Origin of the sequence: Sinisalibacter lacisalsi (genome assembly GCF_014640115.1) — a bacterium.
GTDB classification, from domain to species: domain Bacteria; phylum Pseudomonadota; class Alphaproteobacteria; order Rhodobacterales; family Rhodobacteraceae; genus Sinisalibacter; species Sinisalibacter lacisalsi.
This window is the reverse complement of record NZ_BMGI01000005.1, coordinates 275515-332578: the sequence shown is the minus strand read 5'-3', so window position 1 is coordinate 332578 and position 57064 is coordinate 275515. Positions and strand designations below refer to the sequence as shown.

50 protein-coding genes and 1 tRNA gene (2 of these 51 running past the window's edge) are annotated in these 57064 nt (G+C 66.8%); 30 read left to right on the top strand and 21 right to left on the bottom strand.

Annotation, left to right across the window (positions count from 1 at the left end; genetic code table 11):
* A protein-coding gene (locus IEW01_RS15630) for a penicillin-binding protein activator (protein WP_188529440.1) crosses the window boundary here: on the bottom strand, window positions 1–790 show its 5' portion. The gene continues 380 nt to the left of window position 1, outside the view; only the first 790 of its 1170 coding nucleotides appear in the window; its start codon is at window positions 788–790; its stop codon lies beyond the left edge, outside the window.
* 107 nt (window positions 791–897) lie between these two features.
* Between IEW01_RS15630 and rsmI the strand changes: the two genes are divergently transcribed.
* The 4 genes from rsmI to IEW01_RS15610 are packed head-to-tail and all read left to right on the top strand — an operon-like array spanning window position 898 to window position 4041.
* Window positions 898–1752 (top strand): 16S rRNA (cytidine(1402)-2'-O)-methyltransferase, encoded by an 855-nt coding sequence (gene rsmI / locus IEW01_RS15625; RefSeq protein ID WP_188529438.1) that lies wholly within the window; start codon window positions 898–900, stop codon window positions 1750–1752.
* Window positions 1749–2099, top strand: coding sequence for a YraN family protein (locus IEW01_RS15620; protein ID WP_188529436.1), 351 nt, complete (start codon window positions 1749–1751; stop codon window positions 2097–2099). The genes rsmI and IEW01_RS15620 overlap by 4 nt, the downstream gene beginning before the upstream one ends.
* Window positions 2100–2155: 56 nt before the next feature.
* A complete protein-coding gene (gene gshB, locus IEW01_RS15615; RefSeq protein WP_188529431.1) occupies window positions 2156–3097 on the top strand; it encodes a glutathione synthase in 942 nt (313 codons plus the stop codon).
* The gene (locus tag IEW01_RS15610) at window positions 3094–4041 is read left to right on the top strand and encodes an alpha/beta hydrolase fold domain-containing protein (RefSeq protein WP_188529429.1); all 948 of its coding nucleotides are present in this window, start codon (window positions 3094–3096) and stop codon (window positions 4039–4041) included. The genes gshB and IEW01_RS15610 overlap by 4 nt, the downstream gene beginning before the upstream one ends.
* Here the strand turns inward: IEW01_RS15610 and IEW01_RS15605 are convergent.
* From IEW01_RS15605 to cobU, 3 genes are all read right to left on the bottom strand, one after another.
* Window positions 4008–5522 carry a YifB family Mg chelatase-like AAA ATPase gene (locus IEW01_RS15605; RefSeq protein WP_188529427.1) on the bottom strand — a complete coding sequence of 505 codons (1515 nt, stop codon included), beginning with the start codon at window positions 5520–5522 and terminating at the stop codon, window positions 4008–4010. The genes IEW01_RS15610 and IEW01_RS15605 overlap by 34 nt on opposite strands.
* 180 nt (window positions 5523–5702) lie before the next feature.
* Window positions 5703–6269, bottom strand: a complete 567-nt coding sequence (locus IEW01_RS15600; RefSeq protein WP_188529425.1) for a histidine phosphatase family protein — start codon at window positions 6267–6269, stop codon at window positions 5703–5705.
* Complete coding sequence (gene cobU / locus IEW01_RS15595; RefSeq protein ID WP_188529423.1) at window positions 6266–6808, bottom strand: bifunctional adenosylcobinamide kinase/adenosylcobinamide-phosphate guanylyltransferase; 543 nt, start codon at window positions 6806–6808, stop codon at window positions 6266–6268. The genes IEW01_RS15600 and cobU overlap by 4 nt, the downstream gene beginning before the upstream one ends.
* A 75-nt stretch (window positions 6809–6883) precedes the next feature.
* Here cobU and IEW01_RS15590 point away from each other — a divergent pair, with 75 nt between their 5' ends.
* The 18 genes from IEW01_RS15590 (at window position 6884) to IEW01_RS15505 (ending at window position 26563) form a co-directional block, all read left to right on the top strand.
* Window positions 6884–7666 carry a ChaN family lipoprotein gene (locus tag IEW01_RS15590; RefSeq protein WP_188529421.1) on the top strand — a complete coding sequence of 261 codons (783 nt, stop codon included), beginning with the start codon at window positions 6884–6886 and terminating at the stop codon, window positions 7664–7666.
* 130 nt (window positions 7667–7796) lie between these two features.
* Window positions 7797–9008 carry a bifunctional phosphopantothenoylcysteine decarboxylase/phosphopantothenate--cysteine ligase CoaBC gene (gene coaBC, locus IEW01_RS15585; protein ID WP_188529555.1) on the top strand — a complete coding sequence of 404 codons (1212 nt, stop codon included), beginning with the start codon at window positions 7797–7799 and terminating at the stop codon, window positions 9006–9008.
* On the top strand, window positions 9005–9469 hold the full coding sequence (gene dut, locus IEW01_RS15580; protein ID WP_188529419.1) for a dUTP diphosphatase: 465 nt from the start codon (window positions 9005–9007) through the stop codon (window positions 9467–9469). The genes coaBC and dut overlap by 4 nt, the downstream gene beginning before the upstream one ends.
* Window positions 9466–10494 (top strand): HesA/MoeB/ThiF family protein, encoded by a 1029-nt coding sequence (locus IEW01_RS15575; RefSeq protein WP_188529417.1) that lies wholly within the window; start codon window positions 9466–9468, stop codon window positions 10492–10494. Before dut ends, IEW01_RS15575 begins: the two co-directional genes overlap by 4 nt.
* Before the next feature lie 174 nt (window positions 10495–10668).
* A complete protein-coding gene (locus IEW01_RS15570; RefSeq protein WP_188529415.1) occupies window positions 10669–12699 on the top strand; it encodes a M3 family metallopeptidase in 2031 nt (676 codons plus the stop codon).
* A 115-nt stretch (window positions 12700–12814) separates the two neighbouring features.
* The gene (locus tag IEW01_RS15565) at window positions 12815–13282 is read left to right on the top strand and encodes a 4-hydroxylaminobenzoate lyase (protein WP_188529412.1); all 468 of its coding nucleotides are present in this window, start codon (window positions 12815–12817) and stop codon (window positions 13280–13282) included.
* A gap of 54 nt (window positions 13283–13336) precedes the next feature.
* A complete protein-coding gene (locus tag IEW01_RS15560; RefSeq protein ID WP_188529410.1) occupies window positions 13337–14866 on the top strand; it encodes a benzoate-CoA ligase family protein in 1530 nt (509 codons plus the stop codon).
* 3 nt (window positions 14867–14869) lie between these two features.
* Entirely contained in the window at window positions 14870–15682 is an 813-nt protein-coding gene (locus IEW01_RS15555) for an alpha/beta fold hydrolase (RefSeq protein WP_188529408.1), read from the top strand.
* Window positions 15679–16065 carry a DUF309 domain-containing protein gene (locus tag IEW01_RS15550; protein ID WP_188529406.1) on the top strand — a complete coding sequence of 129 codons (387 nt, stop codon included), beginning with the start codon at window positions 15679–15681 and terminating at the stop codon, window positions 16063–16065. Before IEW01_RS15555 ends, IEW01_RS15550 begins: the two co-directional genes overlap by 4 nt.
* A gap of 148 nt (window positions 16066–16213) precedes the next feature.
* The gene (gene boxC / locus IEW01_RS15545) at window positions 16214–17872 is read left to right on the top strand and encodes a 2,3-epoxybenzoyl-CoA dihydrolase (RefSeq protein ID WP_188529404.1); all 1659 of its coding nucleotides are present in this window, start codon (window positions 16214–16216) and stop codon (window positions 17870–17872) included.
* 51 nt (window positions 17873–17923) lie between these two features.
* Window positions 17924–19375: a benzoyl-CoA 2,3-epoxidase subunit BoxB gene (boxB, locus tag IEW01_RS15540; RefSeq protein ID WP_188529402.1), complete on the top strand. Its 1452-nt coding sequence runs from the start codon at window positions 17924–17926 to the stop codon at window positions 19373–19375.
* Between the two features lie 111 nt (window positions 19376–19486).
* On the top strand, window positions 19487–19657 hold the full coding sequence (locus IEW01_RS15535; protein WP_188529400.1) for a hypothetical protein: 171 nt from the start codon (window positions 19487–19489) through the stop codon (window positions 19655–19657).
* Window positions 19654–20847 carry a benzoyl-CoA 2,3-epoxidase subunit BoxA gene (boxA, locus tag IEW01_RS15530; protein ID WP_188529398.1) on the top strand — a complete coding sequence of 398 codons (1194 nt, stop codon included), beginning with the start codon at window positions 19654–19656 and terminating at the stop codon, window positions 20845–20847. The genes IEW01_RS15535 and boxA overlap by 4 nt, the downstream gene beginning before the upstream one ends.
* A 77-nt stretch (window positions 20848–20924) precedes the next feature.
* Window positions 20925–21344: an acyl-CoA thioesterase gene (locus IEW01_RS15525; RefSeq protein WP_188529396.1), complete on the top strand. Its 420-nt coding sequence runs from the start codon at window positions 20925–20927 to the stop codon at window positions 21342–21344.
* A gap of 90 nt (window positions 21345–21434) precedes the next feature.
* Window positions 21435–22346: a helix-turn-helix transcriptional regulator gene (locus IEW01_RS15520; RefSeq protein ID WP_188529394.1), complete on the top strand. Its 912-nt coding sequence runs from the start codon at window positions 21435–21437 to the stop codon at window positions 22344–22346.
* A gap of 16 nt (window positions 22347–22362) precedes the next feature.
* Window positions 22363–24423 carry a 3-hydroxyacyl-CoA dehydrogenase NAD-binding domain-containing protein gene (locus tag IEW01_RS15515; protein WP_188529392.1) on the top strand — a complete coding sequence of 687 codons (2061 nt, stop codon included), beginning with the start codon at window positions 22363–22365 and terminating at the stop codon, window positions 24421–24423.
* Window positions 24424–24702: 279 nt separating this feature from the next.
* Window positions 24703–25443: a sulfite exporter TauE/SafE family protein gene (locus IEW01_RS15510; RefSeq protein WP_188529390.1), complete on the top strand. Its 741-nt coding sequence runs from the start codon at window positions 24703–24705 to the stop codon at window positions 25441–25443.
* A gap of 208 nt (window positions 25444–25651) precedes the next feature.
* A complete protein-coding gene (locus IEW01_RS15505) occupies window positions 25652–26563 on the top strand; it encodes an SH3 domain-containing protein (protein WP_188529388.1) in 912 nt (303 codons plus the stop codon).
* Between the two features lie 2 nt (window positions 26564–26565).
* Here the strand turns inward: IEW01_RS15505 and IEW01_RS15500 are convergent, their stop codons facing one another.
* The 3 genes from IEW01_RS15500 to IEW01_RS15490 all read right to left on the bottom strand — a co-directional run bounded on the left by IEW01_RS15500 (window position 26566) and on the right by IEW01_RS15490 (window position 32102).
* A complete protein-coding gene (locus IEW01_RS15500) occupies window positions 26566–27069 on the bottom strand; it encodes a hypothetical protein (protein ID WP_188529386.1) in 504 nt (167 codons plus the stop codon).
* Window positions 27066–29300: an efflux RND transporter permease subunit gene (locus tag IEW01_RS15495; protein ID WP_188529384.1), complete on the bottom strand. Its 2235-nt coding sequence runs from the start codon at window positions 29298–29300 to the stop codon at window positions 27066–27068. The genes IEW01_RS15500 and IEW01_RS15495 overlap by 4 nt, the downstream gene beginning before the upstream one ends.
* Before the next feature lie 303 nt (window positions 29301–29603).
* Window positions 29604–32102, bottom strand: coding sequence for a GcvT family protein (locus tag IEW01_RS15490; RefSeq protein WP_188529382.1), 2499 nt, complete (start codon window positions 32100–32102; stop codon window positions 29604–29606).
* Window positions 32103–32511: 409 nt separating this feature from the next.
* On the opposite strand from IEW01_RS15490, the gene IEW01_RS15485 reads away from it, so the two are divergent.
* The 4 genes from IEW01_RS15485 (at window position 32512) to IEW01_RS15470 (ending at window position 37024) form a co-directional block, all read left to right on the top strand.
* Complete coding sequence (locus tag IEW01_RS15485; RefSeq protein ID WP_188529380.1) at window positions 32512–32739, top strand: hypothetical protein; 228 nt, start codon at window positions 32512–32514, stop codon at window positions 32737–32739.
* Window positions 32715–34007, top strand: coding sequence for a tyrosine-type recombinase/integrase (locus IEW01_RS15480; RefSeq protein WP_188529378.1), 1293 nt, complete (start codon window positions 32715–32717; stop codon window positions 34005–34007). The genes IEW01_RS15485 and IEW01_RS15480 overlap by 25 nt, the downstream gene beginning before the upstream one ends.
* A gap of 215 nt (window positions 34008–34222) precedes the next feature.
* Window positions 34223–34423, top strand: a complete 201-nt coding sequence (locus IEW01_RS15475) for a helix-turn-helix transcriptional regulator (RefSeq protein ID WP_188529376.1) — start codon at window positions 34223–34225, stop codon at window positions 34421–34423.
* A gap of 60 nt (window positions 34424–34483) precedes the next feature.
* The gene (locus tag IEW01_RS15470) at window positions 34484–37024 is read left to right on the top strand and encodes an AAA family ATPase (RefSeq protein WP_188529374.1); all 2541 of its coding nucleotides are present in this window, start codon (window positions 34484–34486) and stop codon (window positions 37022–37024) included.
* 219 nt (window positions 37025–37243) lie between these two features.
* Here IEW01_RS15470 and IEW01_RS15465 read toward each other — a convergent pair whose 3' ends face one another.
* From IEW01_RS15465 to trxC, 6 genes are all read right to left on the bottom strand, one after another.
* Window positions 37244–39793, bottom strand: coding sequence for a DEAD/DEAH box helicase (locus IEW01_RS15465; RefSeq protein WP_188529372.1), 2550 nt, complete (start codon window positions 39791–39793; stop codon window positions 37244–37246).
* Window positions 39790–41553, bottom strand: a complete 1764-nt coding sequence (locus tag IEW01_RS15460) for a site-specific DNA-methyltransferase (RefSeq protein ID WP_188529370.1) — start codon at window positions 41551–41553, stop codon at window positions 39790–39792. Before IEW01_RS15460 ends, IEW01_RS15465 begins: the two co-directional genes overlap by 4 nt.
* 595 nt (window positions 41554–42148) lie before the next feature.
* On the bottom strand, window positions 42149–42712 hold the full coding sequence (locus tag IEW01_RS15455; RefSeq protein ID WP_188529367.1) for a hypothetical protein: 564 nt from the start codon (window positions 42710–42712) through the stop codon (window positions 42149–42151).
* A 711-nt stretch (window positions 42713–43423) separates the two neighbouring features.
* Entirely contained in the window at window positions 43424–44335 is a 912-nt protein-coding gene (locus IEW01_RS15450) for a restriction endonuclease (protein WP_268236836.1), read from the bottom strand.
* Window positions 44336–44724: 389 nt separating this feature from the next.
* Window positions 44725–44800: transfer RNA gene (locus IEW01_RS15445), tRNA-Ala, on the bottom strand.
* A 78-nt stretch (window positions 44801–44878) separates the two neighbouring features.
* Complete coding sequence (gene trxC / locus IEW01_RS15440) at window positions 44879–45325, bottom strand: thioredoxin TrxC (RefSeq protein ID WP_188529553.1); 447 nt, start codon at window positions 45323–45325, stop codon at window positions 44879–44881.
* Between the two features lie 95 nt (window positions 45326–45420).
* On the opposite strand from trxC, the gene IEW01_RS15435 reads away from it, so the two are divergent.
* Entirely contained in the window at window positions 45421–45609 is a 189-nt protein-coding gene (locus IEW01_RS15435) for a hypothetical protein (RefSeq protein WP_188529363.1), read from the top strand.
* An 11-nt stretch (window positions 45610–45620) separates the two neighbouring features.
* The gene (locus IEW01_RS15430; RefSeq protein WP_188529361.1) at window positions 45621–46820 is read left to right on the top strand and encodes an NAD(P)/FAD-dependent oxidoreductase; all 1200 of its coding nucleotides are present in this window, start codon (window positions 45621–45623) and stop codon (window positions 46818–46820) included.
* A gap of 76 nt (window positions 46821–46896) precedes the next feature.
* On the opposite strand, the gene IEW01_RS15425 is transcribed toward IEW01_RS15430, so the two are convergent.
* The 4 genes from IEW01_RS15425 to scpA all read right to left on the bottom strand — a co-directional run bounded on the left by IEW01_RS15425 (window position 46897) and on the right by scpA (window position 50893).
* A complete protein-coding gene (locus IEW01_RS15425; protein ID WP_188529359.1) occupies window positions 46897–47577 on the bottom strand; it encodes a molecular chaperone DjiA in 681 nt (226 codons plus the stop codon).
* A 9-nt stretch (window positions 47578–47586) separates the two neighbouring features.
* The gene (locus IEW01_RS15420) at window positions 47587–48072 is read right to left on the bottom strand and encodes a GNAT family N-acetyltransferase (RefSeq protein ID WP_188529357.1); all 486 of its coding nucleotides are present in this window, start codon (window positions 48070–48072) and stop codon (window positions 47587–47589) included.
* Window positions 48069–48683, bottom strand: a complete 615-nt coding sequence (locus IEW01_RS15415; RefSeq protein WP_188529355.1) for a VOC family protein — start codon at window positions 48681–48683, stop codon at window positions 48069–48071. The genes IEW01_RS15420 and IEW01_RS15415 overlap by 4 nt, the downstream gene beginning before the upstream one ends.
* 80 nt (window positions 48684–48763) lie before the next feature.
* On the bottom strand, window positions 48764–50893 hold the full coding sequence (gene scpA / locus IEW01_RS15410) for a methylmalonyl-CoA mutase (protein WP_188529353.1): 2130 nt from the start codon (window positions 50891–50893) through the stop codon (window positions 48764–48766).
* 66 nt (window positions 50894–50959) lie between these two features.
* On the opposite strand from scpA, the gene IEW01_RS15405 reads away from it, so the two are divergent.
* On the top strand, window positions 50960–51487 hold the full coding sequence (locus tag IEW01_RS15405) for a DUF4174 domain-containing protein (RefSeq protein ID WP_438810829.1): 528 nt from the start codon (window positions 50960–50962) through the stop codon (window positions 51485–51487).
* A 56-nt stretch (window positions 51488–51543) separates the two neighbouring features.
* Here the strand turns inward: IEW01_RS15405 and IEW01_RS15400 are convergent, their stop codons facing one another.
* From IEW01_RS15400 to IEW01_RS15385, 4 genes are all read right to left on the bottom strand, one after another.
* Complete coding sequence (locus IEW01_RS15400; protein WP_188529351.1) at window positions 51544–53544, bottom strand: acetyl-CoA carboxylase biotin carboxylase subunit; 2001 nt, start codon at window positions 53542–53544, stop codon at window positions 51544–51546.
* 334 nt (window positions 53545–53878) lie between these two features.
* Window positions 53879–54277 carry a hypothetical protein gene (locus IEW01_RS15395; RefSeq protein ID WP_188529548.1) on the bottom strand — a complete coding sequence of 133 codons (399 nt, stop codon included), beginning with the start codon at window positions 54275–54277 and terminating at the stop codon, window positions 53879–53881.
* Window positions 54278–54291: 14 nt separating this feature from the next.
* Window positions 54292–54705, bottom strand: coding sequence for a DUF6497 family protein (locus IEW01_RS15390; RefSeq protein ID WP_229738299.1), 414 nt, complete (start codon window positions 54703–54705; stop codon window positions 54292–54294).
* Window positions 54706–54724: 19 nt separating this feature from the next.
* Entirely contained in the window at window positions 54725–56257 is a 1533-nt protein-coding gene (locus IEW01_RS15385; RefSeq protein WP_188529349.1) for an acyl-CoA carboxylase subunit beta, read from the bottom strand.
* A 178-nt stretch (window positions 56258–56435) separates the two neighbouring features.
* Between IEW01_RS15385 and IEW01_RS15380 the strand changes: the two genes are divergently transcribed.
* Window positions 56436–57064 carry the 5' portion of a multidrug effflux MFS transporter gene (locus IEW01_RS15380; RefSeq protein WP_188529347.1) on the top strand. The gene runs 589 nt beyond the window's last position, so the window shows 629 of its 1218 coding nt (coding positions 1–629); its start codon is at window positions 56436–56438; its stop codon lies beyond the right edge, outside the window.

Below are 57064 nucleotides of genomic sequence, written 5' to 3'. Positions count from 1 at the left end.
CGACATACTGGATCGCGCTCGGCGGCAACCCGTTCTCGGGCAGCAGTTGCGCGAGGAAGGGCAGCGCCCCGTCGGTGCCGGAGGTCAGGAAGATCGCGTCGGCGCCCGAGGACTTGGCGGTGTCGGAAATGTCGCGCACCGCGTTGATCACGCCGGTTTGCGAAACCTCGAAGCTGAGTGCCCCGGCCTGTTCGCTGCCGGGCGTGGCCGCGATCGCCCGGGCGATCGCCTGCGCGCCGAGGTTTTCGGCGGCGTTGTCGCCGTTCACGATCATGATCCTGCCCTTGCCGGAGGCCGCGGCGTAGCGCACCAGCCGGTTGGCGGTGTTCTGGAAGGTGTTGCCGAGCACGAAGACGTTGCCGCCCGCGATCCCGGGGTTGTTGGAGAACGACAGCACGTTCACCCCGCCCGCGGCGCTGCCGGCGGCGGCGGCGTTGGCGGCGTAGACCGGGCCGAGGATCACCTTGGCGCCATCGTTCACCGCCTGGCGCGCCACGGCGCCGGCCTGGGTCGCGTTGCCGGCGGTGTTGTAGACCCGCAGGTCGATGGTCACGCCCTGAAGCTCGGCCATCGCCAGCCGGGCCGCGTTTTCGAGCGAGCGCGCCATCGCGTCGTCGGCCGCGTTGCCGCCGCCCGCGGGCACCAGCAGCGCAACCGGAACCGGCCGCGCGGTATCGATTCGGGGGCCGCTGGTGGTGAGACCGTCGCCGCAGGCCGCGAGAAAGCCGAGCGACAGAACCGCGATGATCTTGCCCGAAAGCTTGCGGGCGGCGCTCAAAAACGCAAACATGCTGCAGATCCTCTTTTTTTCGGGCCGGGTCCCGCGCCTCGAAACGAGACTCACGGCCTCCCGGACAGGAGGCATAATAGACGCAACGCCACACAGGTCCACCCTCGATGCCAGACCAAAAGCCCCTGCCCGCCGGGCTCTATCTTGTCGCGACCCCGATCGGCAACGCCCGCGACATCACCCTGCGCGCGCTCGACATCCTTGCCCAGGCCGACGTGATCGCGGCGGAAGACACCCGCACCGCGCGCAAGCTGATGGAAATCCACGGCGTCGCGCTCGGCGGGCGTCCGCTCATCGCCTACCACGATCATTCCGGCGCCCGGGGCAGGGCTGGGATCTTCAAGCTGCTCGCCGGCGGCAAATCGGTGGCCTATGTCAGCGAGGCGGGCACGCCGCTGGTTTCCGATCCGGGCTATGCGCTCGCGCGCGAGGCGGCCGAAGCGGGCCATCTGGTCACCGCCGCGCCGGGGGCGTCGGCGGTGCTCGCCGCGCTCAGCCTCTCGGGCCTGCCGTCGGACCGTTTCCTGTTCGCAGGCTTCCCGCCGGCACAGCACGCGGCGCGGCTGCGCTGGATCGAGGAATTCCGCGAGGTGCCGGCGACGCTGGTTTTCTATGAAAGCCCGAGGCGCGTTCACGAATTGTTAGATGATCTGCGCGAGGCTCTGGGCGCGGAGCGGCCGGCGGCGGTCTGCCGGGAGCTGACCAAGAAGTTCGAGGAAGTGCTGCGCGGCACGCTGGGCGATCTCGTCGAACGAATCGCCGGGCGCGACTTGAAGGGCGAGGTCGTGGTGCTGGTGGATCGCGGCACCGGCGCGGTGGCGGACGAGACGATGGAGGCGGCGCTGGTGCGGGCGATGGCCGAGATGAGCCTCAAGGATGCCGCGGCCACGGTGGCCGAGGCTTACGGAATACCGCGCCGCAAGGTCTACCAGGCGGCGCTGGAAATGGAGAAGACGCGATGAGCGGCATGGTGTCCTACCTCGCCGGGATGGCGGCGGAAGATGCCGTCGCCGCCGATTATGCCCGCCGCGGTCACGCGGTGGCGGCCCGGCGCTGGCGCGGCTCGCGCGGGGAGCTCGATCTTGTTTTGCGCGATGGCGCCGGGCTGATCGTCGTCGAGGTGAAGAAGGCGCGCGATTTCGCCCGCGCGGCGGACCGGCTCACGCGCGCCCAGATGAGCCGGATCGCCGGCGCGGTGTCGGAGTTCGTCGCCGCCGAACCGCGCGGCCAGCTCACCGATGTGCGCTTCGACCTGGCCTTGGTCGATGCCGCGGGGCGGGTGCAGATCCTGGAAAACGTCTGGGCATAGCCCCATTGCTCTCCGCCCCCGCGCAGGCCATGTAAGGGGAAAACCGGGAGAGACGCATGAGCCTCAAAGTTGCCGTCCAGATGGACCCGATCGGCGCGGTCGACATCGACGCCGATTCCACCTTCCGCATCATGGAAGAAGCCCAGGCCCGCGGCCATGCGCTGTTCCACTATACGCCCGACCGGCTGTCGTATCGCGAAGGCCGCGTGCTGGCGCGCGGCTGGCCCGTCACGCTGCGGCGCGAGCGCGGCAACCATGTCAGCTTCGGGCCCGAGCAGGAGATCGACCTCGCCGACTGGGACGTGGTCTGGCTACGCCAGGATCCGCCCTTCGACATGGGCTATATCACCACCACCCACCTGCTCGACATGATCCACCCCGACACCCTCGTGGTTAACGATCCGTTCTGGGTGCGCAACTATCCCGAGAAGCTGCTCGTCCTGCGCTTCCCCGACCTCACGCCGCCGACGATGATCGCGCGCGACCTCGCCACCTTGCGCGAGTTCAAGCACGAGCACGGCGATATCATCCTCAAGCCGCTCTACGGCAACGGCGGCGCCGGGGTCTTCCGGCTCGACCCGAACGACCGCAACCTCGCCTCGCTGCACGAACTGTTCACCGGGATGAACCGCGAGCCGCTCATCGCGCAGAAATTCCTGCCCGCGGTCGCCGCCGGCGACAAGCGCATCATCCTCGTCGACGGCGAGCCTGTGGGCGCGATCAACCGGGTGCCCGCCGCCGGTGAGACGCGTTCCAACATGCACGTCGGCGGGCGGCCCGAAAAGATCGGCCTCACCGCGCGCGACCGCGAGATCTGCGCCGCGATCGGCCCGCTCCTGCGCGAGAAGGGGCAGATCTTCGTCGGCATCGACGTGATCGGCGACTGGCTCACCGAGATCAACGTCACCTCCCCCACCGGCCTGCAGGAACTCGAACGCTTCGACGGGGTCAACGTCACGGCGAAGATCTGGGAGGCGATCGAGGCGCGCCGAACGTGAGCCTGCGCCTGAGCCTCCTGACGGCCTTCGCCCGCTACGTCGTCAAGCCGATGGTGGCTCACGCGGCCGATCCGGTGCCGCTGCGCGCCCGTTTCGAACGCGTCGCCCGGCGGCTGTTCCGCGTTCCGCCGCACACGCTCTTTCGCGAAACCGCGCTCGCCCCTGGCCTGCCCGCCCTGGTGATCTCCAACCGCCCGGGTTCGCATCCGCCGCTGCCGCGCAAACGGGTGCTCTACTTCCACGGCGGCGGCTTCGTCGCCGGCAGTCCGCGCACCCACGCGGGCCTGCTCGCCCAGATCGCGCGCCTCGCCCGCGTCGAAATCGTCGCCCCGGCCTACCGGCTCGCGCCCGAGCATCCCTTCCCGGCGGCGCCGGACGATGCCCGCGCGGCCTGGGATGCGCTGATCGCCCTTGGCTACCGCCCGGCCGACATCGTGATCGGCGGCGACAGCGCCGGGGGCAACCTCGCGCTGGGCCTGCTCGCGGGCCTTCTTGCCGAGGGCCAGCGTCCGGCCGGGCTCTTCGCCTTCTCGCCGGTGACCGACCTGACCTTTTCCGGTGCCTCGATCGAGACCAACGCGGGCCGCGATTCGATGCTGCCGACCTCGCGCGCCGACGATCTGCTGCGTTATTACCTGCCCGGCACCCCGCCCGACGATCCGCGCGCCTCGCCGCTGTTCGCCGATTTCCCCGATCCGCCGCCGGTTTTCCTGCAATTCGCCGCCACCGAGATCCTCGCCGACGATTGCCGCCGCATCGCTGACCGGCTGCGCGCAAGTGGCGGCGAGGTGACATGCGATGAATGGCCCGACGCGCCCCACGTCTGGGTGATCTTCGACGGCTACCTGCCGGAGGCGCGCGAAGGGCTCACGCGCGCCGCGCGCTTCGTGTCGGGTGTTCTCGGGCCAGATCAGGCCAGCGCCATCACGCCCGCGATCCGGTAACTCAGCGCCTCGGCCACGTGCGGCCGGCGCACCGCCTCGACCCCTTCGAGGTCGGCGATCGTGCGCGCCACGCGCAACACCCGGTGATAGCCCCGCGCCGAGAGCCCGAACCGCTCGGCGGCCTTGAGCAGGATCTCGCGCCCCTCGGCGTCGGGCGTCGCCACCGCTTCGAGCGTGGCGCCCTCGGCGTCGGCGTTGACCCGGGCGCCGCTGCCCTCGTAACGCGCCGCCTGCACCGCGCGCGCCCGTGCCACCCGCTCGGCCACCACCGCCGAGCGATCGCCACCGTCGGGCAGGTCGAGATCGGTGAAAGCCACGGGGGGCACGTCGAGGCGCAGGTCGAACCTGTCCATCAGCGGGCCGGAAATCCGCCCAAGGTAATCCTCGCCGCAGCCCGGCGCGCGCGAACAGGCCCGTGCTGCGTCGGCGAGATGGCCGCATTTGCAGGGGTTGGCGGCGGCCACCAGCATGAACCGGCAGGGGTAATGCACATGCGCGTTGGCCCGCGCGACCACCACCTCGCCGGTTTCCACCGGCTGGCGCAGGGTTTCCAGAACCGGGCGAGGGAACTCGGGGAATTCGTCGAGAAACAGCACGCCGTTATGCGCGAGGCTGATCTCACCGGGCTTTGCGCCGCGCCCGCCGCCGACGATCGCGGCCATCGAGGCGGTGTGATGCGGTTCGCGAAACGGCCGCGTGCGCGAGATGCCGCCCTCCGAGATCAGCCCCGCCAGCGAGTGGATCATCGAGGTCTCCAGCGCCTCCTGCGGCGTGAGCGGCGGCAGGATCGAGGGCAGGCGGGCGGCCAGCATCGACTTGCCCGACCCAGGGCTGCCGACCATCAGCAGGTGATGGCGCCCGGCGGCGGCGATCTCCATCGCGCGCTTGGCGCGTTCCTGGCCCTTGACGTCGGCAAGGTCGCGCCCGCCCGTGTCTTCGCGCACCTCGCCCGGTTCGGCCGGTTCCAGCGGTGCCTGGCCGGTGAAATGGCGGATCACCGCCACGAGCGTCGGCGCGGCCAGCACCCGCGCCGCACCGACCCAGGCCGCCTCCGCGCCGCAGGCCCTGGGCACCACCAGCGACCGCTCGGCCTCGGCGGCGGCCATGGCGGCCGGCAGCGCACCGGTGACCGCCACCAGCGAGCCGTCCAGCGACAATTCGCCCAGCGAAACGGTGTGCTCCACCTCCTCCGCCGGGATCGCCCCGATCGCGGCGAGCAGCGCCAGCGCGATCGGCAGATCGTAATGCGAGCCTTCCTTCGGCAGATCGGCGGGCGAGAGGTTGACGGTGATCTTCTTCGACGGCAGCGCGATGGCCATCGCCGTGAGGGCCGCGCGCACCCGTTCGCGCGCCTCGCTCACCGCCTTGTCGGGCAGGCCGACGATGGCAAATCCCGGCAGCCCCGCCGAGAGCGCGCATTGCACCTCGACCGGCCGCGCCTCGACGCCGACGAACGCCACGGTATAGGCCCGCGCCACCATCCCCGATCTCCTCACAAATCGTCATGCCATGGTTAACGACAGGATGGTTTAAGAAAGGTTAATGCCGCTTCGTCATGGCCCAAATACCACTGGAGCACATGGCCACGGCATACCTCCGACATGACGGGACAACGCCCCGGTCAACACCGGGAAAACCGCCTGCGCGCCGGTCTGCGGTCGTCAGGGCAGGTGGTTGATCCGCCGCGCGTCCCAGCCCGCGGGGCCGTGCCGAAGTTCGGTCACCGAAAGGTTCTCGATCCGCTCGGCCAGCACGTCTTTCACATTGCCGCCACGCGCGCGGTGGATCTGGGTGAGGATCACGCCGAAATGCGCCACCGCGATGAGCTTGGGGTGCGTCGCCAGCGCATCGAGCGCCTCGTTCACCCTTTGCGCGAGGTCTGTGAAGCTTTCGCCGCCCGGCGGGCGGACAAGCGCCGGGTCGTCCCAGTAGGCGGACATGATCCGCGGGTCTTCCTCGTAGAGCTCCGCCGCGCTGCGGCCTTCCCATGCGCCGAAGTTCAACTCGCGCAGGCCGGGCAGGTGGGCCAGGCGCGGCCTGTCGCCCTGGATCGCGTCGGCGGTGGCCACGGCGCGCGACAGGTCGGACGACACCACCGGGGCGTCCGGCAGGTAGGCCGCGAGCCGCGCGAGCGCCTCGGTGTCGGAGAGATCGGCGGGCGCGTCGGTCCAGCCGATCATGTCCTTGCGGTGTGTCGGCCCGTGGCGCACCCACCAGATTTCGCTCATGCCTGGCCCTCCGGCAGATGCCCCTTGAGCACCAGCGGCAGCCCGGCCATCACCGCGACGACAAGATCGGCGCGCGCGGCGAGGCTCTGGTTGAGCCGGCCCTGCGCCGCGCGGAAGCGGCGCGCGAGGGCGTTTTCCGGCACGATCCCCGCGCCGACCTCGTTCGACACCACCACCACCGGCGCGGCAGCATCGCGGATCGCGTGCAGCAGGCGCGATTCCTCGGTGGTGAGATCATGCTCGGCGATGAGGTGGTTGGTCAGCCAGAGCGTGGCGCAGTCGATCAGCACCGCCCCCTCCGGCTCCACGGCGGCCAGTGGCGCGGCGAGGTCGAGCGGCGCTTCCACCGTCGTCCAGCCCGCTCCGCGCCGGGCCTGGTGGGCCACGATCTTCACCCGCATCTCCTCGTCGAAGGCCTGCGCGGTGGCGATGTAGGTCAGCGGCCGACCGGTGGCCGCCAGCATCCGCTCGGCGAAGGCGGACTTGCCGGAGGCGGCGGCGCCGAGAACGAGGGTAAGGTCAGGCAGCGAAACGGTCATGATCTTCGCCTAGCATCGGGCGCGCGCGGGGGAAAGATGCTTGTGCGGGCGCGGCGGACACCCCAGATTGAGAAGATGTTCAGGATCTTCGCGCTCATCGCCCTTGTTGCACTCCCCGCCACGGCAAGCCCGCTTGGCGAGGTGTCCGCCGATATCGTCGTGCTGGGCGAGGTGCATGACAACCCGGCGCATCACGCGGTGCAGGCCGAGGCGGTGGCCGCGCTCGCACCCCGTGCCATCGTCTTCGAGATGCTGACCGAAGCGCAGGCCGCGCGGGTGCGTGACGACATGCTGGATGACCCGGCGGGACTCGCCGAGGCCCTCGAATGGTCGGCGTCGGGCTGGCCGGATTTCGAGATGTATTACCCGATATTCGCCGCCGCCCGCGGGGCCGCGGTGCGCGGCGCGGCGGTGCCCCGCGACGAGACCCGCAACGCGATGCGGATCGGCATTCCCCGTGCCTTCGGGGCCGAGGCGGAGGCTTACGGGCTGACCGGCGATCTGCAGGCGGAGGAACTGGCGGACCGGCTGAACCTGCAGATGGCGGCGCATTGCGACGCGCTGCCGCTCGAACTCCTGCCCGGCATGGTCGATCTGCAACGCCTGCGCGACGCGGTTCTGGCCCGCGCCGCGCTGGACGCGCTGGCCGAGACCGGCGGGCCGGTGGTGGTGATCACCGGCAACGGCCACGCGCGCAAGGATTGGGGCGTGCCCGCCTATATCGCCCGGACCGCGCCCGAGGTGAGCCTGTTCAGCCTCGGCCAGTCGGAAGACGGCGCGCCGCCGCAGGGCGGCTTCGACCTGGTGCTCGACGCGCCGGGGGTCGACCGGCCCGATCCCTGCCTCGCGTTTCGCTAGCGGCGCGCGCCGGGGGTTTCACACCCCCGGACCCCCGTGAGGTATTTCAGCCAGGATGAAGGGGGGAAGCTCGCCATTGCGCGGCGTGATCTGGCCCCGTAACAAGGAGGCGACGGCACGGGAGGCGCGGATGCTCGCGGGAAAACGGGTTCTTCTCATCATCGGTGGCGGCGTGGCCGCGTTCAAGGCGCTCACGCTGATCCGGCTTCTGCGCGCAAGCGGTGCGAGCGTGGTGCCGGTGATCACGCGGGCGGGGCAGGAGTTCGTCACCCCGCTGTCGGCCTCGGCGCTGGCGGCCGAAAAGGTGTATACCGATCTGTTCGATCTCACCGAGGAGGCCGAGATGGGGCATATCGAACTGTCGCGCGATGCCGATCTCGTGGTGGTGGCCCCGGCCACCGCCGATCTTCTCGCCAAGATGGCCAACGGGCTGGCCAATGATCTTGCCTCGACCATCCTGATGGCGACCGACAAGCGCGTGCTCATGGCCCCGGCGATGAACGTGCGGATGTGGGACCACCCGGCGACGCGGCGCAACGTGGCGCGGCTCAAGGACGATGGCGTGATCTTTGCCGGGCCGACCGAAGGCGCGATGGCCTGTGGCGAGTTCGGCCCGGGGCGGATGGTCGAGCCCGACGAGATCGCCGCGGCGGTCGAGGCGGCGCTGGTCGATGGGCCGCTCAAGGGGCGGCACGTGCTGGTCACCTCCGGCCCGACCCACGAACCGATCGACCCGGTGCGCTACATCGCCAACCGCTCGTCGGGGGCGCAGGGCACGGCGATCGCCGCCGCCCTCGCGGGCCTTGGCGCTTCGGTGACCTTCGTCACCGGCCCGGCCGAGGTGCCGCCGCCCGATGGCGTGACGGTGGTGCGGGTCGACACCGCGCGCGAGATGCTCGCGGCGGTCGAGGCGGCGCTGCCCGCCGATGCCGCCGTGTTCGCCGCCGCCGTGGCCGACTGGCGCGTGGCCTCGGCCGCGTCGAGCAAGATGAAGAAGGACGGCACCGGTAACCCGCCGGTTCTGGAGTTCGCCGAGAACCCCGACATTCTCGCCACCGTCGGCGGGATGGAGACGGGCCGGCCCCGGCTGGTGGTGGGCTTCGCCGCCGAGACCGACGACGTGATCGCCAATGCCAGCGCCAAGCTCACGCGCAAGCGGTGCGACTGGATCGTGGCCAATGACGTGCGGCCCGAGACCGGGATCATGGGCGGCAGCGAGAACGCGGTGCACCTGGTGCGGGCCGATGGCGTCGAGGACTGGCCGCGGATGTCGAAGCGTGACGTCGCCCGCAAGCTCGCCGCCCGCATCGCCGAGGCGCTGGCGGGGGAGGCCGGGGCATGAGCGTGGTGCGCTTCGTCTGGGACGAGGGGGCCGACGAGAACCTTTCGCCCCCCTCCTACGAAACCGACGGGGCGGCGGGCGCCGATCTGCGCGCCAACCTGCCTATCGACGAGCGCCACCTCGGCATCCTGCTCGGGCCGATGGAGCGCCGGATCGTGCCCACCGGCCTCCGGGTGGAAATCCCGCCGGGCTTCGAGATCCAGATCCGGCCGCGCTCGGGGCTGGCGCTGAAATACGGCGTGACCGTGCCCAACACCCCCGGCACGATCGACAGCGATTATCGCGGGCCGCTCGGGGTTCTGCTCGTCAACCTCGGGCTGGAACCCTACATCGTGCACCATGGCGACCGGATCGCGCAGGCGGTGATCGCGCCGGTGGTGCAGTTCGGGTTCGAACGGGTCGAGGCGCTGGGCGAAACGGCGCGCGGCCCCGGTGGCTTCGGCTCGACGGGGCGCAAATGACCGGCTTCCTGCTTGCGCTGGCGCTGATCTGGGGGCTGGGGCAGTGGCTCGGCTTTCCGCTGCGGATGCGCGCGGGGCTGACCGCGATTCTGTTCGCCGCGGTGCTGCTCGCGCACGGCCTGCTGCCCGCGGACCACGCGCTGCCGCGGGCCATCGGCGGCTCCTTCGCCGGCTGGGCGACGTTTGCGGGGGTGTTGGCGCTGGTGGCGCTCTACGCGCGCGGGCTCGGCTGGCTCAGGGCGCGCGCGCCCGAGGCGGAGGCGGCGCAGACCGGGCCGTTTTCCGACACCGAGCTTGACCGCTACGCCCGCCACATCGTGCTGCGCGAGATCGGCGGCCCGGGCCAAAAGGCGCTGAAGGAGGCGCGGGTGCTGGTGGTCGGGGCCGGCGGGCTCGGCAGCCCGGCGCTGCTCTACCTTGCCGCCGCCGGGGTGGGCACCATCGGGGTGATCGACGACGATACCGTTTCGAATTCCAACCTCCAGCGCCAGGTGATCCACGGTGATGCCGATATCGGCGCGCCGAAGGTGTTTTCCGCCGAAGCGGCGATGCGGGCGCTGAACCCGCACATCGACGTGCGGCCCTACAACCGGCGGCTCACCGAAGAGATCGCGGCGGACCTGTTCGCCGAGTACGACCTGATCCTCGAAGGCTCGGACAATTTCGCCACCCGCTATCTCGTCAACCGGGTGGCGGCGGGGCTGGGCAAGCCGGTGATCGGCGGCGCGATCAGCCAGTGGGAGGGGCAACTGGCGACGTGGGATCCCGCTGCGGGCGCGCCCTGCTATGCCTGCGTCTTCCCCGAGGCGCCCGCTCCGGGGCTGGCGCCGAGCTGCGCCGAGGCGGGGGTGATCGGCCCCTTGCCCGGGGTGATCGGGGCTATGATGGCGGGCGAGGCGGTGAAGGAGATCGCAGGCGCCGGCGAGGGCCTGCGCGGCCGGCTCCTGATCTGGGACGGGCTTTTTGCCGAGGCGCGCATCATCAAGACGAAAAAACGCGCCGATTGCCCGGTCTGCGGCGGTTGAGCGGGACGAAGCGGTGCGGCTGCGCCGCGCAGGATGGTTTGGTTGGGGGCTCCGCCCGTCGTGCCGGAGGCACGCCTCCGGCGTGACCCCCCGAGGTATTTTCGGACCCAAGAAGCAGGGCGCGGCTTGCCGGTCCGGGCGCGCGCGCCTAGCTTGATGGCAAAGGAGACGCGCATGACCAACCCCCTTCTTGCCGAGTGGACCGGCGATTTCGCCTTGCCACCCTTCGACGCGATCAAGGACGAGGATTTCGCCCCTGCCATCGACCGGGCGCTGGAGGAGGCGCGCGCCGCGGTGACGGCGATCGCCGAGAACCCGGAGCCGGCGAGTTTTGCCAACACCATCGAAGCCCTGGAGCGGGCGGAGGTTGGGCTTTCGCGGGTTCTGGGCCTGTTCTACGCGCTGGCCGGGGCCGACGCCAACCCGGCGCGCGAGGCCCTGCAGCGCGAGCTTTCGCCGAAGCTCGCCGCCTATGCTTCCGAGGTCGCGCTGAACCCGGCGCTGTTTGCCCGGGTCGAGGCGTTGTGGCAGGAGCGTGACGATCTCGATCTGGACGACGAGCAGGCGCGGGTGCTGTTTCTGACCCGGCGCGGGTTCCTGCGCGCGGGCGCCATGCTGGCAGGCGACGACCGGGAGCGGCTCACCGGGATCATGCAGCGGCTCGCCGCGCTAGGTACAGGATTCACGCAAAACCTGCTGGCGGACGAGCGCGAATGGGCGATGAACTTGTCCGAATCCGATCTTGAAGGCTTGCCGGCCTTCGTCGTGGCAAGCGCCCGTGCGGCGGGCCGGGAGCGCGGGGCGGCCGGCCCGGTGATCACCTTGTCGCGCTCGCTGATCACGCCGTTTCTTGCCTTCTCGCCGCGCCGCGACCTGCGCCGCCGCGCCTATCAAGCCTATGTCGCGCGCGGGGCAAACGGCGGGGCGACCGACAACCGCGCCATTGCCGCCGAGACCTTGCGCCTGCGCGAAGAGCGTGCCCGGCTGCTGGGCTACGAGAGTTTTGCCGCCTACAAGCTCGAGCCGGAGATGGCGAAAACGCCCCAGGCGGTGCGCGATCTCCTGATGCGGGTGTGGCAGCCAGCGCGCGCCGCCGCCGAGGCGGATGCTGCCCGCCTCGAGGCGATGCTGCATGCCGACGGCCATGAGGGGCCGCTGGAGCCCTGGGACTGGCACTATTATTCCGAGAAGCGGCGGCAGGCCGAGCACGATCTCGACGAGGCCGCGCTCAAGCCCTACCTCCAGCTCGACCGGATGATCGAGGCGGCCTTCGACGTGGCCGGGCGGCTGTTCGGCCTTGAATTCCGCCCGCTCGATACGGCGCTCTATCATCCCGACGTGCGCGCCTGGGAGGTGACGCGTGCGGGACGGCACATGGCGGTGTTCGTCGGTGACTACTTCGCGCGGGCCTCGAAACGGTCGGGCGCGTGGTGCACGACGATGCGCCGGCAAGCCAAACTCGGTGGCGAGCAGCGGCCGATCGTGTTGAACGTGTGCAATTTCTCGAGGCCCGGGGAGGGCGATCCCGCGCTTCTGGGGTGGGACGACGCGCGCACGCTGTTTCACGAGTTCGGCCACGCGCTGCACAACATCCTTTCGGACGTGACCTACGAGAGCATCGCCGGCACCTCGGTGGCGCGCGATTTCGTCGAACTGCCGTCGCAGCTTTTCGAACACTGGCTGGAAGTGCCGGAGGTTCTGGCGCGCTTCGCCACCCATGCCGAGACGGGCGAGCCGATGCCCGAGGACATGCGCACGCGCCTGCTTGGCGCGGCGACCCATGACATGGGGTTCCAGACCGTCGAATACCTCGCCTCCGCGCTGGTCGATCTCGCCTTCCATGATGGCCCGGCCCCCGCCGACCCGATGCAGAAACAGGCGCAGGTTCTCGAAGAGATCGGCTTGCCGCATGCGATCCGGATGCGCCATGCCACCCCGCATTTCGCCCATGTCTTCGCCGGCGACGGCTATTCCTCGGGCTATTACTCCTACATGTGGTCGGAGGTGATGGACGCCGACGCCTTCGCCGCGTTCGAGGAGGCGGGCGATCCGTTCGATCCCGCCACCGCAGAGCGGCTGGAGCGCGCGATCCTGTCGGCGGGTAACGGGCAGGACCCGGGCGAGGCCTATGTCGGGTTTCGCGGCAGCCTGCCGGGCGTCGAGGCGCTGCTGAAGGGGCGGGGGCTGCTGGACGACGCCGCCTGAGGTTTCGCCGGATGGTATGCAAAAAAATGCATTATCCGGCAATTCTGGTTGCGTCACTCTGGCAGGTATGCACTATAAAGCATAATCGACTCGTGATGCGAACAGGGAGGACAGCATGTCGTCGGAAGAGTTTTCCATGCTCCTGTCGGGGATCGCCGCCCAGCTCGAGGGTGTGCCGCTGGACGAGCGGATGGCGGCGTTTCTCAACGCTGAATACCCGGCGGACGGCCCCGATTTTCAGCGCCTTGGCGCGCTCTGCGCCGAGGGCGAGCGCGACGGCTGGCTGATGAGCCGCGAGGCGGGCGGCGTGAAGTTCGGCCGCGCGATCAAGCCCGGCGGTGCGACCGGGCAGTTCTCGGTCGACGTGGTGCGGATGAAGGATGTGAAGGGCCCCCACCATGTGCACCCGACCGGCGAGATCGGCGCGGTCATCCCGATCGAGGGGGCGCCGAAGTTCGACGATTTCGCAGCCGGATGGTATGTTTACCCGCCGGGCAGCGATCATCACCCCACCGTTTCCGGCGGCGACGCCTACGTGATCTACCTGCTGCCCGAGGGGGCGATCGAATTCACCGGCAAGTAGCCGGGCCAACAGCGGCACCGGGTGCGACAGCCCGGGTCGTTCAGGGAGGACAATATGGAGAACGAAAACGCCGCGATCTGGTTCGTGGATCGTCACCTTTCGGAGGGCCGGGGAGAGAAGGTGGCTTTTCGCGAGGCCGATGGCGAACAGCGCAGCCTGACCTACAACCAGCTCGCCGAGGAAACCGCCCGGTTCGGCGGCGCGCTGCTGCGCCATGGCGTGCGCCGCGAAGAGCGGGTGGCGATGATCGTGCGCGACCAGATCGAGTTTCCGGTGGTGTTCTGGGGCGCGCTCAAGGCCGGGGCCATCCCGGTGCCGCTCAACACGCTTCTGGCCAGCGACATCTACGAGACGATCCTGAACGACAGCCGCGCCTCGATCCTCGTGGTCTCGGAGCAGCTCTGGGACGTGGTGAAACCGGCGATCGACGGCAACCGCTTCCTGCGCGCCGTGCTGGTGATCGGCGAGGCGCCCGAGGGCACCGAGAGCTACGCCGATTTCGTGCACGAGGCGCCAGCGATCGAGCCGGTCGAAGCCGATGGCGACGAACTGGCGTTCTGGCTCTATTCCTCGGGCTCCACCGGCACGCCGAAGGGGGTGCGCCACGTTCATGCCTCGCTCAAGGCCACCGTCGATACCTTCGGCGCGCAAGTGCTTGGCATCCGTGAGAATGACGTGGTGTTTTCCGTCGCCAAGATGTTCTTCGCCTACGGGCTCGGCAACGCGATGAGCTTTCCGATGAGCGTGGGCGCGACCACGGTGATCTACGGCGGGCGGCCCACGCCCGACGCGGTGTTCGACATCATGGCGCGCGAGCGGCCGACCGTGTTCTGCGGCGTGCCCACGCTCTACGCCGCGCTGGTGGCGGAGCAGGAAAAGAAGGGCGGCAAGCCAACCCACGCGATCCGCATCTGCACCTCCGCCGGCGAGGCCCTGCCGCGCGAGATCGGCGAGCGCTGGGAAAAGCTCTGGGGCGCCGAGATCATCGACGGCGTCGGCTCCACCGAGATGCTGCATATCTTCCTCTCCAACCGCCCCGGCGAGATCGTCTACGGCACCTCCGGCAAACCGGTGCCGGGCTACGAGGTGCGGCTGGTCGATGAGCACGACGAGGACGTGCCCGAGGGCGAGGTGGGCGAACTGCTGGTGCGCGGTCCGTCGAGCGCCGAGGGCTACTGGAACCGCCGCCACAAGTCGATGTCGACCTTCGAGGGGCACTGGACGCGCACCGGCGACAAGTATGAGCGCGACGCGGAGGGGCGCTATGTCTACTGCGGGCGCACCGACGACATGTTCAAGGTCTCCGGTATCTGGGTAAGCCCCTTCGAGGTGGAGCAGGCGCTGGTCGAGCACCCCGCCGTGCTGGAAGCCGCCGTGGTGGCCCGGGCGGACGAGAAGGACCTGATTAAGCCTGCCGCCTATATCGTGCTCAAGGACGGCGCCGAGGCACCTTCGATGGACGAACTCAAGGAGATCGTGAAGGAAAAGATCGGCATGTGGAAATATCCCCGCTGGATCGAGGTGGTGGACGAGCTGCCGAAGACCGCGACCGGCAAGATCCAGCGCTTCAAGCTGAGGGCCTGAGACATGGCGGATTGGGTTGAGAGCGGGTTTCTCGAAGCCGGGGGAAAGCGGCTGGAATACGCTTGCCATGGCCCGGCGCCCGACGCGGCGCCGACGATCGTGATGCTGCACGAGGGCCTGGGCTGCACCGCGCTGTGGCGCGACGTGCCGGCCCGGCTCGCGGCGGCCACGGGCTTTGGCGTGATGGTCTTTTCGCGGGCGGGCTACGGACAGTCCGACCTTGCCGATCTGCCGCGTCCGCTGGATTACATGACGCGCGAGGCGGAGGAGGTGCTGCCGCAGGTGCTCGACGCCATCGGCTTCCGGCGCGGCGTGCTGATGGGCCATTCCGACGGCGCGACCATCGCCGCCGAATACGCAGGGCGGGTGCAGGATCACCGGGTGCGCGCGCTGATCCTGATCGCGCCGCATTTCTTCACCGAGGAGATGGGGCTGGCCGAGATCGCCCATGCCCGCAAGGCCTACGTGACGAGCGAGTTGCGCGGCAAGATGGCCAAGTATCACCGCGACCCCGACAATACCTTCTACGGCTGGAACGACGCCTGGCTGGCGGAGGGCTTCAGGAAATGGAACGTCGGCGAGGTGATCGACTACTGGCGCATCCCCTGCCTCGCGATCCAGGGCAGCGCCGATCAATACGGCACGCTGGCCCAGATCCGCGAGATCGAAACCCGCAGCTATGCGCCGGTTGAAACCGCGATCATCGAGGGCGCGCACCACGCGCCGCAGCTCGAGAAGCCGGAGGACACCCTCGCCGCGATAACAGAATTCTGTGCCCGGCTCGAAGCCAACGAGGCGGCGGAGCCGGTGACGTGATACCGCACCTGCCCGGCCTCACCCCGCGCCCCGAGGCGGAGATCTGCCCCGGGCTGGAGGAGGGGCTTGCGCTCTATCGCGCCGGGTTTTTCTGGGAAGCGCACGAGGCGTGGGAGCCGCTCTGGCTCGACGCCGCCCCCAATTCGCGCGAGCGGGCGTTGCTGCAGGGGCTGATCCAGCTTGCAAACGGCTGGCTCAAGCTGCGCATGGGCCGCGCGCCCGCCGCCCGCCGCATCGCCGCACTGGCCGGCGAGCACCTTGGCCGCGCAGGCCAGGGCGAGGTGCTCGGGATCGACACCGGCTGGGGCCGGGCGGAACTCGCGCGGCTGGAATCCCTGGTGATTCCTCCGGTCGGCCGTGATGATGTAGGTAGTGCACTATAGTGCACCAATTTTCAGAAGGTGGATTTCGGTAATTCCGTCAAACCACTGTAAAATAACGAAGATAAAGATAGCACTATAGTGCACACCCCTGTTGATCTGGACGGGATGCCGCACTATACTGCACCTCAACGCAGACAGGGAGAGACGCGTGGACAAGCTGATCGACTTTCAGACCGACCCGTCGAAATACCGCCACTGGCGGGTGGAGTATGACGGCCCCATCGCCACGGTCTACATGGACGTGGACGAGAACGCCGGGCTTTTCGAGGGCTACCAGCTCAAGCTCAATTCCTACGACCTCGGCGTCGATATCGAACTGGCCGATGTCACCCAGCGGATGCGCTTCGAGCATCCGGAGGTGAAGGTGGTGGTGATGAAATCCGGCAAGGACAAGGTGTTCTGCGCCGGCGCCAACATCCGCATGCTCGGCGGCGCGAGCCATGCCCACAAGGTGAACTTCTGCAAGTTCACCAACGAAACCCGCAACACCTTCGAGGCGGCCGAGGCGGATTCCGACCAGAAGTGGATCGCGGCCGTCAAGGGCGCCTGCGCCGGTGGTGGCTACGAGCTGGCGCTGGCCTGCAACCACATCATGCTCACCGATGACAGCACCTCCTCGGTGGCGCTGCCGGAGGTGCCGCTGCTGGCGGTTCTGCCCGGCACCGGCGGCCTCACCCGCGTGACCGACAAGCGCAAGGTGCGCCGCGACCGGGCCGATGTGTTCTGCTCGATCGAGGAGGGCGTCCGCGGCAAGCGCGCGCAGGAATGGCGGCTGGTCGACGAGGTGATCCCGAACTCGAAGTTCGACGACGTGGTGGCCGAGCGCGCCCGCGAATTCGCCGCCGCCTCCGCCAAGCCCGACGTGGAGAAGGGCATCAGCCTCACCCCGCTCGCCCGCAAGATCGACGATGGCGGCGTGCATTACGAGCTGGTCGAGGTCGAGATCGACCGCGCCGCGCGCAAGGCCACGATCACCCTGTCCGGCCCCGGCGCGGATGCGCCCGGCAGCATGGACGAGGTGGTCGCCCAGGGCGCCGACTTCTACCTGCTCAAGCTCGCCCGCGAGCTGGACGACGCGATCCTCCACCTGCGCCTCAACGAGATGGAGGTGGGCCTGCTCGCCTTCCGCTCGCAAGGCGATCCGGCGCTGGTGCAGGCCCACGAAGACCTGCTGCTCGCCAACAAGGACCACTGGCTCGCACGCGAGACCCTCGGCTACTGGAAGCGCGTGCTGAAGCGGATCGACATGACCTCGCGCAGCCTCGTGGCGCTGGTCGAGCACGGCTCCTGCTTCACCGGGGTGCTGGCCGAGATCCTCTTCGCCGTCGACCGCTCCTACATGATGGAAGACGAGTTCGAGGGCGACAACCGGCCGGTGGCCACGATTACGCTGTCGGCCTCGAACTTCGGGCAATACCCGATGTCGAACGATCTCTCGCGGCTCGATACCCGCTTCCTCGGCGAACCCGAAGCGGTAGAGGCGGCCAAGGCGAAGATCGGCGAGCCGATCGAGGCCGGGGAGGCCGACGCGCTGGGCCTCGTCACCTACATCCTCGACGACATCGACTGGGAAGACGAAATCCGCATCTTCATGGAAGAGCGTGCCTCGTTCAGCCCCGACGCGATGACGGGCATGGAAGCCAACCTGCGCTTCCCGGGGCCCGAAACCATGGAAACCCGCATCTTCGGCCGGCTCACCGCCTGGCAGAACTGGATTTTCAACCGCCCCAATGCCACCGGCCCCGACGGCGCGCTGCAGCGTTACGGCACCGGTATTCGCGGCAACTACAACATGGAACGCGTCTGAGGCGCAGCTGCGCGCGCATTTCGCGCGGTCAAACAAAACTGGGAGGACCCCATGCAAGACATGATGAACGTTTCCTACGACACCCTGATCCCCAACAACGTCGGGCTGTCGTCCGACAAGCAGGTGCTCAAGGCGCTTGAGAAGTGGCACCCGGGCTACATCAACTGGTGGAATGACCTGATCCCCCAGAACTTCCAGGAAAGCCTCGTCTACCTGCGCACCGCCGTCTCCGTCGACCCCAAGGGCTGGGCCAAGTTCGATTACGTCAAGATGCCGGAGTATCGCTGGGGTATCCTGCTCGCGCCGCAGGTCGAGGGCCGCACCATTCCCTGCGGCGAACACGCCGGCGAGCCGGCGTGGCAGGAAGTCCCGGGCGAATACCGCAACCTGATGAAGCGCCTGATCGTGATCCAGGGCGATACCGAGCCGGCCTCGGTCGAGCAGCAGCGCTTCCTCGCGATCACCGCGCCCTCGCTCTACGACATGCGCAACCTGTTCCAGGTCAACGTCGAGGAAGGCCGCCACCTCTGGGCGATGGTCTACCTCTTGCAGAAGTACTTCGGTCGTGACGGCCGCGAGGAGGCCGACGACCTGCTGCGCCGCTCCTCCGGTTCGGAAGAAGCGCCCCGCATGCTCGGCGCCTTCAACGAGGAAACGCCCGACTGGCTGTCGTTCTTCATGTTCACCTACTTCACCGACCGCGACGGCAAGATGCAGCTTGAAAGCCTCGCCCAGTCGGGCTTCGACCCGCTGTCGCGCACCTGCCGCTTCATGCTGACGGAAGAAGCCCACCACATGTTCGTGGGCGAAACCGGGGTGGGCCGCACCATCGAGCGCACCTGCCAGGTGATGAAGGAAAACGGCATCGACGACCCCTATGACACCGACCGCATCCGCGCGCTCGGCGTCATCGACCTGCCGCTGATCCAGAAGAAGCTCAACCTGCACTACACCCTGAGCCTCGATCTGTTCGGTCAGGAGGTGTCGACCAACGCTGCCAACGCCTTCAACGCCGGGATCAAGGGCCGCTACCACGAGCACCGGATCGACGACGACCACAAGCTCACCAACGACACCTACACGGTGTGGGATTTCGAGGACGGCCAGCTGGTGCGCAAGGAAGTCCCCGCGCTCACCGCGATCAACATGCGCCTGCGCGACGACTACACCCGCGATGCCGCCGGTGGCGTCGGCCGCTGGAACAAGATCATCGAGAAGGCCGGGATCGATTTCGAAATGAAGCTGCCGCACGAGGCGTTCAACCGCAAGATCGGCGTCTTCGCCGACAAGCTGTTCGATCCCGAGGGCAAGCTGGTTTCGGGCGCCGAATACGATGCGGGCCAGAGCCAGTGGCTGCCGACCCATGCCGACGGCGACTACATCCAGTCGCTGATGGTGCAGGTGACCGAGCCGGGACAATTTGCCGGCTGGATCGCGCCGCCGAAAGTTGGCATCGACAACAAGCCGGGCGACTTCGAATACGTCAAGCTCGCCATGGCGTAAGACCGGCCTGTCCCCTTCTTGGGTCGAAAAATACCTCGGGGGGGACCGGGGGGGCAGCGCCCCCCCCGGCGGGTCGGGCCAGCGGCCCGAAACATGGAAACGGAGAGCGCCATGACCATCGAACGCAACATCGCCCACGCCCCGCGCACCCGTGCGCTCGCCGGCAACATCGCCGGCCTGCGCGGCGGCTGCGTCGGCTGCAAGGAATGCACCGGGCTGTGCGAGGCGCTGATCGAGGCGCTCACTCTGCCTGACACGATCCTCAAGGGAAAAAGCGCGTGAACAAGCCGCTCAAACAGCACCTGATCGACCCCGAGATCTGCATCCGCTGCTACACCTGCGAGATGACCTGCCCGGTCGAGGCGATCACCCATGACGACAACAACGTCGTGGTCGACGTGGACAAGTGCAATTTCTGCATGGATTGCATCCCCGTCTGCCCCACCGGCTCGATCGACGAGTGGCGGGTGGTGGTCGAGCCCTATTCGCTCGAAGATCAATATTCCTGGTCGGAGCTTCCCGAGCAGGAAGAGATCGTCGGCGGCGACGAGGCCGATACCGGGATGGAAGCGCTCGACGAGGCGATGGCGGCGCTGCTGGCCGAAGCCCATGCCGGCGCCGGCGGCAAGGTCAGGGCCCCGGCGACGGCCTCCAAGCCCACGGTCAACCTCTACACCATCGGCAAGCCCGCCACCGCGAAGGTCACCGGAAATTTCCGCCTCACCGCCGAGGGGTCCGACAACGACGTGCGCCACATCATCCTCGATTTCGGCGGCCAGCCGATGCCGGTGCTCGAAGGCCAGTCGATCGGGATCATCCCGCCCGGCACCGACGCCGACGGCAAGCCGCACCTGCCGCGGCTCTACTCGGTGTCGTCCCCCCGCGACGGCGAACGGCAGAATTACAACAACCTCTCGCTCACGGTGAAACGCGAGGAGGGCGGGCTGTGCTCTACTTACGTCTGCGATCTCAAGCCCGGCGACGAGGTGCAGGTGACCGGCCCGTTCGGCGCCACCTTCCTCTTGCCGTCCGACCCGGACGCGGAACTTCTGATGATCTGCACCGGCACCGGCTCGGCCCCGTTCCGCGGCTTCACCATGCGCCGCCAGCGCGAGACCCCGGCCAGCAATGGCAAGCTGAACCTCGTGTTCGGCGCCCGCCGGCCCGAGGAACTGCCCTATTTCGGCCCGCTCAAGAAGGTGCCCGAGGCCTTCATGCACAAGGTCTTCGCCTTCTCGCGGCTGGAGGGCGAACCCAAGCACTACGTGCAGGACAAGCTGCGCGAGGAAGCCGGGCGCGTTTCGGCGATGCTCACCAACCCCAATGCCCATATCTATATCTGCGGCCTGAAGGAGATGGAGACCGGCGTCGAGGCGGCGCTGGACGATATCGCCCGCGGCGTCGGGCTGGAGTGGAAAACGGTGCGCGACGCGATGCGCGAAGACGGCCGCTACCACGTCGAAACCTATTGACCCGGGCGGGGGAACCGTCTTCGAAGAGGGTTCCGGGGGCGCCTGCACGCGCCTTGCCCCGCGCCGAAGGAGAGCCAATGCCCTACGCCCACGAAATCCGCGTGTCCTGGGGCGATTGCGACCCGGCCCGCATTGCCTATACCGCCAATATCCCGGCCTGGGCGCTGGACGCGATCAACGGCTGGTGGGAGGCCAATCTCGACGGCGACGGCTGGTTCCAGATGGAGCTCGATCGCGGCTTCGGCACCCCCTTCGTCCACATGGAGATGGATTTCCGCGCGCCGATCACGCCGCGCCACCGGCTGATCTGCGAGGTCCGCCCGGTGCGGCTTGGCGAAAGCTCGATCAGCTTCCGGGTCGATGGGTTTCAGGGCGGCAAGCTCTGTTTCGAGGGCCTGTTTGTCTGCGTTTTCATCGTTGCCGGCAGCTTCGAGAAACGCCCCGCGCCTGACGAGGTGCGCGCCATCGTCGAGCCGATGCTCGCCTCGGTTGATTAATGCATTATTTTGCGTAATCGTGCGGGTTTTTCATTGAGCGATGCCGGGCGACGCCCTAGGATTGCTGCATTATTGAGCATGTGACGGGTCATGGCGGAGATCACCAATTTTCGCGGCGAGGTGCAGGAGGCCGCGTCGGACGCCGACCGCGAGGTCGAGATCCTGATCGCCCGTGTCGGCGAACGGGTGCGCCGCGCGCGTGATCGCAAGGGCATTCCGCGCCGGGTGCTTTCGGAAAAGTCCGGTGTGTCGCCGCGCTACCTTGCCCAGCTCGAAGCCGGCGAGGGCAATATCTCGATCGGCCTGCTGCAGCGGGTCGCCCATGCGCTCGATCACAAGATCGAATGGCTGGTGGGCGAGGATGATCCGTGGTCGTCCGAGGCGCTGCGGGTGGCCGACCTGTTCCGCACCGCCAACGCCCGGACCCAGGCGCGCGTGCTCGCCACGCTGAGCCCCGAGCCGGTGGCGGCGGCGCGGGCGCACCGGATCTGCCTCGTCGGCCTGCGCGGCGCGGGCAAGTCAACGCTCGGGCGGCGCGCCGGCGACGTGCTTGGCATCCCCTTCCTCGAACTCAACCGCGAGATCGAGGAGCAATCGGGTATGCCGGTGGAGGAATTGATGGCGCTCTACGGCCAGGAGGGCTACCGCCGGCTCGAGGCCCAGGCCATCGACCGGGTGATCGCCACCCACGACACGATGATCCTCGCGGTTGCCGGCGGCATCGTGGCCGAGCCGGAAACCTACAACGTGCTGTTGTCGAAGTTCCACACCATCTGGGTCAAGGCCACGCCGGCCGAGCACATGGCCCGCGTCCGCGAGCAGGGCGATACCCGGCCGATGGCGGGCAACCCCGAGGCGATGGAGCAGCTCAGATCCATCCTCACCGCGCGCGAGGCGCTCTACGAACGCGCGCTGGCGAAACTTGACACCTCGGGCCGCACCGAGGACGAAAGCCTCGATGAAATGCTCGCGCTGATCCGTTCCCACGATTTTCTCGGCTAAAACCCCGGAGAGACCCATGCCCGTTACCACCCGCCGCGATGGCGCCACCGCCCATGTCATCCTCGATTTCCCGCCGGTGAACGCCATCGGGCAGGAAACCCGCGCGGGCCTCATGGCCGCGCTCGACTGGATCGAGGCCGAGGCAGGGCTGGAGCGGGTGATCCTGTCGGGCGCCGGTCGGGCCTTCGCCGCAGGCGCCGATGCGAGCGAGTTCGATGGCCCGGCGATCGAGCCGCACCTGCCCGATGTGGTGGCCCGGATCGAGGCCTGCGAGGTGCCGTGGATCGCGGCCATTCGCGGCCCGGCGCTCGGCGGCGGCTGCGAGCTGGCGCTGGCCTGCCGCTACCGCATCGCCACGCCCGATGCTCAGATCGGCCTGCCGGAGGTCACCCTCGGCGTGGTGCCCGGCGCGGGGGGCACGCAGCGGCTCCCCCGCCTCGTCGGGCTCAAACCCGCGCTCGACATGATCGCCACCGGCAAGCCGGTGACCGGCAGCCGGGCGCTGGAGCTGCGGCTGGTCGACGAGCTTTCGGATGACCCGGCCTTCGCCGCCGAAGAGGTGAACCACGAACTTCTCTCCACCGCCGTGGCGGTGGGCGATCTGCCGGGGCCGGAGGCCGACGCCGAGGCGCTGGCGGCGGCCCGGGCGACGGCGGGGGCGCGGATGCGCGGACAGATCGCCCCCCAGCGCGCCATCGACCTCGTGGAGATGAGCATCACCACCCCGCTCGACGAGGCGCAGCCGGTGGAGCGCGAGACCTTCCTCAAACTGCGGGCCGGTGCGCAGGCGAAGGCGCTGCGCCACATCTTCTTCGCCGAGCGCGGCGCCAAGACGCCGGACTGGCTGAAAGATACCCACCCGGCCGAAATCACCCGCGCGGTGGTGGTCGGCGGCGGCACGATGGGGGCGGGAATCGCCTATGCGCTCCTGAACGCAGGCATCTTCGTAGACATCATCGAGACCGATGCCGAGGGTGTCGCCCGCGCCAAGGCGAACGTGGAAAACATCGTTGCGGCCAGCCTGAAACGCGGGCTGATCGACGAGACGACGGCGCAGGCGCGGCGCGCCGCCTTCAACGCCACGGCCGATTACGCCATCGCGCAGGAGGCGGATCTCGCGATCGAGGCCGCCTTCGAGAGCATGGAGGTCAAGCAATCGGTGTTCGGCCAGCTTCAGGCGGCGATGCGGCCCGACACGCTTATGGCCACCAACACCTCCTACCTCGACGTCAACGAGATCGCCGCCGTGCTCGACGATCCGACCCGGCTGGTGGGCCTGCATTTCTTCGCCCCCGCCCATATCATGAAGCTGCTTGAGATCGTGCGCGGAGATGCCACCTCCGACGCCGCCCTCGCCACCGGCTTCGCGCTGGCCAAACGGCTGCGCAAGTTGCCGGTGCTCGCGGGCGTCTGCGACGGGTTCATCGGCAACCGCATTCTCGCGCGCTACCGCGAGGCCGCCGACACGGTGATGATGGACGGCTCGAACCCCTGGGAGATCGACGAGGCGATGGTCGAGTTCGGCTACCCGATGGGGCCTTACGAGGCGCAGGATCTCTCCGGCCTCGACATTGCCTTCGCCAACCGCCGCCGACAGGACGCCACGCGCGATCCCAACCGCCGCTACATCCCGATCGCCGACCGGATGGTGAACGAGGGGCGGCTCGGCAAGAAGGTGGGCGTGGGCTGGTATCGCTACCCCGGCGGCGGCGGCAAGGTGGTCGACCCGCTGGTGGAAGATCTCGCCCGCGAGGAGGCATACTTCGGCAAGGTCGAACGGCGCGCCTACAGCCCGGACGAGATCCGAGAGCGTCTCGTTCTGGCGATGATCAACGAGGCGGCGGCGATTCTCGACGAGGGTATCGCGCAGTCGGCGGCGGATATCGACGTGGTGACGGTGGCGGGCTACGGTTTTCCGCGCTGGCGCGGCGGGCTGATGCACCACGCCGATACGCTCGGGGCAGGGGCCATTCTCGCCCGGCTCGAAGCCTTCGCGCAGGAAGACCCGGTGGCGTGGCAGCCCGCCGCCCTCATTCGCCGTCTTGCAGCCGAGGACGGGCGGTTCGCCACCGGCTGACCCTGTTCGGGTGGCCGGGCGGCAGGGTGCCGCCGGCACGTCGAGCCCGCGCGCGCCGGGGCAAGACCACGCCGCTCCGCGCGCCTGAATAGTCATTTTCAATGGCCCGCGCGGCGTTTCCAATGCCTCTCGGCGGCGCGGGGATGGTGAGGTTCCTCCAACCGTGCCGCCCGGTGCGGCACGACCCTCAGGCAACAGGGATGACCGGGGTAGAATGACGACGCGCACCGCCTCCGATGGCCAGGAAAACGCCGCCGCACGCGCGGCCGGCCTGGCCCGATGAGCGCGGGTGATCTCCTGCTCGTCTTCCTCGCCTTCGCGGCGGGCGGTCTGCTCAAGGGCGCAATGGGTGCCGGCGCGCCGCTGCTCGCGGTGCCGCTGATGTCGTCGCTGCGCGACGTGCCCTTCGCGGTTGCGGTTTTCGTGCTGCCCAACATCGTGCCCAACCTGTGGCAATACTGGCTCTACCGCCGTTCCGTTGCCGATCCGCGCCTCGCCCGTGGCTTTGCCGTCGCGGGCGGGGTCGGCGCGGCGGCCGGCACGGTGGCGCTGGCGGGGCTTCCGTCGGAGGTGTTGCTGCTGGGCGTCGGGCTGGTGCTGGTGACCTATATCGGCTTTCGCCTGCTCAACCCGGCCTGGCACCTCGCGCGCGCCCGCGCCACCCGGGTGGCGGTTCCGGTGGGGATCCTGGCCGGGATGCTGCAAGGGGCGACGGGCCTGTCCGCCCCGGTTTCGCTTACCTTCCTCAGCGCGATACGGCCCTCGCGCGAAGAATTCATGGCCACGGCCTCGCTGTTCTTCGTGGCGCTCGGGCTGGTGCAACTCCCGGCCCAGATCCATTTCGGGATCATGACCGTCGAGCGGTTCGGCTACAGCCTGCTCGCGCTCATCCCGCTGTTGCTGTTCATGCCGCTGGGTGGCTGGATCGGGCGGCGGCTGCCGCGCGACGCCTTCGAAAAGCTCGTGCTTGCGCTCCTCGCCGCGCTGGCAGTGGAGATCCTCCTCGACAGCCTGTTCTGAGCCGCTCGCAGGCAGACCGGCTCATCGGCTGGTGTGTCGTCCGCGCCGCGTCCGGCCTGCAAAACCGCAACCCCCCGGCAAGATCGCAATCGGCAGAAAAAGGCCGAATTGGCGGGTGATTGACCTGCCTCAAGGCGCCGGCGCCGAAGTCTTGCGACAAGTAACCAGTCTATCACCAAATTCCGGCGGGTCCGGAAAGGGGGATGCCATGAAACCGATCCGAAAAATTCTTGCCACGCTGGCCGGAGCGGCGCTCGGCCTGATTGTCGCCGCGCTGCCGGCGCTCGCGGTCGACGCCACGGCGACGACTTGGCTCAACGTGCGTGCGGGCCCGGGGGCGACAAACCCCGTGGTCGACACGCTCTATCCCGGTGAGGCCGTCTCGGTCGAGGAATGCGAGTCGAACGGCTGGTGCCGCATCGACCATTCCGGCCCTGACGGCTGGGTGAACGCGTCCTATCTCGAACCCGTTACCGAGGGTGGCGGCGCGCTTGAGCCCGATTGCCGCTTTCAGCTGACCCTCGGCCCCGGCGGGCCGACGTTTTCGATCGTCTGCGACGGCGATGGTGGCGGTGGTGGTGGCGGCGGTGTTCTGCCCCCGACCGGGCCCGACCGTGCCTGCTTCTTCGACGGGCCCAACTTCACCGGCGACAGCTTCTGCCGTGACGTTGGCATCTACCTGAGCCTGCCGCCGGTCGCCAATGACCGGATCACCTCGGTGCGGCTCGAAGGCAACGCCAAGGTTCGCTTGTGCGAGAACGCCAACATGGGGCCGTTCTGCCGTGACGTGACCTCCGATGAATCGCATCTCGGGCAATATCTCAACAACAAGGTCTCGTCGCTGCGGGTCTACACCGGCTCGCTGCCGGCGTTGAAGCAGGCCTGCTTCTTCGATCTTCCGGGCTACACCGGCGATTACTTCTGCATGCGTCCGGGACGGATCGACGTGCTGCCGCCGGCGGCGAATGACAGGGCCACCTCGGTGGCGCTGTTCGGCGGCGCGCAGGCGACGCTCTGCGTCGACACCAACCTCGCGGGCTACTGCCGCACGATGAATGCCAACGTGCCCGTGCTCGGGGCTTTCCTGAACAACAAGGGAAGCTCGGTGCTGGTCGAATAGGCTCAGCCGCCGGCCTTGCGGTAGGTCATGTCCACGACCAGCCGCCAGGCCTCGGCGCCCTCGGCGCGCAGCAATTGCCGGATGGCAAAGCTGCTTTCGTCGGGGGCGCTCACGCTCACCCGGCTCTCGTAGCTCTTCTCGTCCACGATTAGCGCCGTGGTCGAAACCATCTCGATCTCGGCATCGGTTTCGGTGCCGGAGAACTGCACCGTCTGCCCCGTCGCCGCCGACCAGAAACCCGCGTTCACCCGGCCGTCGCCGGCGCGCACGAGCCTCAGCGAAATGTCGGACACCCCCACCGTCACGGCGCAACTGCCGGTCACGCTCACGTCGCGCCCATCCGGCTCGGGGGTGATGTTCACCCGGCAGCGGCCGCGTTCCAGTGGTGCCTCGGCGCCGGTGGCGAGCAGGCCCTCGCCCACCCAGGCCCCCTCGGCCTCGAAGATCTCGGTGGCGGCGGCGGGGCTCGCGAGGCCTAGCAGAAGTGCGGTGGCGATCCGGATCATGACGGCTCCTTTTCCAGTTTCCCGTGCTTGCGGCGCGGACCGAAGACGGCCAGCACGGCGGGCAGGATGATGAGATCGGCGATCAGCGCGAGCAGGTAGACCGCCATGGCGATCTTGCCGAAATCGCTGACGCCCTTGTTCTCGGCAAACAGCGTGCCGCCCATGCCGAGAACCAGCACGAGCGAGGTGGTGACCAGCGCCGGCGCAACCTCTTCGAGCGCCGCCGCCACGCGGGCGCGCTCGAAATGGGCGATCCCGCCGTTGAGGCGCAGCCGGTTGAGCACGTGCAGCGTATCGTCGACGGCCACGCCGAAGGCCACGGTCAGAGCCAGCCCGTTGGAAAACTCGATGCCCTTGCCGGTGAGCATCAGCCACGCCCCGATCAGGGTGACCGGCAGCATGTTGGGCACCAGCGATATCAGCGCGATCCGCAGGTTGCCCAGCCAGATGAAGATCAGCACCGCCACGCCGCCGAGCGCGATCAGAAGGCTGCGGTTGATCTCGTCGAGCACGACCTCCGCCACCCGCGCCGACATCACCGGCAGGCCGGTCGCCCGGCCGACCTCGATTTCGGCAAGACCGGGTTCGGCGGCGATCGCGGCGTCGATCCGTTCGGCGAGGGCCAGCGTTTCCTGGCCGTTCTCATAGCGAAACGGCACCGAGACGAGCGATTGCGTGCCGTCGCGCGAGACCAGTCGCCGCGCCAGCGGCGCCGGCAGTTCGGACTCCACCGCCTCGGCCCCGCCGACGACATCGGCGATCGACTGCACGTTGGGGCTTTCTGTCACCTCCGCCACCACGTCGCGCACTTTGGCGACGATCTCGGGATCGGTGCTCGTCACCGGGATCTGGATCTGGCTCACCGGGGCCACCTTGGCCTCGACCCGGTCGAACACGGTGCGGATCGGGCTGTCGGGCTTGAGGCTGTCCATCAGCGAATACCGTGGGCCGGCCTGGCTGTAGAGCAGCGTCGAGATCGCGAGCACGGCGAGCCCGGCCCAGGCGATGCGCCGCGGCGCGGCGAGCGCAAGGCGGGGCAGGTTTTCAAGCCCGCGCGAAAACGGCGGATGAACCGAAAGCCGGTCGAAGAGCGGGGCAAACCATGCAAAGCGGCCGGCGGTGGCGAGCACGGTGGTCTGGGTCAGTATCACCGTGAAAACTGAAGCAAGCGCCACGATCACCCCCATCCGGCCCATCTCGGCCAGGATTTCCGAGCGCGACGTGGCGAGCGCCGCGAAGGCCACCGCGGTTGTGACGGCGGCGAAGATGCAGGCCACGGCCACCCGGCGCACCGCCCGCACCGTCGCCCGCGTGCTGGCCCGCCCGGCTTGCCGGGCGCGTTCGAAACCGATGTGAATGCTGTCGGACGTGGCGAGCACCAGCACCAGCACCGGCAGCGCGATGGTCATGGTGTTGATCGCAACTCCGAGATGGCCGTGCAGGCCGATCGCGACGGACACCGCCATCACCGGCCCCGGCAACGTGAGCAACGCGAGGCGCAGCGAGCGGAAGGTGGTGATCGCGATGAAGAACCCCACCAGGATGCCGAACCCGGTGAGCATCACGATATCGTCGATCAGCGCGCGGGCCACGTTGTCGCGCAGCACCGGGTAGCCCGACAGCGCGACCGAGACCCCGGGCGCGGCGGCGGCGAGACGGTCGCCCAGTTCTTCCAGCGCGCCGACCTGCGTGCGGCGCTCCCTGAGATCGTCTTCGCCGTCCTCGGTGATCGGCAGAACCACGATCATCGCCCGCCGGTCGGCCGACATCAGCCGGCTGAGCGAGGGATTGTCCGCGCGCTCGGCGTCGAGCCGGGCGGCCATCTCGGCCCGAGGCAAGGGCGGGTAGGGAAACAGCGGCGCGACCGCCCCGTCCTCGCCGCCGACGCGCAGCGAGAACGGCGAGATCGCGGCACGCACGCCGGGCACGAACTGGGCATCGAGCAGGAAATCCGACACCGCCCCGGCAACGTCCGGATCGGCCAGGTCGGGGGCTTCGATCAGCACGATCACGTCGTTGGAATCGCCCTCGAACGCCTGCGAGAGCGCCACGAAATCGTCGAAGGCGGCGATATCGCTGTCGAAAAACCGGAACAGCTCGTCGTCAAAGCGCAACCGGGCGATGCCGGTGAGCGAAAAGACGAGGATCACCGCCAGCAGGATCCACAGCAGGATCAGCCGCCCGTGCAGCGCGGCCAATGCTGCCGCCAGCTTTCTTACCAGCCCGTTCAAAACAGCCCGTCTCCCTGCCTGAAAGCCTTTTAGCCACGCCCAACGTCGCATTGCAAGGCGGGCGCTGTGCCGCTGCGGCCACCCTCGAGTGCACCCTGACACTACGGCGCGGCGCCGCGCGGTGGATCAGGTTTCGTCGAGATAGGTCCAGACCGCGGCCCCGTCGAAATGGCGCACCGGAATGGCCGCGATATCGGCGGGGTGGTCCGCAAGCCGCAGGTTCAGCGCGCGGCGTCGATGCGTGCCCGCGCGGGCGGCGGCGCCGCCCGGGTCGGCGGGGGGCTGTCCCCCCGCCCAATCCGCTCAGCCGTCCAGCCGGATACGGGCGTTCTGCGGATCATGCGGGCTGTCTTCGACCACTTCCGCATCCCACAGCCGGCCCTGCATCTTGACCTTGAGCTTCTGGCCGGGTTTGGCGAGGTCCGGCCGCACGTAGCCCATGCCGATCGACTTGCCAAAGGCCACCGAGTAGCCGCCCGAGGTGAGGCGGCCGACCTTCTCGTCACCCGCGTACAGCGCCTCGCGGCCCCAGGGGTCGGCATCCTCGGGCCCGTCGATCAGCAGGGTGACGCAGAGCGAACGGATGCCCTTGGCCTGCATCGCCGCCTTGCCGTGGAAGTCCTTGGAGAGATCGACGAAGCGGTCGAGCCCGGCTTCGAGCGGCGTCGCGTCGCGGCCCAACTCGGTGCCGAAGGCGCGGTAGGATTTCTCCTGCCGCAGCCAGTTCTGCGCCCGCGCGCCGACCGGCTTCAGCCCGTGCGCCGTGCCCGCCTTCATCAACAGGTCCCAAAGGTAGTTCTGCATCTCGATCGGGTGGTGCAGCTCCCAGCCCAGCTCGCCGGTATAGGCCACGCGCACCGCGACGATGGGGCACATGCCAAGCTCGATCTTGCGTGCCGAGAGCCAGGGGAAGCGCTTGTTGGAGAGCGCCGTTTCCGGTTCGGCGTCGCGGATCACCTCGGCGAGGATGGCGCGCGATTTCGGCCCGGCGAGGGCGAAGACGCCAAATCGCGTCGTCCAGTCCTCCACCTCGATCCGGCCGAACTCGGGCTCCTTGTCCTCGACCGCCTTGAGCAGGTAATCGCGGTCGTAAGCGTGCAGGCCACCTGCCGAGATCAGCACGAAACGGTCTTCTTCCTCGCGGATGATGGTGTATTCGGTGCGCGTCGTGCCGGTTTCGGTGAGCGCGTAGGTGAGGTTGATCCGGCCCACCTTGGGCAGCTTGTTGGTGGTGAACCAGTCGAGGAACCCCGCCGCTCCCGGCCCCTTGACCACGTGCTTGGCGAAGGCGGTGGCGTCGATGATCCCGGCGCTCTCGCGGATCGCCTTCGCCTCGGCCTCGGCATATTGCCACCAGCCGCCGCGGCGGAAGCTGCGCGCCTCGTAGTCGAAATTGTCGGGCGCATCGACGGGGCCGTAGTAATTGGGCCGCTCCCAGCCGTTAACCTGGCCGAACTGCGCGCCGAGCGCCTTCTGCCGGTCATAGGCCGGCGCGGTGCGCAGCGGGCGGCAGGCCTCGCGCTCCTCGTCGGGGTGGTGCAGGATGTAGACGTGCTCGTAGGCCTCCTCGTTCTTGCGAGCGGCGTATTCGGTCGTCATCCAGTCGCCGTAGCGCTTGGGATCCAGCGAGGCCATGTCGATCTCGGCCTCGCCCTCGACCATCATCTGCGCGAGGTAGTAGCCGGTGCCGCCGGCGGCGGTGATGCCGAAGGAGAACCCCTCCGCGAGCCACATGTTGCGCAGGCCCGGCGCCGGGCCGACGAGCGGGTTGCCATCGGGCGTGTAGCAGATCGGGCCGTTGTAATCGTCCTTCAGACCGACCTCCTCCGACGAGGGGATGCGGTGGATCATGCTCATGTATTCCTCCTCGATCCGCTCCAGGTCGAGCGGGAAGAGGTCGGCGCGGAAGCTGTCGGGCACGCCGTATTCGAAGCGGGCAGGGGCATTGCGCTCGTAGGGGCCGAGAATCCAGCCGCCGCGTTCCTCGCGCACATACCACTTGGCGTCGGCGTCGCGCAGTACCGGGTGCTCGCCGTGGCTCTTGCGGTACTCCACCAGCGCCGGATCGGGCTCGGTCACGATGAACTGGTGCTCAACCGGGATCGCGGGGATCTTGATGCCGAGAAGCTGCGCCGTGCGCTGGGAGTGGTTGCCGGTGGCGGTGACCACGTGTTCGGCGTGGATCTCGATCTGTTCCTCGGTGGCGACGAGGTTGCCGCCCTTCTCCCCCATCTTCGTCGCGGTGACGATCCACTCCGACCCGGTCCAGCGGTAGCCGTCAACCTGCCATTTCCGCTCGATGATCACGCCGCGCTGACGTGCGCCCTTGGCCATCGCCATGGTCACGTCGGCAGGGTTTATGTAGCCGTCGGTGGGGTGGAAGAGCGCGCCCTCGAGATCATCGGTGCGCACCAGCGGCCAGCGCTCCTTGATCTGCTCGGGGGTGAGAAACTCGTAAGGAATGCCCACGGTGTCGGCGGTGCTGGCGTAGAGCTGGAACTCGTCCATCCGCTCCGGGCTTTGGGCCATGCGCAGGTTGCCGACCACCGAGAACCCGGCGTTGAGCCCGGTTTCTTCCTCGAGCGTCTTGTAGAACTTCACGCTGTAATCGTGAATATGGGTGGTTGCATAGCCCATGTTGAACAGCGGCAGGAGGCCCGCGGCGTGCCACGTCGAGCCGGAGGTCAGCTCGTCGCGCTCAAGCAGCATCACGTCGGCCCAACCGGCTCGCGCAAGATGATAGGCGATCGACGCTCCAACGGCGCCACCGCCGACGACAAGCGCTTTGACATGGGTTTTCATGGCGCGACTCCCTCGAAAAACTGCCGCCATCCTGCCCGATCGCGCGTTGCCGGGAGACAGGCAGCCGACGCTTGGGCGAGCGAAAACGACCAGCTTTCCACCGGATGATGCGCGCGCGCCGAGGCGGCAGGTTCCGCGGGGGAATTGCTGCCGATGGCCGGCCTGTGCGCCCGGCCTTCTCGATGCTTCGATTTGGGAATTTGGTGGAGCCTAGGGCCGCACAACCAGTGTCCATTCCGGTCTCTCAACATCCATCAACACCAATTTAATATCACTATTTTCAGTCGTTTGTCAGAACTGACAAATCACGACGTCTCACGAGGTCTATTGACTGCCACAAGATTTTAGGGGCAGATTAGGGGCAGGAATTCGTTCCGCAAAACCCCGGCAACGTGAACGGAGCCCCGATATGCCCGCCCTCGTCACATTCGCCGCCACCTCGACCGCACCGACCATGGGCCTCCTTGAAGATCGCGTGGTGGCACTTTCACGCGCCCTGCTTGACTTGGACAAGATCGCCACATTCCGGACTGACGACACCGAGCGCTACGCGGAGATCGACATTGCCCAACGGCCGTCGATCCACGCCGCCTGCACTGAAAGGACGCCGCCATGGCAAAAACCCTGCACCGACTGACCGTGAAACAGATCGAGGCCGCCGTGCCCGGAAAGGCCCTCAACGATGGGGGCGGGCTGTATTACCGCGCAAGCAAGCGCGGTGGTGGCCGTTGGGTGTTCCGCTTCTCCCTGCCGGGCCAATCCCAACGGGAAATGGGCCTCGGGCCTTTCCCCGCCATTCCATTGGCTCTGGCACGGGAAAAGGCTGCCGATGCACGGAAGCAGGTCGCCTTGGGGGTCGATCCGATTGCCGCCGCTCACGAGGCAGCGGAGCAGGCGCGCGCGACCGTCGCTGCTGAGGCCAACATCATGACCTTTGGCGACTACGCCGACACCTTCGTTGAATGGAAGATCAGGTCCGCAGGCTTCACGAACCCCAAGCACATCTACCAGTGGCGCCAGACCTTCAAGGAATACGCTGCGCCCTTGCGTCCGCTCCGCTTGGACGCGATTACCCGCAAGGACGTACTGGCTGTGCTCGCCCCGATCTGGGACACGAAACACGAAACGGCAAAGCGCGTCCGGGGGCGGTTGGAACAACTCTTCGACCACGCCGCGCAGAACGATGCGTTCGAGGGAGAGAACCCGGCACGGTGGAAATTGCTGAACGCCACGCTCTCTAAGCCCCGCAAGCTGACGGAAGGCCACCAGCCCGCGATGCCATGGCGGCAAGTGCCCGACTTCATCGCTCGCCTTCGCGACCGCGATGCCGCGGGGGCGCTGGCGCTGGAATTCCTCATTCTATCCGCCTCGCGTTCGGGTGAGGTCCGGGAGGCGACCTGGGGCGAAATTGACCTTGATGGGAAGACCTGGACCATCCCCGCCAACCGCATGAAAACCCGCCGCGACACAAAGCGTCGTGACCACATCGTGCCCCTCAGCGCGCGCATGATCGAACTCCTTGAAGCCGCTCGCGCGCTCGCGGAGATCGACAACCCGGCACAAGAAGGCCCACGGCCGGATCAATTCGTTTTCCCCGGAGCGAAGGCGGGAAGGCCCCTTTCAGACATGACCTTGCGGGCCGTCATGCGGCGGCTCGGGGTCGAGGACAGCGTGCCGCACGGCTTCCGCAGCGCGTTCCGCGATTGGGCTGGCTCCCGCCATGACGTGCCCCGGGAACTGGCAGAGGAAGCCTTGGCGCACGTGCTTGGGGACGTGGAAAGCGCCTATCGGCGGGAGCAATCGGTTGAGCGTCGGCGCGTCGTGATGGAGGCCTGGGCCGCCCATTGCGACGGCGAAGCCCCCGCAGAAGGGGGCGATATCGTGCAGTTTGGTCGGGCGAGTTGAAAAAATTTCATTCAACCCTAAGCCTCAAATCGCAGCACAAACTGCCAGCTAGGCCATTGAAAGCAAAGACGAGTGCACTCCCTTTTTGACGGCGGCATTTGACAAAGGTGTCAAACATATCAGATATTTAGCCGAATTATGTCTCTTGACGGCTCTCCTGCGAAGGATCGATATTGCCCGCAGCAACTCTCTGACGACGAATGCGGAGTTCGATCATGCAGAATACCTATCCCGAGCGCCTTCTCCCCCTGCACGCGGTTGTAGATGCCACCGGCTACCAGCGTGCCACGATCTACCGGAAGATTACCCAAGGGGCTTTCCCGCCGCCTGTGAAGATCGGCCGCGCCTCGCGCTGGCCGGAGAGCGAAATCCAGAAATGGATCGCGGCCCGGATCGCTGAACGCACCGCAGCCTGACCCTGAAACGAAAGCGCCCCGTCGCGCTGGCAGGCACGAACGGGGCAGAAGGACTTAGACGTGAAAATTGATACCATTAGCGCCACGACGGCGCAAGCTGACACGACCGACAACACCGCCGTGGCGGAATGGCGGCACCTCCTTGACGAAATTCAACGCGCGGGCCTTGTCTGGTCCGAGGACAGGGAACGCGTTCTGCGCTTCCAAGCGGAATATGCGTGCGGCCTTCTTGGAGCCGACACAGCCCAAGCCGCCATTGCCGATCTTCTGTCCGGCGGCCATGCGGCGAGGCAGGCGTTGGAGGCCATCGACCCGCTTTTCCAGCCCGGCGATGTGGTTGAAATCCGGGCGCTGGACCCGGCAGGGGGCGGCGCCCGGAGCCACAATGGCGATCTGTCCGTGCCGGACGATCGGGCGGACCTCGCTGAGTTCATCAAGACGCACAACGGACGGCGCAACCTTTACTTCGGCGTCAACCCGCGTGCGTCCGCCCTCGGCGGGACGGACAGGGCAGCGAGGGACAAAGACGTGGCGGCCCGCCGGGCCGTTTTCTTGGACATGGACCGCAAGGACGCGCCGGACATGGACCCGGACTGGACCCGGACGCGGCAGGAACTGGAAGCCCTCGGCCCTCTTCTTGTGGTCGAGACCGGCAACGGTTTCCATGTCCATTTCCGGATTGAAGACCAGATCGGCGAAGACCTGTCCGCGTCCGTCGCGTCGCTTGCGTCGGCCATGGCGCGGATTGGGTCCGACAACGTGGCCGACCTGCCCCGCATTGCGCGCTTGCCCTTCACCGTGAACCTCCCCACGAAGGTGAAGCGCCAGCGGGGCAACACCGTGGCGTTGGCGCTCCCTGTGCCCGGTACGGGAGCTTTGCCTTTGGTTGAAGGCGCACCGCGCGCTTTGGAAGCTCTTTGCGCGGAGATCGAGGGCGTGGCCCAACGGTTGGGCTTGCCCGGCAAGCGCGGGCGTGGCGACAACTCCGCTTCCGCGTCCTCCAACGGCACCGGCGAGAAGAGGGGGGATCCGGCCCCCAGCACGGACTTGCTCCGCATGGCGCTGCAAGAACTGCCCAACGATCCGGGCGGGCCTTTCGACCACTATGACGACTGGATCAGGATCGGGCACGCAATCAAGGGCGCGGCAGTCGCGGGCGGGTTTGAGGCCGAAGGGCGGGCGGCGTGGGTCGAATGGTCCGCGAAATGGGGCGGCGATCCGGGTGAGGCGGAAAGCAAGTGGGATAGTTTCAAGCCGCACACGGGCTGGGGCACCTTGATGCGGGAACTTGAGCGCGCGAACCCTGACGGGTGGCAGAAGGTCCGGGACGCGATGGCACGGGCCGCTTTCCCGCCTCTGCCTGCCAGTTTTCGCCTGCAACCGGTTCAGCCCTTCAACGCTACCTCGTTGCCGCCGCGCCCGTGGCTCTACGGCCGGAACGTGATCGCCGGTTATATCTCCATGCTGGTTGCTCCTGGCGGCACCGGCAAGTCGGCTCTCGTGATGACCGAAGCTGTTGCCATGGCGACGGGCCGGACCCTCCTGCCGGGCGACAACCCGCACCACCCGCTGCGCGTCCATTATCACAACGCGGAAGATGATCGGATCGAGCTGCAACGGCGTTTTGAAGCGGTGATGCGCCACCACGGGATCACGCACACGGATTTGGGTAATCGTCTGGGTATGACCTCGGGGCGGGAATTGGACCTCATCCTCGCCCGGCAGGGGCGCGATGGGCTTACCGTCAACAGGAAGGCCGTGGAGTGGTTGGTGGAGAAACTGACGCAGGCCCGGATTGATGTTCTGATCCTCGATCCTCTTGGCGCGATGCATACCCTGCCCGAGAACTCCAACGAAGCCGCCAACATGCTTATGGCCGCTCTGCGTGAAGTCGCACACAAGTCTGGGGCGGCTATCGTCTTGGTGCACCACACTGGAAAGATGGCCGCTAAAGATATGGACACGGCAGGGGCCGGAGCGGCGCGGGGCGCGTCCGCGTTTGTTGATGGTGCGCGTGTGGTCCGGCAGTTGCGCCCCGCTGGGGGTAGTGACGTCGGCAGCCTCGGAATTGCCTCAGTGGATCGCCGGTTCTACATCCGCGTTGACAATGGGAAGGCGAACCTTGCCCCGGCTGAGGAAGCGCGGTGGCTTCGCTTGGTTTCGGTTAACCTCGGAAATGGCACCAGCGACTACCCGAATGGCGACGATGTGCAAACCGTGGAGCGGTGGACACCGCCGGTGGCGGCAGGTGCCTCCGCGTCCGACCTCGCGGCGGTGCAGGCCGCTATTCAGACCGCTATCGACGCGGGCGAGCCCCCGCGCGCCGCTTCATCGGCCCGCGAGTGGGTCGGCTATCTGATTGCCGAAACTCTCGGGCTTCCCGTTGGTTCTCTCGGCAGCAAAGTTGCGGACTTGTCGGCGGAGGAGCGGGCCAATCTCGCCCGGATCAAGGCCATGGTGCGTGGCTGGCTGAAAGACGGCAGCCTTGAGCAATACGACGCGCCCGACAAGAACCGGCAGCCGCGCCCCTGCATCCGCCCCGGGACGCCCGCCATTTTCCAAAACGGCGAACACCAGGACGAACAGCCCGGCGCCGCGTAGGCGTCTCACGATCTGCTGAGGCGCAATTGTCCCAGCTCTGTCCCGGCTGATTTTCCGGACGTGGCTTTCGCTGCGTCCGGAACGAAAAACAGGTGCGGCGGGTGCTCTTGACCATACTCACGCATGAAAAATTCACGCATCAAACGAAGCGAGGCCAACAGTGCCCCGATATCTGCACTACTGCTTTGGGAGCTTCCGACCTGCTCGGGGCGCGCGCCATCAGTTGAGGAAGACCATTTCCGAGATCGAGAAGGCATCCTTCGGCAAAATGCGGTGCAAACCTTCATTCAGGTGCGCGCGCACCCATTGGCCATCCATTCGGTAGGTCCAGAACACGTTCCGGTATTCCCGGTGCTGGACCCTGATCTTGTCGATATTCCGGTCCGATTGCAGCCGTCCGGTCTCGCCGTCATCTTTGATCTCGACCAAGGCGATGGAATTCGGCGTGGCGCGCCCCGCAACGCCGACAACAAAGTCAGGGAAGAAGTTTTTGCCGCTGGGCAGAACGATCCGCGTTGCCCAGCGCTCGTTTTCCGGGTTGCGCATCCACCAAAGAACCGTGCCCGTGCTATCCGCGTCGAGAAATTCGGCAAACCGTTGTTCCTCGCCGTTCAAGCGCGCGGGGAAGACCCCGTAAGCTGACTTCCCGGCGGGGGGTAGGCCATCGGGACCATAATAAGCCTCCGGGATCGGCTCGGCATCGGACACCCGGACGTTTCGGCCTTGGGCTGTCTTCATGGCTTCCTTGAGTTTGTCCGGCTCCCCCATCACCGCGAGATCAAGCGCGCGGCGCAAATCGCGTTCCTCCGCTTCGATAACCTCGTCATCGACAACCCGACGCAACTCGCTGATCAAGGCGCGCTTGAGCAAACGGGGATCAATAGTGTCGTTGAAGTTGAAGGCCATCTGGGCCTTTTCCGCGACGCGCGCGTTCGAAAATCGCAGCCGCAACTCGACTTCCTCAGCCATATCCGCGACGAACAGATCGCGCAGGCTCATCTTGGCCTTGGTCTTCCGCTTTTGTAGCAGCGACACGACGTTCGAGCTTGCGCAGAAGACCTTCGCAATATCACCGACCAACTTGTCGGCCTCGCTCGGATCGGGTGGCAATTCGCGCCACAAGCCTTCGGGCAGGTCGATATCCCGACGCAGGGGGTAGGGCCGCAGGTTGGGTTTACCGGAGCTCGCCGGTGCTGCGTCCGGACGTTCGCTTTCCGGCAGGTTCCCGAACAGGGGCGTCTGGGTCATCTGCTGCCATGCTTCTCCGGCAAGAATTGCGCGGTCCTGTTCTGCGTCCGGCAGGGACACCACGTCCGACTTAACCAACCCTTGATCGATCAGGTTCGCGAGCCGCATCTGGCGGTCTTCGGGGCTGGACGGGACCGGTGGCTGAAACTGTGACGTCGTGACGACATCGGAAAAGCCCAGCGGCTTTGCGGCATTGCCAAACTCGACAACATCCAGCCGGTCCGTGATCAATTCGATGCTCTGGCGCACCGCTTTGACTTCTTCGACGGCGGCATCGAGGCCCGCCTGCATTTCCGGGTCGGTGAGGAACACATAGCCACGATCCAGCAGGGCATCCTGCCCGTGATAAGGGCGGATCAGAGGATGCACCCGCATGATCCGGCCAACGATTTGCAGACCGAATTCCTTGCCCCGGTTCGGGCGGACCGAAACCAGCGTCCACGCGCGGGGCGCATCAAAGCCCGTTGCAACGGCCACCTTGAATATCAGCACTTCCTTGTCGGGGTCATAGGCGAGCGTGTGAAAATCCGGGTCGGGTTGGCCGGACGTGTGCGTCGCAATCGCAGTCTCGGGCACGCCGACTTCGATCAGCTTTTCGCGCACACGGTCAACCGGATCACCGCCACCCTTCGCCTGATCCTCGACCTGCACCAGCATCAGGGGGGTGAGGACGACACCTCGCTCATCAAGCCGCGCCTTCACCCGCTGGTGTTGCGTCCAACCGGCGGTGAGCGTGGCCTGTTCGTGGTCCACCAGATCGCGGTCCGCATCGCTCATCCGGATCACGCCCATCATCAGCCCCACCTTGTTCAGCCCCGCCTCCACCACGTCGCTGCGCGGCACGATCACGCGGCTCGCGACTTCGATCCCGGCTTTTTCCTCGAAGGCTTCCAGCTTGTCGTCGTTGGGGGTGGCCGTTGCCAGAACGGTGAAATCCGGCTTCAAGGCGTTCAGGTAGAAGTCTGCGGCCGCTTTGGCCGAGGCCCCGAAATTCAGGTGCGCCTCATCGATCACCACACCCACGAAAAAACCGTCATCGCGCAGCGCCGCGATCATGTCATCGAGCGACAGGGCGCTTTCCTTGGTGCGCCGAACCTTGCGGGCGTCCTTGTTGTTTGCCGCCACCGCGCTCCACGTCTGGACGAAGACGTCGCCATCGCGCGTGCCCACCGGCTCACGATCCGTGGTGATATCCCGCACCCGCAGTGCCCCACATTGATCGACAATCGCATCGCGGGTTTGCGTCACCAACCCGGCATAGGGCGCGAACCAGAACCATACGACGGGGCGCGACAGCGCCCCACGCAAGCCTTCCAGCACCCGGCCCAACACCAGCGTCTTGCCTGACCCGGTGGGCGCTTGCAGCAACGTCACGCCGCTTTTCAGGGCAATCTCCTGCCGGTGTTGCGGGCGGTCGTCGTGGAATTCGGCCACCTTTCGGATTACGCCGGTCAGCGCCTCGACTGCGCGGGACTGGTATCCGGCCAGTGCGAAACGCGCTTCCTGAGTTCTGGGGCTCATTGCTGGAAACTCCGCACCAGCGTGTCGCGGACCGAGCGGATTTCGATCTCGACACCAGCCAGCTCGCGCGCCAATTGCCCTGGTGCCCAAGAGTAGACGAAGACGTTCTGGAATGACCGCTCACGCAGCCAGTCCAGAAGCGCGGCGTCGTAGCGGTCCACCATCACCAGCGTCACGCCCTCGCCCTCGTGAGCGTTCCACGGCGCGGCGGGGTCATAGGCCGTCAGAGGCAAGCCGTGCAGGGTTTCGAGCGCGGCCCAGGCATCCTTGGGGTCCAGATCATAGTCCAAATCCTCGAAGGCGATCTCGCGCGTGCGCATGTAAGCGAAAGGCGCGGCGAGGTCGGCATATTTCGGATCGTCGCTGGCATGGAGCCGCCGGACCCGCTCCGCCGTCACGTCGCGGCACAGGTTCTTTTCGGGCTCATCCTCGGTCGCCTCGGTGGAAGAAACCATGATGAAGCGCCGGTCGCCGCCATCCTCGGCATTCAGTTCCATCACCGCCTGCGCAGTGGTTGCCGAACCTGCGAAGAAATCGAGCACGATATCGCCCGGTCTCGCGGACTGCCGGATCAGTTCTCGGATCAGTGAAGGAGGCTTCGGATATTCAAAAGCATCACCCCCAAAAATAGCACGGATTGCCCGAGTCCCTTCGGCTGTCTTGCCCACCTCGACTGAATAGGACTCATCGGTGATAACGCCGTCCAAGAGGCTTGAGAGAGGGTTCGGGGTCTCCTTTCGGTCCTTCAAGAATTTTTTTATCCGAACGCTCCCAATCCCAATCTTTTTGCCAACCCAATCTGCTAGGTTTGGAAGATCAAGCCTTGCGAATTTGTGGGCGGTCTTATCCACGATCGCTTGTTGAAGCTCTTCAAAGGTTTCATACCGAACGAATTCACCCTTCTTTTTGAAAATGATGAGCTTTTCATCAAGTAGGTCTTCGATAGCGGCCTCTCGGAGCTTTTTGTCGCCTCTCTGACCAACAGACCAAACACGGTTAGGGTTCGGGGGATAGTAGATATCCGTGTCAGGGTCGCGGATGAGATAGACCCCGCCCTCGCGCTGCTTATAGTTTTTTGGCTGCTGTAGCGGATCATCGGTCCAAGGCCCGCGTGGGTCATCATCATCGTTTGAAAAATCGGCGCGCTGCTTGGCCGATCCCGCAAACTCGAACTTCGGGTTTCGATAGATCATTACGAAATCATGATCTTTTGAGAAGTTCCCACTGTCATAGCCGCCCTTACGAGTGCGCCAGACAAAGCAACCAAGCTTCATCCCCGGCATTGCCTCATCCATCATCAACTCAAGCAGTGCTCGCTGCTCATCATTGATCGAAACCAGCATCACGCCGTCCTCGGCCAAGAGGTCTCGGGCCAGCGTGAAACGACGGTAGAGGAATTCGAGCCATGTGGACTGGCGGAAACGGTCCTCCGGGTCCATGTAGCGGTCGTTGTAGACCCAATCCTTGTTGCCGGTGTTGTAGGGCGGATCGATGTAGATGCACTTCACCCGCCCCGCCAGCGTCATTCGCAGCCAGCGCAAGGCATCGAAATTGTCGCCCTCGATCACCATGTTCGGCCACGGCGCCGGCTTGTCCGACAGCTCCGGCACGATCTCGCAGGCGATGAAGTTCTCATCGATGGCCTGATCCGCCGCGATCTCGTCGCGCTCCCAGACCAGCCCCAGCTTCTTGGTGCGATCCCGCTTCTTCAATAGCTCGATCAACTGCTCGCGCGTGAGGGTCTCGTATTTGTCGGACATTGCGGCTCCTACAACCAACCTGCGCAAACCTAACCGGTCTTTCCCGGGTCCGCTACAGGGGGAGGCCACCAAATATCCCGGCACGGGGGCGGGCAAATCGGATCGCCCTGCGTCGCTTCGGGGCGGAACCCGGCGCGGCGCCCCGGGGCCATGGCCCGGATTTGTCCCGGCTCTGTCCCAGCTGATTTTCCGGACGTGGTTTTCGCTGCGTCCGGACATGCCTCCGGACATGGCCCCGGACGCGAGCCTGCCGCGCCGCACGCACGGAGCCACCCTTGTTCCCGGCACGGGGGGCTTGCTGACCGATCTGCACCACCTTCGCGTTCAAAGTGGTGCAAAGGTGATGCAACATGTTGCGACTAGGAGGGGTGGAAAGCCGCATGGGAGGCCGCCCCCTAAAGGGCGGCCCCCCTGCTGCACCACCATGGTCTACCTATAGGGCGGAAGTGGTGGTGGTGCAGAAAACAGGGCCATATTGCCCCCTGCCCGGAAGCCCTGAAAAACGTCCCGCGCTGTGCGCTTGCCGGTCCCCTTGAGCAGACAAGGTGGTGCAAAGGTGGTGCGGATTTTGGGGGCCGCCCCCTGTCCGAACCGCCTAGGTGGACCGCAACAGCCGGACCATAGACAGCCACCGCGCTTGCGCCCGGGGCTCGTTCGGGTCGGCCAGATAGTCCCGCATCGCGCGCAACAGCGCGAGCCGGTCGCCATCCGTCGCGCACCGCTCCAGCATCGGCCCGACCGTGGCTTGGTTCTGCCGGTATAGCTCCATGAGCCCGGACAACTCACCGTCGTCCGCAGGCTGCGTCCGGGGCCGTCCGCGCCGCCCGTAGCCTTTGCCCCGGACTTTGGGCGGCACCTTGATCGGGTCCGGGCAATGGCGTTTGGAGCGAACATCATCTGCACTGTCCTCAGGCGTCCACACGGCGCCCCGTGCTGCGGCCTCATTCGCGCCCAGCGACGGACCTTCACACCCGGCGGGGGGCGGCCCAGCGGCCTCCACGCGACAAGGTAGGTCATTCACTAGAACCCGCTCCCAGCGTGCCCAGTCGGTCCGGTCGATCCTGTAGCGCCGGAACTTCCAGCGCAGCCAGTCCGCCACCGCAGGAGCCAGCGTCCGTATGTCGTCGAGCACTGCCCGCGCGGCCAGATCGGCACGCATAGTGTTCTCATGCGCCCCTAGGTCGATGGTGGCGCCCGGCAGCCAAGGGTCCTTCCGCCACGCACGGGACAGTCTGTTGGCCGCCCGACGTGCCTCGGCGCGGTTCCATTCCTCGGGACTTACCCGCCCTGTCCGCAATCCCTCCAGCTGGCGCTCTCGGTGCGCACGGGCCGCGTGCGGCCCCGCATGGCGCAAGCAGCGGCCTTTACCCTCTCGGATAGGAAGGCTCTGGCAGAAACGCCCCTGCCGGGTCTGAGCGCCACACACCACTGCGTCCTCTCCGCCGCGCTTGGTCCGGTCCCGTCCGGCACGGAAGGAAAACTCGTGCTCCTCGTGATAGAAAGCGCGGCGGGGGTTCATTGAGACACCATGGGTGAGGGACCTTACATGGCAATGAATAGACCCGTGATCCTATTCCGGGCAACATCATGATCCCGCAGAGACGCTTTGCAAGTCGTCATCTCAATTATTCGGTTGATGGCCTGCGTTTCGCGCGCGCCTTATGCACCTCCATAGCGCGGAAAAGTATCTCAAATCCTTTTAAAAAGACGACAGTCCAGAGCAAACTGAGCACAGTTGTCACCAGCCCGTTCGTCTCTGGAAAAAAGACCGCAATAACAAAAAAACCAGCTACATAACCAAGCAATAACAGGGAGACAACCAACCCATCCTTATACCTTTTTCGCATAGCACCCTCACGTCTTGCAGGACCTAGACAAAATAGTCTTCATCCACGGTCTTAATGGTGTATGTAGCCCGGACGCGAACACCGACCCCGTGCTTGATCAAAAGGTGCGCAAACCGCTGGCCGTCGATCAGGACAATCCTGTGCTGAACCCGGCTGATGTAGTCCCGTGCCTCGCGTGAAAAATCCGACGTGGTGACGAAAACGCCCTTCGTCGCCCCTTCCCCAGTCAATGACCCTACGAAGCGCTGGATGTCGGGTCGGCTGATCTTGTTGTCCGGTGCATAACGCTTCGCCTGCACGTAGACCGCGTCCAGGCCCAGCGCATCCTCATGGATCACCCCGTCGATACCACCATCGCCCGTCGTCTTGGTCATATGGCCGTTGCTCAATTCGCCCCGCCCGAAGCCCATGGCGGCCAGAAGGTCTAGGATCACCCGTTCGAACCGCTGGGGCGACACCTCTGCCAATAGGGCCAACAATTCATCCGCCAGCGCGGCACGCAGCACCTTGTCCGCAGCGGCTATTGCATCCTCAGGCGTCTGAGCACTCTCACCCCTCGGGACTGCCCCCTGCCCGGCGGGCGCGGCTTCCCCATGGTCGGTCCCGCCCGGACCGGATGTAGCGCGCTCACGCCATGCCTCGAACTCCTCGAACTGCGCTAGAAAAGCATTGTCTATCTTGGGTGGATTCTGCGCCAGCACGGCACGCCCCCGGTCCGTGATAACGTGCAGGTTTCGTTTGGGGGACGTCAGAAGACCCGCCTTTGAGAGGTAGGTGCGCGCCCAGTGGGTCCGGCTTTGCAGGACGGTCACGCGCCCGCTGGGCAGCAACTCGCCCGCCTCCTCGTCGGCAATCTGGAACTGGGTCTTAATCTGCGGGACGCAGTCTGCGACGTTGCGCGCCCCTGCGTCGAACATAGTAAGCACCGGAAGCATGAGTGTTTCGTAACTCGGGACGGGCACTCAACAACCTCCGATCAAATCTACGCCGAGACACTTTCAGCCTCCTACCAGAGGAAATCAACCTCTTTGCCCGGAAGGAAGACTATTCATGATTTCCGTCGTCCCGTTTGACAAATCCGACAAAGAGTTCCGGCCACCGTCGTTTTGTGTGAACGGCGGATATGGCTTTCAGCGCGACGAGCGGGTCAGGCCGGGGGGTGGGGGGGTGCCTGCGACCAAATCGTCTCCCGCCGGGCCTCTAGCGGCAATCTGGAGTGTTGGCGACCATGACCTGCATTCGGCCCCTAGCGGTCCTCATTTTAGGGGCTAACTAGGGGCAAAGTCGGTCTTAAGTTGGTTTTTGTAATGATTTCAATGGGAATTGGTGGAGCCGAGGGGAATCGAACCCCTGACCTCGTCATTGCGAACGACGCGCTCTCCCAACTGAGCTACGGCCCCAACGGGATGCTATCTGGCGGTTCGAGCGTTCGGTGTCAAGCGCGAAACGCCCGAACCTTCCGCCTTGCCGCCAGGGCTTCAGCTTGCGACTTTCGCCTTGCTGCGCACGAACTGCTCGATCGCAGAGGCCGGCACCGCGCCCGACTGGCGCGCCACTTCGCGCCCGTTCTGGAACAGGATCATCGTCGGGATGCCGCGGATGTTGTTCTTCGTCGACACCTTGGGGAAATCCTCGGTGTTGATCTTGGCGAGCCGCGCGCCGGGGGCGAGCTTCTGCGCCGCCTTGGCGAATTCCGGCGCCATCATCCGGCACGGCCCGCACCATGGCGCCCAGAAATCGACGAGCAGCGGCAGGTCATCGCTCTTCGCCGCCTTGGCGAGCACGCCCGCGTCCATCTCGCGCACCTTGCCGTCGTTGAGCTTGCTGCCGCAGGTGCCGCACTTGGGACCGGCGGCGAGCTTGTCGGCGGGCACGCGGTTCACCGCGCCACAATCGAGGCAGGTCATTTTCATCGAGGCGGCCATCTGTTTCATCCCGTGAGAAATTCATCTTCGCGCATATGTGCGCTTGCAGACGGGCGGTTTCAACCCCATCCTTGAGGGGCAAGGGGAGAAGCGCCATGACACCTTGGTCCGAACTGACGCCCGAAAAACAACTGCAACTGCGGATGGACTACCAGACCCATCTCGACAGCCTGCCGCCCACCTGTTCGCTCGACGACAAGGTGTCGGCTTTCGCCGAGTGGCTGGCGTCGCGCGATGTTGCCTTTTCTATCGAGGATGTTTCGCCTAAAAGATCCCGCAAGTAACGGAGTGTGCGATGGCGGATGGCGTGAGATCCTACGACGTGGTCGTGGTCGGGGCAGGGCCGGCGGGCGCGGCGGCGGCTCGGCGGGCGCGGGCGCTGGGGCTGTCCGCCGCGGTGATCGACCGCGCCGTCTTTCCGCGCCACAAGCTGTGCGGCGCCCTGCTCTCGGGCCGTGGCCAGAAGGCGATGCGCGACGTGTTCGGCCTCGAGGTCGATCCCGAGCGTTTCCTGTCTTCCCGCAAGGTCGCCTTCAAGTGGAACGGCGAAACGCTGGCCGAGTTCGACGCGCCTTATGATCTCACCTACACCTACCGGGTCGATCTCGATCACCGGCTGCTGCTCGAAGCCATCGCCGCCGGGGCGGAGGATTACCAGGGCACCCGGATCGAAACCTTCGATGACACAGCCGACGTGCTGGTGCTCTCCGACGGCACCCGGATCGGCTACGGCGTTCTGATCGGGGCCGACGGTGCCGCCAGCCCGGTCGCCCGCCACATCTTCGGCCGGGCCTTCGATCCCGACAGGATCGGCTTCGCCTTCGAGGCCGAGGTGCCCGGCGGCTGTGACGCCGATGCGCGGATGTCGATCGACTTTCGCGTCGTCAACTGGGGCTACGGCTGGAATTTCCCCAAGCGTGAGACCCGCACCATCGGCCTCGGCTCGATCAAGTCGCTCGACCAGGATCTCAAGGCGCGGATGGAGCATTACCTCGATCTAGAGGCCGGCGCGGCGGGCGAGGGGGTGAAGATCAAGGGCGCGCATATTCCGCTCGGCGATTACCAGAAGGTGCCGGGGCGCGGCAACGTGCTGCTCGCGGGCGATGCCGCCGGCCTGGTTGACGGTATCACCGGCGAGGGCCTGGCTTACGCGATGGAAAGCGGCGCCGAGGCCGCCGAGGCGGCGGCGGAAGTGCTCAAGGCGGGCAAGCCGGCGATGGCCACCGGGGTCTATCGCAAGCGCATCCACTACATCCACGCCGAACTCGACAAGGCCAACAAGCTGCGCCATTTCGAGTATTCCGACCGCTTCTCCGGCCTGTTCAAGGACAAGCTGGCGAACTCGCTCACCATGCGCCAGGCCTTCTTCGACCTGCTCGCGGGCGAGACGACCTATGGCGAGATCGAGAAGCGGATCTCCAAGCAGCTGATCGGGAAAATCACCGAGAAGATGACCGGCTGGCCCTCGCGCCTCGCCGGACGGCTGCGGGGATAGCACGGGGAGGCCCGCGCCCGCTTCGCACCCTGTCCGCCGCCCCCTTCGCACGCCGCAACGCGCCACCGTCGCCGCATCAGGCGCGGGCCGCGCGGATCTCCTCCCAGGCCCGGTTCACCGCGATCAGATGTTTCTCGGCGAGCCTCACCGCCTCTGCCGGCACCCCGCGCGCGGCGAGCTGGTCGGGATGCGAGGCGCGCACCTCGGTGCGCCAGACCGCGCGAATCTCGTCCATCGGGGCGTCGGGGCGCACGCCCAGCACGGTGTAGGGATCGGGCGCGGCTGCGGGCACGAAGCGCGCCCGGAGCGCCCGGAAGCGCATCTCGTCGATGCCGAAAATCTCCGCCACCTGCGAAAGGAACTCGTCCTCCGCCGGGTGATACTCGCCGTCGGCCATGGCGATGTGGAAGAGCCCTTCCATCAGGTCGCACAGCGCCGGGTCATCAGTGCCGAACAGCGCCACGATCTTGCGGGCGTAGAGCTCGAACCCCGCCACGTCGGTGCGAGCCAGGTTGAACACGCGCGCGGCGTTCTTCTCCTCGATCTCGGGGATGGTGAACACTTCGCGGAAGGCCGAAACCTCGTCGCGCGTCACCTGCCCGTCGGCCTTGGCCATCTTCGCCCCGAGCGCGATCACCGCGATGGTGAAGGCCGTCGAGCGTTCCGGCGGTGTGCGCAGGCGCGAGAACACCTCCGCGAGGCTCTCGCCGGAACGCAACGCGCCAAGCGCCTCGGTAATGCGGGTCCAGATCGACATGGGCACTTTCTACAGCGTTTTGCGCATCAGCACGAGATCCATCGCGCGGCCGAATTTCCAGCCCACGCCTTCCAGCCGGGCGATCTCGGCGTAGCCCATCCGGGCGTGAAAGGCGATCCCGTCGGTGTTCTCGCCCGAAACCCCGGCGATCATCATCCGCGCGCCGCCGCTGCGCGCGTGGTCTTCCGCCGCCCCGAGCAGCGCGCGCCCAAGCCCGTTCCGGCGCCCGTCGCCTGCAAGAATGATCGTGTGTTCCATCGTCCGGGCATAGCCCACCCCGGCCCGAAACTGGCCGTAGCTGACGAAGCCGACCACCGCGCCACCCGCTTCGGCCACGAAAAACCCGTGCCCGCTGCGCGCCTTCTCGGCGATGGACGCGGCGATCTCGGCCTCGGATCGCTCGGCCGAGTTGAAGGTTACGGCGGTATCGCGGATCAGCGGGTTCCAGAACCCGGCGATCGGGGCGGCGTCCTCCGCCCGCGCGGGGCGGATCATGCGAGCACCTTTTCGCCCTCGGGGGTGTGGATCAGCGCCGAAAGCCCGACCGGCCCCTCGCGCACCACCAGCCGGTCGTCGCTCGACAGCATCGACAGCGCCCAGCCGAGCGCGCCGGCGCGCGGATGGCGGATCTGGAGCGAGACGAGGCGGGCGCCGTGGTCATCGAGCCCGGCGGCGGGCATCGGCCCGGTCCACTCTACCAGGGCCGGGAAGATCCCGTCGAAGGGCAGGATGCCGCTTTCGGGCAGGCTGATGCGCCCGCGGCAGGCGCCGCGCATCACCTCGACCGGGTCGCCGATCCCCTCCGGCGCCTCGGCGAGAGCCGCGTCGAGATCGGGCACCCGCAAGGCCCATCCGGAAAGCCGAGCCGGGCCCTCGCGCCGGTCGAGGCCGAACCAGCGCGCCCAGGCCGGGGCAGGGGCGCCCGGGTCGATCGCGAGCGCCGCGACAAAATCTTCCGGTCCGAGCGAAAGCAGCCGGTCATGCGTGCCCATCGCGGCATCCGCGCCACCCGGAGCGGTTGCCAGACCGAGCTCGGATTCGACGAGCGCGTTCGCCGCCGAAAGCCTGTCGGCGGTGACGACGAGGTGATCGATGAGTCCCGGCATCTGCCCTCCGTTCTGCGCGACATTGCCACGGCCCGTGGCGAAACCAAAAGACTATCTGCGCCGGTTGCCCTCGTGCCGCGTCAGCCGCGCGCCTCGCGGATCAGCCGCAGGATATCCTTGGCGGCCTCGGGGATGTTGGTGCCCGGCCCGAAGATCGCCTTCACCCCGGCTTTCTTGAGGAAATCGTAGTCCTGCTGCGGGATCACCCCGCCGCAGATCACCAGGATATCCTCCGCGCCCTGCGCCTTCAGCGCCTCGATCAGCTTGGGCGCGAGCGTCTTGTGGCCCGCCGCCTGGCTGGAGATGCCGACGACGTGCACGTCGTTGTCGACGGCATCCTGCGCCGCCTCCTCCGGGGTCTGGAACAGGGGACCGACGTCGACGTCGAAGCCGATGTCGGCGAAGGCGGTGGCGATCACCTTGGCGCCGCGATCGTGCCCGTCCTGCCCCATCTTGACCACCAGCATGCGCGGCCTGCGGCCCTCTTCCTCGGCGAACTTCTCCACGTCGGCCTGGATCGCGGCGAAGCCCGCGTCGCCCTCGTAGGCCGCGCCGTAGACGCCCGCGAGCGTCTTCACTTCCGCCCGGTGACGGCCGAACGTCTTTTCCATCGCCATCGAAATCTCTCCCACCGTGGCCCGTGCCCGCGCCGCCTCGACGGCGAGGGCGAGCAGGTTGCCCTCGCCCGAACGCGCGGCCTGCTCAAGATCGGCCAGCGCCTTGTCGCAGGCGGCCTGGTCGCGGCTCGCGCGGATCTTTTCCAGCCGCCTGATCTGGCTGTCGCGCACCTTCACGTTGTCGACATCGCGGATGTCGACGGGGTCCTCCTTCTCCAGGCGGAACTTGTTGACCCCGACGATCACCTCGTCGCCCCGGTCCACCGCCGCCTGGCGGCGCGCGGCAGCCTCCTCGATGCGCAGCTTGGGCATGCCGCTGGCCACCGCCTTGGTCATACCGCCCATCGCGTCGACCTCCTCGATCAGCGCCCAGGCTTCCTCGATCAGGTCGGCGGTGAGTTTCTCGACGTAGTAGGAGCCCGCCAGCGGATCGACCACTTTCGTTACCCCGGTCTCGTTCTGCAGGATCAGCTGGGTGTTGCGCGCGATCCGGGCGGAGGTTTCGGTGGGCAGCGCGATCGCCTCGTCGAAGGCGTTGGTATGCAGCGATTGCGTGCCGCCGAGCACCGCGCTCATCGCCTCGAAGGCGGTGCGCACGATGTTGTTGTAGGGGTCTTGCTCCTGCAGGCTCACGCCGCTGGTCTGGCAATGGGTGCGCAGCATCAGGCTGCCCGGCTTCTTCGGCTCGAACTCGCTCATGATCCGGTGCCACAGGAACCGCGCCGCGCGCAGCTTGGCGGCTTCCATGAAAAAGTTCATGCCGATGGCGAAGAAGAAGCTCAGCCGCCCGGCGAAGGCATCGACATCGAGCCCCCGCGACAGCGCCGCGCGGACGTATTCGCGCCCGTCGGCGAGGGTGAAGGCGAGCTCCTGCACCAGGTTCGCGCCCGCCTCCTGCATATGGTAGCCGGAGATCGAGATCGAGTTGAACCGGGGCATGTCGGTGGAGGTGTACTCGATGATGTCCGACACGATCCGCATGCTCGGCTCGGGCGGGTAGATGTAGGTGTTGCGAACCATGAACTCCTTGAGGATGTCGTTCTGGATCGTGCCCGAAAGCTGCGACCGGTCGACGCCCTGTTCTTCCCCGGCGACGATGAAACTGGCGAGGATCGGGATCACCGCGCCGTTCATCGTCATGCTGACCGAAACCTCGCCGAGCGGGATGCCGTCGAACAGGATTTTCATGTCCTCGACCGAATCGATGGCCACGCCCGCCTTGCCCACGTCGCCCATCACCCGCTCGTGATCGCTGTCGTATCCGCGGTGGGTGGCGAGGTCGAAGGCCACGCTCACGCCTTGTTGACCCGCCGCGAGCGCCTTGCGGTAGAAGGCGTTCGATTCCTCGGCGGTGGAAAAGCCTGCGTATTGGCGGATGGTCCAGGGCCGGCCGGCATACATCGTGGCGCGCGGACCGCGGGTGAAGGGGGCAAAGCCCGGCACCGTGCCGATATGGGGCAGGCCCTCGAGGTCTGCCTCGGTGTAGAGGGCCTGCACGTCGATCCCCTCCGGCGTGTGCCAGGTGAGATCGTCCATCGGGCGGCCGCGCAACTCCTTCGCGGCCAGCTCTTCCCAATCCTTCCGGTCGCTCATCGACACTCTCCTTCGTCCATTGTGCCCTGTGCTCCGTAGCCTATATGAAAAAGAAAAGGAGCGCAGATGATCAAAGCCCTAGCCCTTGCCGCCGGTTTCGCCGCCAGCCTCGCCGCAACGCCCCTGTTCGCCCAGGAGGCTGAGGATATGCCCGGTGCGCCGGTCGAGGCCCCGGCCGAGGAGCCCGAGACCCTTGACCATGACATGGAAGAGGATCTCGAGGAATTGCCCGGTCTCGTGATCATGGAGGCCGGCGAGGTCGAGCTTTCCGAGTTTCTCTGGCTCGCCCGCCCGCTCGTCGTCTTCGCCGACGGGCCGAACGATCCCCGGTTCATCCAGCAGATGACGTATATCGAGCAGCGCCCGCTGGAATTGCTGGAGCGCGACGTGGTCGTGATCGTCGATACCGACCCCGTCCCCATGTCTCCCATTCGCAAGGCGCTGCGGCCGCGCGGCTTCGACCTCGTGCTGATCGGCAAGGACGGCCAGCGATACCTGCGCAAGCCGAACCCGTGGGACGTGCGCGAGATCTCCCGCTCGATCGACAAGATGCCGATGCGGCAACAGGAAATGCGCGACCAGCGCGGCTTGTAACCCGGCCGCGGGCCCGATGGGCGCGGGCCGGAAAGGCGGTGCGCCCAGGGCATGACCTATTCGAACTCCATGATCACTTCGTCGACCCCGAGGCTGTCGCCGGGCCCGGCGTTGATGCGGGCGACCACGGCCTTGCGTTCGGCGCGCAGGATGTTCTCCATCTTCATCGCCTCGACGGTGCAGAGCGCCTGGCCTTCCTGCACCTCGTCGCCCTCGGCGACGTCGATCTTCACGATCAGGCCGGGCATCGGGCAGAGCAGCATCTTCGAGGTGTCGGGCGGCAGCTTCTCGGGCATCAGCGTGGCAAGCTCCGCCTGGCGCGGGGTGCGCACGTAAACCTTGAGGTCGGCGCCCCGGGTGCGGATCCGGTAGCCGCCATGGATGCGGCCCACCTTGAGCACCAGCGGCGCGCGGTCCACCTCCAGCCGCGCGAGCTGGTCGCCCGGCGTCCAGCCGGACGTCACCCGCATGGCGCTGCCGTCGATGAAGCGCACCGTGGAGCCACCATGGTCGGCGTCGATCGTCAGCTCGAAGCTCTCGCCCTGCAGCGTCACCACCCAGTCGATCCCGACGACGCGCTCGTGGTTGTCCATCCGCCCCGAGATCCGCGAGCGGCGGATCTCGTCGACGCGGAACATCGCCGCCACCGCCGCGGCCACCCGCTGGAGGCTCTTCTGGTCGAGCGTCACGCCCTCGAAGCCCTCGGGGTATTCCTCGGCGATGAAGGCGGTGGTGATGTTGCCCGAGGCGAAGCGGGGATGATCCATCACCGCCGAGAGGAACGGCAGGTTATGCCCGATCCCTTCCACCTCGAAACTGTCGAGTGCCACGCGCATGTGCTCGATGGCCGCGCTGCGCGTCGGCCCCCAGGTGCAGAGCTTGGCGATCATCGGGTCGTAATACATGCTGATCTCGCCGCCCTCGTAGACGCCGGTATCGTTGCGCACCACGTGTTCGTCGTCGGCCACTTCCGCCGGCGGGCGGTAGCGCGTGAGCCGCCCGATCGAGGGCAGGAAATCGCGGTAGGGGTCTTCGGCATAGAGCCGGCTTTCCATCGCCCAGCCATTGAGCTTCACGTCGTCCTGGCTGATCGAGAGCTTTTCACCCGCCGCCACCCGGATCATCTGCTCGACGAGGTCAACGCCGGTGATCAGCTCGGTCACCGGGTGCTCCACCTGCAGCCGGGTGTTCATTTCGAGGAAGTAGAAATTCTTGTCGCCGTCGACGATGAATTCCACCGTGCCGGCGCTGGAGTAGCCCACCGCCTTGGCCAGCGCCACCGCCTGCTCGCCCATCGCCTTGCGCGTCGCTTCGTCGAGGAAGGGCGAGGGGGCTTCCTCGATGACCTTCTGGTTTCTTCTCTGAATCGAACATTCCCGTTCGCCGAGATAGATCCCGTTGCCGTGAGAATCGCACAAAACCTGTATCTCGATGTGACGCGGCTGGGTGACGAACTTCTCGATGAAGATCCGGTCATCGCCGAAAGAACTCGCCGCCTCGTTCTTCGAAGACTGGAAGCCCTCGCGGCATTCGGCGTCGTTCCAGGCGATCCGCATGCCCTTGCCGCCGCCGCCGGCGCTGGCCTTGATCATCACCGGGTAGCCGACCTCGCCGGCGATGCGCACAGCGTCGTCGGCGTCGTCGATCAGCCCCATGTAGCCGGGCACGGTCGACACGTTCGCCTCCTGGGCGATCTTCTTCGAGGTGATCTTGTCGCCCATCGCCTCGATCGCGCCCACCGGCGGGCCGATGAAGGCCACGCCCGCGGCCTCCAGCGCCTCGGCGAACTTCGCGTTCTCTGAAAGGAAGCCGTAGCCCGGGTGCACGGCCTGCGCGCCGCTGCCCTTGATCGCCGCCATCACCTTGTCGATCACGATGTAGGACTGGTTGGCGGGCGGCGGGCCGATGTGCACCGCCTCGTCGGCCATCTGCACGTGCAGCGCGTTGCGGTCGGCGTCGGAATAGATCGCCACCGTGGCGATCCCCATCTTGCGCGCGGTCTTGATCACGCGGCAGGCGATCTCGCCGCGGTTGGCGATCAGGATCTTCTCGAACATGTCCCGTTCCTCTTGGTGATGTGTGTCGGGCGGCATGGCCGCATGAGGGGTGCCGGCGCTCCCCGGCGCGCGCCGGGGCGGCAGCGCCGCGCGCGCGGCGCGGTTGCTCGTGCCGTGGGCGCACACGAAAAATCCCGGCCTGACCCAAAGAGGGTCAGACCGGGCAGAAGGGGAAGGGTAACGGTTTTGCTAAACCAGGCAGGAAGCCGGGATAGAGCCCCTGCCATGCGAGCACCATAAACGCGCGCCGGGATCGCCGAACAGCCCACGCGGCCCGACCGCCCGCTTTGCGCGGCGGTCCGCCAAAATCCGCAAGTCGCTGGCAAAAAGGCGCTCATTCGTCCCAATCCTCGTCGTCCTCGCCGTCTTCGGTCCAGTCGGCGGCCTCCGCGTCGAAGGCCTCGGGAAAGCTCGCGCGCGCCAGGTCGACGTTGATTCTCAGCATCGCCTCGTAGCTCGCCGGGTCGAACGGGTCTTCGGCCGGCACCACCTCGCGGCCGAACAGCCATGAAAGCCGCCCGGCGTCGAGATTGCCACGCTCGAAGGGCTCCTCGCCGAAATGCGCCCAGAGCGCGGCCATGAAGCCCGCGTCGGCGCGCCGGTCGGCCGGGCGCCGGTCGGCGTAGCGCTCGCGGCGGATCAGCGGCGTCGCGCCCTTCTTGTTGGCCCGGCGGATGGTGAACTGGAAATCGGTGCCGGGCAGGCGGCCGGGAAAGCCGCGGTGCTTGGTCATGTCGGGCAGCGCCATCAGAACCCCTCCCAGATGCAGCCGTCGGCCCCGGGGGTATAGGCTTCGAACACCTGCACCGCGTCCGGGTCGGTGTCGCCGAAGTCGACCGGGCGGTTCGAGACCGAGATCACCACCTGGTTTGGCTGCGGCCCGGTGTTGGCGATGCGCTCCAGCGCGTAGGCCTCGCAGAGATAGGCCATGTCGGCTTCGAGGGTGTCGTAATCCATCGCTTCGAGCGCCCTCGCGAGGTCGGGTTCGAGAAAGCGGAAGCGCAGGGTGAGCCCGGCCGGACCCGGCTCGCTCCAGATCACGTCATGAAACGCGACCTCCCGGCCCGAGGGCAGGGCGATGACGCCCGCCCCCTCGGCCAGCGCCGGGGTGGCGCAGAGCAGCGCCAAGGCAGCGCCTTTCCATCGTGTCGCGAACCGCATCAGGCCTCCGGTATCCCGCTCACAGCGGGATATTGTCGTGTTTTTTCCAAGGGTTTTCGAGCTTCTTGTTGCGCAGGGACGCAAAGGCCCGGGCCACCCGCTTGCGGGTGGAATGCGGCTGGATCACCTCGTCGATGAAGCCCCGCTCGGCGGCGACGAAGGGGTTTGCGAAGCGGGTCTCGTAGTCCTTCGTGCGCTGGGCGATCTTCTCGGGATCGTTCAACTCGCTGCGGTAGAGGATTTCCACCGCGCCCTTGGCCCCCATCACCGCGATCTGCGCGGTGGGCCAGGCATAGTTGAAATCGCCGCGCAGGTGCTTCGAGGCCATCACGTCATAGGCCCCGCCGTAGGCCTTGCGGGTGATCACCGTCACCTTCGGCACCGTCGCCTCGCCGTAGGCGAACAGCAGCTTCGCGCCGTGCTTGATCACGCCGCCGTATTCCTGGCTGGTGCCCGGCAGGAAGCCCGGCACGTCGACAAGCGTGAGGATCGGGATCTCGAAGGCGTCGCAGAAGCGCACGAAGCGCGCGGCCTTACGGCTCGAATCGATGTCGAGCACGCCGGCGAGCACCATCGGCTGGTTCGCCACCACGCCCACGGTGCGGCCCTCGATGCGGATGAAGCCGGTGATGATGTTGGCGGCGAAGGCTTCCTGGATCTCGTAGAAATCGCCCTCGTCGGCCAGCTTCAGGATCAGCTCCTTCATGTCGTAGGGCTGGTTGAGATTGTCGGGGATCAGCGTGTCGAGGCTTTCCTCGATCCGGCCCGGATCGTCGAAGAACGGCCGCACCGGAACCTTCGCGCGGTTGTTGAGCGGCAGGAAATCGACCAGCCGGCGCACCTCGTCCATCGCTTCGACGTCGTTGTCGAAAGCGCCGTCGGCGACCGAGCTCTTGCGGGTGTGGGTGGAGGCGCCGCCCAGTTCTTCCGCCGTCACCACCTCGTTGGTGACGGTTTTCACCACGTCGGGGCCGGTGACGAACATGTAGGAGGAATCGCGCACCATGAAGATGAAATCGGTCATCGCCGGGGAGTAGACCGCACCGCCGGCGCAGGGCCCCATGATCACGCTGATCTGCGGCACCACGCCGCTCGCCATGATGTTGCGCTGAAACACCTCGGCGTAGCCCGCGAGGCTGTCGACCCCTTCCTGGATGCGCGCGCCGCCCGAATCGTTGAGCCCGATTACCGGCGCGCCGTTCTGCATCGCCATGTCCATGATCTTGGCGATCTTCTCGGCGTGGGTTTCCGAGAGCGAACCGCCGAACACGGTGAAATCCTGCGAAAAGACATAGACCATACGGCCGTTGATCGTGCCCCAGCCGGTGATCACGCCGTCACCGGGGATCTGGTTGTCTTCCATGCCGAAATCGGTGCAGCGATGGGCCTTGAACATGTCGAACTCCTCGAAGGAGCCCTCGTCGAGCAGAAGCTCGATGCGTTCGCGCGCGGTCAGCTTGCCCTTGGCGTGCTGCGCCTCGATGCGGCGCTCACCACCGCCCTTGCGGGCCACGCTGCGGCGGTCTTCGAGCTCCCGGAGAATGTCTTTCATCGCTCCCTCCTTCATTTCGGCGCAACCTAGCGGGCCGGGGCCGAAGCCCAAAGCGGAATCGGGCGTATTTGCAAATGTTACAGAACGACAAGTCTGCAAATTGCAAACTTGCGTAGCCACCCCGCCTGATGGCGTCCCGCATCTCGACAATCCCCGCGCCCGGGCGTAACCGATTTTCATGAGCCAGATGCCCGCAGTGCGCTTTCTCGACCGCGCCACACCCCCGCATATTTTTACCCTCACCCTGATCGCGGGGCTCTCGGCGCTGTCGATGAACATCTTTCTGCCCTCGCTGCCGACGATGACAACCTTTTTCGACGCCGAATACCGGCTGATGCAGCTTTCGGTGGCGCTCTACCTCGCGATGAATGCGGTGCTGCAGGTGGTGATCGGCCCGATCTCCGACCGCTACGGCCGCCGCCCGGTGCTGCTGTGGTCGTTCGCGATCTTCGTGCTCGCCACCATCGGATGCCTTCTTGCCCCCACCGCCGAGATCTTCCTCGCTTTCCGGATGGTGCAGGCGGCGGTGTCGGCGGGGATGGTGCTGAGCCGCGCCGTGGTGCGCGACATGGTGCCCGGCGCCGAGGCCGCCTCGATGATCGCCTATGTCACCATGGGCATGTCGCTGGTGCCGATGTTCGGCCCCGCACTCGGCGGCCTGCTCGATGCGGGCTTCGGCTGGCAGGCGAATTTCTGGCTTCTCGCGGGCCTCGGCCTGCTCGTGATCTGGCTGATCTGGCGCGATCTCGGCGAAACCGCGATCCGCCGCGAAGGCGGCTTTGGCGCACAACTGCGCGACTACCCCGA

Coding starts and splice junctions, on each gene's coding strand:
- IEW01_RS15460 (WP_188529370.1), bottom strand. CDS start 41,553: ATGTCCGACAAATACGAGACCCTCACGCGCGAGCAGTTGATCGAGCTA.
- cobU (WP_188529423.1), bottom strand. CDS start 6,808: ATGACCGTTTCGCTGCCTGACCTTACCCTCGTTCTCGGCGCCGCCGCC.
- IEW01_RS15385 (WP_188529349.1), bottom strand. CDS start 56,257: ATGAAAGACATTCTCCGGGAGCTCGAAGACCGCCGCAGCGTGGCCCGC.
- IEW01_RS15575 (WP_188529417.1), top strand. CDS start 9,466: ATGACCGGCTTCCTGCTTGCGCTGGCGCTGATCTGGGGGCTGGGGCAG.
- IEW01_RS15475 (WP_188529376.1), top strand. CDS start 34,223: ATGCAGAATACCTATCCCGAGCGCCTTCTCCCCCTGCACGCGGTTGTA.
- boxB (WP_188529402.1), top strand. CDS start 17,924: ATGCAAGACATGATGAACGTTTCCTACGACACCCTGATCCCCAACAAC.
- scpA (WP_188529353.1), bottom strand. CDS start 50,893: ATGAGCGACCGGAAGGATTGGGAAGAGCTGGCCGCGAAGGAGTTGCGC.
- IEW01_RS15485 (WP_188529380.1), top strand. CDS start 32,512: ATGCCCGCCCTCGTCACATTCGCCGCCACCTCGACCGCACCGACCATG.
- IEW01_RS15415 (WP_188529355.1), bottom strand. CDS start 48,683: ATGCCGGGACTCATCGATCACCTCGTCGTCACCGCCGACAGGCTTTCG.
- IEW01_RS15395 (WP_188529548.1), bottom strand. CDS start 54,277: ATGACCAAGCACCGCGGCTTTCCCGGCCGCCTGCCCGGCACCGATTTC.
- IEW01_RS15480 (WP_188529378.1), top strand. CDS start 32,715: ATGGCAAAAACCCTGCACCGACTGACCGTGAAACAGATCGAGGCCGCC.
- IEW01_RS15510 (WP_188529390.1), top strand. CDS start 24,703: ATGAGCGCGGGTGATCTCCTGCTCGTCTTCCTCGCCTTCGCGGCGGGC.
- coaBC (WP_188529555.1), top strand. CDS start 7,797: ATGCTCGCGGGAAAACGGGTTCTTCTCATCATCGGTGGCGGCGTGGCC.
- IEW01_RS15400 (WP_188529351.1), bottom strand. CDS start 53,544: ATGTTCGAGAAGATCCTGATCGCCAACCGCGGCGAGATCGCCTGCCGC.
- IEW01_RS15555 (WP_188529408.1), top strand. CDS start 14,870: ATGGCGGATTGGGTTGAGAGCGGGTTTCTCGAAGCCGGGGGAAAGCGG.
- IEW01_RS15500 (WP_188529386.1), bottom strand. CDS start 27,069: ATGATCCGGATCGCCACCGCACTTCTGCTAGGCCTCGCGAGCCCCGCC.
- IEW01_RS15605 (WP_188529427.1), bottom strand. CDS start 5,522: ATGGTGGCGCGGGCCTATACCGTGGCGTTCGTCGGCGTCGAGGCGCGG.
- IEW01_RS15425 (WP_188529359.1), bottom strand. CDS start 47,577: ATGTCGATCTGGACCCGCATTACCGAGGCGCTTGGCGCGTTGCGTTCC.
- IEW01_RS15420 (WP_188529357.1), bottom strand. CDS start 48,072: ATGATCCGCCCCGCGCGGGCGGAGGACGCCGCCCCGATCGCCGGGTTC.
- IEW01_RS15525 (WP_188529396.1), top strand. CDS start 20,925: ATGCCCTACGCCCACGAAATCCGCGTGTCCTGGGGCGATTGCGACCCG.
- IEW01_RS15390 (WP_229738299.1), bottom strand. CDS start 54,705: ATGCGGTTCGCGACACGATGGAAAGGCGCTGCCTTGGCGCTGCTCTGC.
- IEW01_RS15590 (WP_188529421.1), top strand. CDS start 6,884: ATGTTCAGGATCTTCGCGCTCATCGCCCTTGTTGCACTCCCCGCCACG.
- IEW01_RS15620 (WP_188529436.1), top strand. CDS start 1,749: ATGAGCGGCATGGTGTCCTACCTCGCCGGGATGGCGGCGGAAGATGCC.
- IEW01_RS15505 (WP_188529388.1), top strand. CDS start 25,652: ATGAAACCGATCCGAAAAATTCTTGCCACGCTGGCCGGAGCGGCGCTC.
- trxC (WP_188529553.1), bottom strand. CDS start 45,325: ATGGCCGCCTCGATGAAAATGACCTGCCTCGATTGTGGCGCGGTGAAC.
- IEW01_RS15435 (WP_188529363.1), top strand. CDS start 45,421: ATGACACCTTGGTCCGAACTGACGCCCGAAAAACAACTGCAACTGCGG.
- IEW01_RS15490 (WP_188529382.1), bottom strand. CDS start 32,102: ATGAAAACCCATGTCAAAGCGCTTGTCGTCGGCGGTGGCGCCGTTGGA.
- dut (WP_188529419.1), top strand. CDS start 9,005: ATGAGCGTGGTGCGCTTCGTCTGGGACGAGGGGGCCGACGAGAACCTT.
- IEW01_RS15455 (WP_188529367.1), bottom strand. CDS start 42,712: ATGCGTGCCGATCTGGCCGCGCGGGCAGTGCTCGACGACATACGGACG.
- IEW01_RS15515 (WP_188529392.1), top strand. CDS start 22,363: ATGCCCGTTACCACCCGCCGCGATGGCGCCACCGCCCATGTCATCCTC.
- IEW01_RS15570 (WP_188529415.1), top strand. CDS start 10,669: ATGACCAACCCCCTTCTTGCCGAGTGGACCGGCGATTTCGCCTTGCCA.
- IEW01_RS15465 (WP_188529372.1), bottom strand. CDS start 39,793: ATGAGCCCCAGAACTCAGGAAGCGCGTTTCGCACTGGCCGGATACCAG.
- IEW01_RS15430 (WP_188529361.1), top strand. CDS start 45,621: ATGGCGGATGGCGTGAGATCCTACGACGTGGTCGTGGTCGGGGCAGGG.
- IEW01_RS15560 (WP_188529410.1), top strand. CDS start 13,337: ATGGAGAACGAAAACGCCGCGATCTGGTTCGTGGATCGTCACCTTTCG.
- IEW01_RS15565 (WP_188529412.1), top strand. CDS start 12,815: ATGTCGTCGGAAGAGTTTTCCATGCTCCTGTCGGGGATCGCCGCCCAG.
- gshB (WP_188529431.1), top strand. CDS start 2,156: ATGAGCCTCAAAGTTGCCGTCCAGATGGACCCGATCGGCGCGGTCGAC.
- IEW01_RS15600 (WP_188529425.1), bottom strand. CDS start 6,269: ATGAGCGAAATCTGGTGGGTGCGCCACGGGCCGACACACCGCAAGGAC.
- IEW01_RS15535 (WP_188529400.1), top strand. CDS start 19,487: ATGACCATCGAACGCAACATCGCCCACGCCCCGCGCACCCGTGCGCTC.
- IEW01_RS15520 (WP_188529394.1), top strand. CDS start 21,435: ATGGCGGAGATCACCAATTTTCGCGGCGAGGTGCAGGAGGCCGCGTCG.
- IEW01_RS15405 (WP_438810829.1), top strand. CDS start 50,960: ATGATCAAAGCCCTAGCCCTTGCCGCCGGTTTCGCCGCCAGCCTCGCC.
- IEW01_RS15450 (WP_268236836.1), bottom strand. CDS start 44,335: ATGCTTCCGGTGCTTACTATGTTCGACGCAGGGGCGCGCAACGTCGCA.
- rsmI (WP_188529438.1), top strand. CDS start 898: ATGCCAGACCAAAAGCCCCTGCCCGCCGGGCTCTATCTTGTCGCGACC.